The sequence below is a fragment of the Kitasatospora sp. LaBMicrA B282 genome, assembly GCF_050325825.1.
GTDB lineage: Bacteria > Actinomycetota > Actinomycetes > Streptomycetales > Streptomycetaceae > Kitasatospora.
This window is the reverse complement of record NZ_JBNQTI010000011.1, coordinates 1-57,419: the sequence shown is the minus strand read 5'-3', so window position 1 is coordinate 57,419 and position 57,419 is coordinate 1. Positions and strand designations below refer to the sequence as shown.

General features: G+C 72.9%; 45 protein-coding genes, 3 tRNA genes and 1 pseudogene (1 of these 49 running past the window's edge). 10 read left to right on the top strand and 39 right to left on the bottom strand.

Annotated elements, in window-relative coordinates; translation table 11 throughout:
* The 4 genes from ACQRUO_RS05785 to hrcA form a co-directional block, all read right to left on the bottom strand.
* On the bottom strand, positions 1-561 hold the 5' end (the start) of the coding sequence (locus tag ACQRUO_RS05785) for a S41 family peptidase (RefSeq protein WP_428314627.1). The gene continues 2,724 nt to the left of window position 1, outside the view; only the first 561 of its 3,285 coding nucleotides appear in the window; the start codon lies at positions 559-561; its stop codon lies off the left edge, out of view.
* 94 nt (positions 562-655) lie between these two features.
* Positions 656-1,405: a 16S rRNA (uracil(1498)-N(3))-methyltransferase gene (locus ACQRUO_RS05780; RefSeq protein ID WP_428314626.1), complete on the bottom strand. Its 750-nt coding sequence runs from the start codon at positions 1,403-1,405 to the stop codon at positions 656-658.
* A 106-nt stretch (positions 1,406-1,511) separates the two neighbouring features.
* Complete coding sequence (gene dnaJ / locus ACQRUO_RS05775; protein WP_428314625.1) at positions 1,512-2,651, bottom strand: molecular chaperone DnaJ; 1,140 nt, start codon at positions 2,649-2,651, stop codon at positions 1,512-1,514.
* 90 nt (positions 2,652-2,741) lie between these two features.
* A complete protein-coding gene (hrcA, locus tag ACQRUO_RS05770) occupies positions 2,742-3,920 on the bottom strand; it encodes a heat-inducible transcriptional repressor HrcA (protein ID WP_428314624.1) in 1,179 nt (392 codons plus the stop codon).
* A gap of 362 nt (positions 3,921-4,282) precedes the next feature.
* Here hrcA and htpX point away from each other — a divergent pair, with 362 nt between their 5' ends.
* From htpX to ACQRUO_RS05755, 3 genes are all read left to right on the top strand, one after another.
* Entirely contained in the window at positions 4,283-5,206 is a 924-nt protein-coding gene (gene htpX / locus ACQRUO_RS05765; protein WP_428314623.1) for a zinc metalloprotease HtpX, read from the top strand.
* A 40-nt stretch (positions 5,207-5,246) separates the two neighbouring features.
* Positions 5,247-5,831, top strand: coding sequence for a PspA-associated protein PspAB (pspAB, locus tag ACQRUO_RS05760; RefSeq protein ID WP_428314622.1), 585 nt, complete (start codon positions 5,247-5,249; stop codon positions 5,829-5,831).
* A gap of 131 nt (positions 5,832-5,962) precedes the next feature.
* Positions 5,963-6,793 carry a DUF3097 domain-containing protein gene (locus ACQRUO_RS05755; RefSeq protein WP_428314621.1) on the top strand — a complete coding sequence of 277 codons (831 nt, stop codon included), beginning with the start codon at positions 5,963-5,965 and terminating at the stop codon, positions 6,791-6,793.
* Between the two features lie 13 nt (positions 6,794-6,806).
* On the opposite strand, the gene hemW is transcribed toward ACQRUO_RS05755, so the two are convergent.
* Together hemW and ACQRUO_RS05745 are read right to left on the bottom strand one after the other, a co-directional pair.
* Entirely contained in the window at positions 6,807-8,036 is a 1,230-nt protein-coding gene (hemW, locus tag ACQRUO_RS05750; protein WP_428314620.1) for a radical SAM family heme chaperone HemW, read from the bottom strand.
* A gap of 81 nt (positions 8,037-8,117) precedes the next feature.
* Positions 8,118-10,028, bottom strand: coding sequence for an AMP-dependent synthetase/ligase (locus ACQRUO_RS05745; RefSeq protein WP_428314619.1), 1,911 nt, complete (start codon positions 10,026-10,028; stop codon positions 8,118-8,120).
* A 301-nt stretch (positions 10,029-10,329) separates the two neighbouring features.
* On the opposite strand from ACQRUO_RS05745, the gene ACQRUO_RS05740 reads away from it, so the two are divergent.
* Entirely contained in the window at positions 10,330-12,063 is a 1,734-nt protein-coding gene (locus ACQRUO_RS05740; protein WP_428314618.1) for an ABC transporter ATP-binding protein, read from the top strand.
* A 158-nt stretch (positions 12,064-12,221) separates the two neighbouring features.
* Positions 12,222-14,105 (top strand): ABC transporter ATP-binding protein, encoded by a 1,884-nt coding sequence (locus ACQRUO_RS05735; protein ID WP_428314662.1) that lies wholly within the window; start codon positions 12,222-12,224, stop codon positions 14,103-14,105.
* Between the two features lie 88 nt (positions 14,106-14,193).
* On the opposite strand, the gene lepA is transcribed toward ACQRUO_RS05735, so the two are convergent.
* On the bottom strand, positions 14,194-16,062 hold the full coding sequence (gene lepA, locus ACQRUO_RS05730) for a translation elongation factor 4 (RefSeq protein ID WP_428314617.1): 1,869 nt from the start codon (positions 16,060-16,062) through the stop codon (positions 14,194-14,196).
* Positions 16,063-16,357: 295 nt separating this feature from the next.
* Between lepA and rpsT the strand changes: the two genes are divergently transcribed.
* Positions 16,358-16,624: a 30S ribosomal protein S20 gene (gene rpsT / locus ACQRUO_RS05725; RefSeq protein ID WP_428314616.1), complete on the top strand. Its 267-nt coding sequence runs from the start codon at positions 16,358-16,360 to the stop codon at positions 16,622-16,624.
* 359 nt (positions 16,625-16,983) lie between these two features.
* On the opposite strand, the gene holA is transcribed toward rpsT, so the two are convergent.
* Positions 16,984-17,979: a DNA polymerase III subunit delta gene (gene holA, locus ACQRUO_RS05720; protein ID WP_428314615.1), complete on the bottom strand. Its 996-nt coding sequence runs from the start codon at positions 17,977-17,979 to the stop codon at positions 16,984-16,986.
* A 112-nt stretch (positions 17,980-18,091) separates the two neighbouring features.
* On the opposite strand from holA, the gene ACQRUO_RS05715 reads away from it, so the two are divergent.
* Positions 18,092-18,367 carry a hypothetical protein gene (locus ACQRUO_RS05715; protein ID WP_428314661.1) on the top strand — a complete coding sequence of 92 codons (276 nt, stop codon included), beginning with the start codon at positions 18,092-18,094 and terminating at the stop codon, positions 18,365-18,367.
* A 118-nt stretch (positions 18,368-18,485) separates the two neighbouring features.
* Here ACQRUO_RS05715 and ACQRUO_RS05710 read toward each other — a convergent pair.
* The 22 genes and pseudogenes from ACQRUO_RS05710 to ACQRUO_RS05605 form a co-directional block, all read right to left on the bottom strand.
* Positions 18,486-21,272: pseudogene (locus tag ACQRUO_RS05710) on the bottom strand (ComEC/Rec2 family competence protein); the annotation flags it as partial.
* A gap of 69 nt (positions 21,273-21,341) precedes the next feature.
* Positions 21,342-22,280: a helix-hairpin-helix domain-containing protein gene (locus ACQRUO_RS05705; protein ID WP_428314614.1), complete on the bottom strand. Its 939-nt coding sequence runs from the start codon at positions 22,278-22,280 to the stop codon at positions 21,342-21,344.
* A 593-nt stretch (positions 22,281-22,873) separates the two neighbouring features.
* Positions 22,874-23,725 (bottom strand): DegV family protein, encoded by an 852-nt coding sequence (locus ACQRUO_RS05700; protein ID WP_428314613.1) that lies wholly within the window; start codon positions 23,723-23,725, stop codon positions 22,874-22,876.
* Between the two features lie 83 nt (positions 23,726-23,808).
* Positions 23,809-24,660, bottom strand: coding sequence for a hypothetical protein (locus tag ACQRUO_RS05695; RefSeq protein ID WP_428314612.1), 852 nt, complete (start codon positions 24,658-24,660; stop codon positions 23,809-23,811).
* A 99-nt stretch (positions 24,661-24,759) separates the two neighbouring features.
* Positions 24,760-25,449 (bottom strand): MaoC family dehydratase, encoded by a 690-nt coding sequence (locus tag ACQRUO_RS05690; RefSeq protein WP_428314611.1) that lies wholly within the window; start codon positions 25,447-25,449, stop codon positions 24,760-24,762.
* Positions 25,450-25,603: 154 nt separating this feature from the next.
* Positions 25,604-26,962, bottom strand: a complete 1,359-nt coding sequence (locus tag ACQRUO_RS05685; RefSeq protein ID WP_428314610.1) for a hypothetical protein — start codon at positions 26,960-26,962, stop codon at positions 25,604-25,606.
* A 69-nt stretch (positions 26,963-27,031) separates the two neighbouring features.
* Positions 27,032-27,535 (bottom strand): hypothetical protein, encoded by a 504-nt coding sequence (locus ACQRUO_RS05680; protein WP_428314609.1) that lies wholly within the window; start codon positions 27,533-27,535, stop codon positions 27,032-27,034.
* A gap of 14 nt (positions 27,536-27,549) precedes the next feature.
* Positions 27,550-29,082, bottom strand: a complete 1,533-nt coding sequence (locus ACQRUO_RS05675) for an asparagine synthetase B family protein (RefSeq protein WP_428314608.1) — start codon at positions 29,080-29,082, stop codon at positions 27,550-27,552.
* A gap of 58 nt (positions 29,083-29,140) precedes the next feature.
* Positions 29,141-30,439, bottom strand: coding sequence for a 3-phosphoshikimate 1-carboxyvinyltransferase (gene aroA, locus ACQRUO_RS05670; RefSeq protein WP_428314607.1), 1,299 nt, complete (start codon positions 30,437-30,439; stop codon positions 29,141-29,143).
* Between the two features lie 37 nt (positions 30,440-30,476).
* Complete coding sequence (locus ACQRUO_RS05665; RefSeq protein ID WP_428314606.1) at positions 30,477-31,826, bottom strand: 3-phosphoshikimate 1-carboxyvinyltransferase; 1,350 nt, start codon at positions 31,824-31,826, stop codon at positions 30,477-30,479.
* Positions 31,827-32,000: 174 nt separating this feature from the next.
* The gene (locus ACQRUO_RS05660) at positions 32,001-33,044 is read right to left on the bottom strand and encodes an FAD-dependent oxidoreductase (RefSeq protein WP_428314605.1); all 1,044 of its coding nucleotides are present in this window, start codon (positions 33,042-33,044) and stop codon (positions 32,001-32,003) included.
* Positions 33,045-33,051: 7 nt separating this feature from the next.
* A complete protein-coding gene (locus tag ACQRUO_RS05655) occupies positions 33,052-34,323 on the bottom strand; it encodes an ATP-grasp domain-containing protein (protein WP_428314604.1) in 1,272 nt (423 codons plus the stop codon).
* Positions 34,301-36,037, bottom strand: a complete 1,737-nt coding sequence (locus ACQRUO_RS05650; RefSeq protein ID WP_428314603.1) for an ABC transporter substrate-binding protein — start codon at positions 36,035-36,037, stop codon at positions 34,301-34,303. Before ACQRUO_RS05650 ends, ACQRUO_RS05655 begins: the two co-directional genes overlap by 23 nt.
* 2 nt (positions 36,038-36,039) lie before the next feature.
* Positions 36,040-36,369, bottom strand: coding sequence for a hypothetical protein (locus ACQRUO_RS05645; protein WP_428314602.1), 330 nt, complete (start codon positions 36,367-36,369; stop codon positions 36,040-36,042).
* Positions 36,370-36,385: 16 nt separating this feature from the next.
* Positions 36,386-37,222, bottom strand: coding sequence for a dimethylargininase (ddaH, locus tag ACQRUO_RS05640; RefSeq protein ID WP_428314601.1), 837 nt, complete (start codon positions 37,220-37,222; stop codon positions 36,386-36,388).
* 36 nt (positions 37,223-37,258) lie between these two features.
* Positions 37,259-38,503 carry an ATP-grasp domain-containing protein gene (locus ACQRUO_RS05635; RefSeq protein ID WP_428314600.1) on the bottom strand — a complete coding sequence of 415 codons (1,245 nt, stop codon included), beginning with the start codon at positions 38,501-38,503 and terminating at the stop codon, positions 37,259-37,261.
* 93 nt (positions 38,504-38,596) lie between these two features.
* Entirely contained in the window at positions 38,597-39,853 is a 1,257-nt protein-coding gene (locus ACQRUO_RS05630) for an MFS transporter (protein WP_428314599.1), read from the bottom strand.
* Positions 39,850-41,499: a class I tRNA ligase family protein gene (locus ACQRUO_RS05625; protein ID WP_428314598.1), complete on the bottom strand. Its 1,650-nt coding sequence runs from the start codon at positions 41,497-41,499 to the stop codon at positions 39,850-39,852. The genes ACQRUO_RS05630 and ACQRUO_RS05625 overlap by 4 nt, the downstream gene beginning before the upstream one ends.
* The gene (locus ACQRUO_RS05620; RefSeq protein ID WP_428314597.1) at positions 41,496-41,870 is read right to left on the bottom strand and encodes a cupin domain-containing protein; all 375 of its coding nucleotides are present in this window, start codon (positions 41,868-41,870) and stop codon (positions 41,496-41,498) included. Before ACQRUO_RS05620 ends, ACQRUO_RS05625 begins: the two co-directional genes overlap by 4 nt.
* 71 nt (positions 41,871-41,941) lie before the next feature.
* Positions 41,942-43,228, bottom strand: a complete 1,287-nt coding sequence (locus ACQRUO_RS05615) for a lysine N(6)-hydroxylase/L-ornithine N(5)-oxygenase family protein (protein WP_428314596.1) — start codon at positions 43,226-43,228, stop codon at positions 41,942-41,944.
* Between the two features lie 42 nt (positions 43,229-43,270).
* Positions 43,271-43,414 carry a hypothetical protein gene (locus ACQRUO_RS05610; protein WP_428314595.1) on the bottom strand — a complete coding sequence of 48 codons (144 nt, stop codon included), beginning with the start codon at positions 43,412-43,414 and terminating at the stop codon, positions 43,271-43,273.
* A 240-nt stretch (positions 43,415-43,654) separates the two neighbouring features.
* Entirely contained in the window at positions 43,655-44,665 is a 1,011-nt protein-coding gene (locus tag ACQRUO_RS05605; RefSeq protein ID WP_428314594.1) for a helix-turn-helix transcriptional regulator, read from the bottom strand.
* A 140-nt stretch (positions 44,666-44,805) separates the two neighbouring features.
* Here ACQRUO_RS05605 and ACQRUO_RS05600 point away from each other — a divergent pair, with 140 nt between their 5' ends.
* On the top strand, positions 44,806-45,093 hold the full coding sequence (locus tag ACQRUO_RS05600; RefSeq protein ID WP_428314593.1) for a transposase: 288 nt from the start codon (positions 44,806-44,808) through the stop codon (positions 45,091-45,093).
* Positions 45,094-45,552: 459 nt separating this feature from the next.
* Here ACQRUO_RS05600 and leuS read toward each other — a convergent pair whose 3' ends face one another.
* Positions 45,553-48,444, bottom strand: a complete 2,892-nt coding sequence (gene leuS, locus ACQRUO_RS05595) for a leucine--tRNA ligase (RefSeq protein WP_428314592.1) — start codon at positions 48,442-48,444, stop codon at positions 45,553-45,555.
* Between the two features lie 309 nt (positions 48,445-48,753).
* Positions 48,754-50,073 carry a hypothetical protein gene (locus tag ACQRUO_RS05590; protein WP_428314591.1) on the bottom strand — a complete coding sequence of 440 codons (1,320 nt, stop codon included), beginning with the start codon at positions 50,071-50,073 and terminating at the stop codon, positions 48,754-48,756.
* A 176-nt stretch (positions 50,074-50,249) separates the two neighbouring features.
* Between ACQRUO_RS05590 and ACQRUO_RS05585 the strand changes: the two genes are divergently transcribed.
* Positions 50,250-51,548, top strand: coding sequence for an OFA family MFS transporter (locus ACQRUO_RS05585; RefSeq protein ID WP_428314590.1), 1,299 nt, complete (start codon positions 50,250-50,252; stop codon positions 51,546-51,548).
* A 103-nt stretch (positions 51,549-51,651) separates the two neighbouring features.
* On the opposite strand, the gene ACQRUO_RS05580 is transcribed toward ACQRUO_RS05585, so the two are convergent.
* Positions 51,652-51,724: transfer RNA gene (locus ACQRUO_RS05580), tRNA-Ala, on the bottom strand.
* 152 nt (positions 51,725-51,876) lie between these two features.
* Positions 51,877-53,379: an MFS transporter gene (locus ACQRUO_RS05575; protein WP_428314589.1), complete on the bottom strand. Its 1,503-nt coding sequence runs from the start codon at positions 53,377-53,379 to the stop codon at positions 51,877-51,879.
* A gap of 101 nt (positions 53,380-53,480) precedes the next feature.
* Between ACQRUO_RS05575 and ACQRUO_RS05570 the strand changes: the two genes are divergently transcribed.
* Positions 53,481-54,401 (top strand): helix-turn-helix transcriptional regulator, encoded by a 921-nt coding sequence (locus tag ACQRUO_RS05570; protein ID WP_428314588.1) that lies wholly within the window; start codon positions 53,481-53,483, stop codon positions 54,399-54,401.
* A gap of 86 nt (positions 54,402-54,487) precedes the next feature.
* Here ACQRUO_RS05570 and ACQRUO_RS05565 read toward each other — a convergent pair.
* The 5 genes from ACQRUO_RS05565 to ACQRUO_RS05545 form a co-directional block, all read right to left on the bottom strand.
* Positions 54,488-54,560 (bottom strand) — tRNA-Ala (locus ACQRUO_RS05565).
* 37 nt (positions 54,561-54,597) lie between these two features.
* Positions 54,598-54,670: transfer RNA gene (locus tag ACQRUO_RS05560), tRNA-Ala, on the bottom strand.
* A gap of 149 nt (positions 54,671-54,819) precedes the next feature.
* On the bottom strand, positions 54,820-55,467 hold the full coding sequence (locus ACQRUO_RS05555) for a histidine phosphatase family protein (RefSeq protein WP_428314660.1): 648 nt from the start codon (positions 55,465-55,467) through the stop codon (positions 54,820-54,822).
* Positions 55,464-55,907 carry a ribosome silencing factor gene (gene rsfS, locus ACQRUO_RS05550; protein ID WP_428314659.1) on the bottom strand — a complete coding sequence of 148 codons (444 nt, stop codon included), beginning with the start codon at positions 55,905-55,907 and terminating at the stop codon, positions 55,464-55,466. The genes ACQRUO_RS05555 and rsfS overlap by 4 nt, the downstream gene beginning before the upstream one ends.
* Before the next feature lie 134 nt (positions 55,908-56,041).
* Positions 56,042-57,419 (bottom strand): LCP family protein (locus tag ACQRUO_RS05545; protein ID WP_428314587.1); only part of this gene is annotated, 1,378 nt, incomplete at its 5' end.

Genomic DNA, 57,419 nt, shown 5'->3' with positions numbered 1-57,419 from the left:
GTCCGCGCCGGTCCGGCCGATCCAGAGCCGCCCGGCGGTGCCGCCCCGGTAGCGCTTCCAGCGGGCCGGCTCCAGCGTGGGACCGGAGACCAGCAGCACCCGGTCGGCGGGCTGCGGGCCCTCGAAGGCCAGCGAGCCGATCGGCCCGTACGGCAGCCGGCGCGGCTCGCCGCCGTCCACCGGCAGCGCGAAGGCCCAGGTCTGCCGGGCGGTCGGGCGGCCCGCGTTGCTGGTCGCCACCGGCTCGCCCTGCGGGGTCCAGCCGCGCAGCACCGTGCGGCCCTGCCCCCAGTAGGTGAGCCGGCGAGCCTCGCCGCCGTCCACCGGGGCCAGGTGGACCTCGGCCGAGCCGTCCCGGGTGGCGGTCCAGGCGATCAGCCGGCCGTCCGGGGAGAACCGCGGATGGGAGACCGGGCACCGGTCCGCGGTCAGCCGCCAGGCCCGGCCGCCGTCCACCGGGGCGAGCCAGATGTCGTCCTCGGCGACGAAGGTGACCAGGTCGCCGTGCAGGTGCGGGTGGCGCAGGTAGGCGCCCACGGGGGTGCTCTCGGTATCCGTCACGGCGTCAGGTTATGCAGCCCGCCGCGACCGGGACCAGCGATTCACCGGAGAACAGCCCGGCCGGGGTGGGACCGTGGGGACCGCGCGCCGGGTGTCAGGACCAGCGGCCGGTGCGCCCGAGCAGCAGGGCCCCAGCCGCCACCCCCGCGGTCGAGGTGCGCAGCACCGAGCTGCCCAGCCGGTGGGGCCGGGCGCCCGCCTCGGCGAAGGCGGCCAGCTCCTCGGGGCTCACCCCGCCCTCCGGACCGACCACCAGCACCAGCTCGCCGGTCGCCGGCAGCTCGGCCGTGGCCAGCGGCTCGGCGCCCTCCTCGTGCAGCACCGCGGCGAAGGCCGCCGCGCCCAGCAGCGGCAGCAGCTGACGGGTCGTCATCGGCTCGTGCACCTCGGGGAAGCGCAGCCGGCGCGACTGCTTGCCGGCCTCCCGGGCGGTGGCCCGCCACTTGGCCAGCGCCTTGGCGCCGCGGTCGCCCTTCCACTGGGTGATGCAGCGCGCCGCCGCCCAGGGGATCACCGCGTCGACGCCGACCTCGGTCATGGTCTCCACCGCGAGCTCGCCGCGGTCGCCCTTGGGCAGCGCCTGGACCACGGTGAGCCGCGGGCTCGGCGCGGGCTCGGCGGCCAGCCGGTCCAGCGTGACGTCGAGCGCGTCCTTGCCGTGCACGGCGCTGACCGTGCCGTGACCGCCCAGGCCCAGGCCGTCGGTCAGGGTGACCGGCTCGCCGACCGTCAGCCGCTTGACCGCGGCCGCGTGCCGGCCCTCCGGCCCGTCCAGCCGGACCAGGGCGCCGGGCGCGCGGCCGGCCAGCTCGGCGGTGCTGACGACGAAGACGGGTGCGGTCATGGCGGGGCTTCCTGGGGCAGGGGTGGACCGGCCGGGGCCGGCGGGGCCGGTCGGCCGGAGAGACGGGGCGGGCCCGGCGGGCCCGCCCCGATGGAGCCGGTGTGGCTCAGCGGCCGTTGAAGGCGTCCTTCAGCCGGGAGAACAGCCCCTGCTGGCCCGGCGCGAACTGGCCCGAGGGCCGCTCCTCGCCGCGCAGCACCGCCAGCCGGCGCAGCAGCTCCTCCTGCTCGGGGTCGAGCTTGGTGGGCGTCTGCACCTCGACATGCACTATCAGGTCACCGCGGCCGCCCCCGCGCAGGTGGGTGACGCCCCGCCCGTGCAGCGGGATCGACTGGCCGGACTGGGTGCCGGGGCGGATGTCCACCTCCTCCAGACCGTCCAGGGTCTGCAGCGGCACCTGGGTGCCGAGCGAGGCCGCGGTCATCGGGATGGTCACCGTGCAGTGCAGGTCGTCGCCGCGGCGCTGGAAGACCGGGTGGCTGGTCTCGGCGATCTCCACGTAGAGGTCGCCGGCCGGGCCGCCACCGGGGCCGACCTCGCCCTCGCCGGCCAGCTGGATCCGGGTGCCGTTGTCGACGCCGGCCGGGATCTTCACGGTCAGCGTGCGGCGGGCCCGGACCCGGCCGTCGCCTGCGCACTCGGGGCACGGGGTGGGGACCACGGTACCGAAGCCCTGGCACTGCGGGCACGGGCGCGAGGTCATGACCTGGCCCAGGAAGGAGCGGGTCACCTGGGAGACCTCGCCCTTGCCGCGGCACATGTCACAGGTCTGCGCGGTGGTGCCGGGGGCCGCGCCCTCGCCGCTGCAGGTGGTGCAGGTGACGGCGGTGTCGACCTGGAGTTCCTTGGTGGTGCCGAAGGTGGCCTCCTCCAGGGTGATCTCCAGCCGGATCATCGCGTCCTGGCCGCGCCGGGTGCGCGAGCGCGGGCCGCGCTGGCCGGAGGCCGCGCCGAAGAAGGCGTCCATGATGTCGGAGAAGCCGAAGCCCGCCGCCCCGGCGCCGAAGCCGCCCGCGCCGCCGCCGTTCGGCGACAGCGGGTCCCCGCCCAGGTCGTAGACCTGCCGCTTCTGCGGGTCGGAGAGCACCTCGTAAGCGGCGTTGATCTCCTTGAACCGCTCCTGCGTCTTCGGGTCCGGGTTGACGTCCGGGTGCAGTTCACGGGCGAGGCGCCGGAACGCCTTCTTGATCTCGTCCTGCCCCGCGTCCCGTCGGACGCCGAGTACCGCGTAGTAGTCCGTGGCCACCAAATGCTCCGCTTGTTCTGCCTCTGAGAGAAAAGTCCTGTGCGCTGCGTGCTGCGATCGGTCCGCCCACCAAATCTAGTAGGCGTCGCCCTATGACTCGGCCAGGATCTGCCCCACGTACCGGGCGACTGCGCGGACCGCCCCCATGGTGCCCGGGTAGTCCATCCGGGTCGGCCCGATCACCGCGAGCTTGGCCACGCTCTCCTCACCCGAACCGTAGCCGACCGAGACCACCGACGTGGAGCTCAGCCCCTCGTACTCGTTCTCCCGGCCGATCCGCACGGTCATCCCGCTGTCCCCGGTCTCGCCGAGCAGCCGGAGCAGCACCACCTGCTCCTCCAGCGCCTCGAGCACCGGCTGGATGGTGAGCGGGAAGTCGTGGCCGAACCGGGTCAGGTTGGCCTGGCCGGCCAGCATGATCCGCTCCTCGTTCTGCTCCACCAGCGACTCGAACAGGGTGGAGAGCACGGTGGAGACCAGCGGCCGCTCCTCCGGCTCGAAAGCCGCCGGCAGGTCGTCGACCAGGGCCGGCACGTCGGGGAAGCGCTGGCCGCCGGCCCGGGCGTTCAGCCGGGCCCGCAGGTCGGCCAGGGTGGACTCGCGGACCGCGACCGGGCAGTCGACGATCCGCTGCTCGACCCGGCCGGTGTCGGTGATCAGCACCAGCATCACCTTGGCCGGGGCGAGCGCGACCAGCTCGACGTGGCGCACCGTCGAGCGGGAGAGCGAGGGGTACTGGACCACGGCGACCTGGCGGGTCAGCTGGGCCAGCAGCCGCACGGTGCGGGCGACCACGTCGTCCAGGTCGACCGCGCCGTCCAGGAAGTGCCGGATTGCGCGGCGCTCCGGGGCACTCATCGGCTTGACCTCGGCCAGCCGGTCGACGAAGAGCCGGTAGCCCTTGTCGGTCGGGATCCGGCCGGCGCTGGTGTGCGGCTGCTGGATGTAGCCGTCCTCCTCCAGCGTGGCCATGTCGTTGCGCACGGTGGCCGGCGAGACGCCGAGGTTGTGCCGCTCGACCAGCGCCTTGGAGCCGACCGGCTCCTCGGTGCCGACGTAGTCCTGCACGATGGCGCGCAGCACCGCCAGCTTGCGCTCGTCGAGCTGCCGGGGCTCCAGCTCGGCCCGCGCGGCCCGGGAGCCGTGCGCGGACCGGACGGACGCGGCCGTCGCGCGAGTCGGGCGCGAGCCCGCCTGGGATCTGGCGGCCGGTTGGCCGGCCGGGTCGCGGCCGCTCGAAGGCGACGTTGAATCGGGTTCGTCGAACATGGCACGCACCTCCCTCGTCGCGCGTTGTGCTGGTACCGGGCCTGCTCTGCGGGGCTCCGGCGGTGCGATCTTCCGATCCCCGCCGGATCGGCTTGGCACTCTGCACAGACGAGTGCCAAAACCGTACCTGCCAGTGTAAGGCCCGGGTCCGACGGCAGGAACGCCCTGGCCGTGGATGCCGCGCGGATCACTCCGCCCGGCGTCCCGGTCCGACCGGCCCCGACGCGCGACGCGGCGGGGCCGACCGGGGTGGTGCCCGCCGCCGGACGAAGTGGCAGCATCGATATCAACCGAGCCGGGGCGGGTAGAAGCCGCTGCGGTATGAAGACCTTGAACAGACGTTGAAGGACAGAGGAGCAGCCATGTCGGCGTCCGGCCACCACACCCGCTTCGCTCCCGACCGTGGACTGTCCGCACGGATGGTCACCACGATGTTTCTGATCGGGCTGCTGTACGTCGGTTTCACGGGTGTCCTGATCGTCCTGCTGCGGGGCGCCTGGCCGCTGATCGTGCTGCTGTCGGGCGGGCTCTTCGTCGCGCAGTTCTGGTTCAGCGACAAGATCACCGAGCGCGCGATGGGCGCCCACCAGGTCACCCCCGAGCAGTACCCGCAGCTGCACGGCACCATTGACCGGCTCTGCGCGTTGGCCGACATGCCCAAGCCGCGGGTCGCGGTCGCCGACAACGACATGCCCAACGCCTTCGCCACCGGCCGCAACCCGGAGAACGCGGTGGTCTGCGTGACCACCGGCCTGCTGCGCCGGCTGGAGCCGGAGGAGCTGGAGGGCGTGCTGGCGCACGAGCTGTCGCACGTCGCGCACCGGGACGTCGCGGTGATGACGATCGCCGGCTTCCTCGGCGTGCTGGCCGGCGCGATCACCCGGATCGCGCTGTACAGCGGCATGATGGGCGGCAACAACCGGAACAACAACAACGACAACGCCGCGATCGCGATGATCGTCGTCTCGCTGGTCAGCGTGGTGGTCTACGCGATCAGCTTCCTGCTCACCCGGCTGCTCTCCCGCTACCGCGAGCTGGCCGCCGACCGCGCCGCCGCCCAGCTCACCGGCCGGCCCAGCGCGCTGGCCTCGGCACTGACCAAGGTGACCGGGCAGATCGGCGCGATCCCGACCAAGGACCTGCGCCAGGCGCAGCCGTACAACGCCTTCTTCTTCGCCCCCGCGCTGAGCGCGCGCGAGGCGGCGAGCCAGCTGATGTCCACCCACCCCTCGCTGGAGCAGCGCCTGGAGCAGCTCGGCAAGATCTCCGCCGAACTGGGCCGCTGAGCCCGCACCACCCGCCGACCCACCCCGAGAGGACCGACCCGTGGGATTCCTGGACTCGCTGCTGGGCCGCAGCAAGCCGGTCAAGCCCGACCTCGACCAGCTCTTCGGCCTGCCCTCGGCCGCCCTCACCCTGGAAGCCGCCGCCGGCTTCACCCCGACCGGGCTCGGCTCGGTCTGCTTCGCCGCGGTCGAGGGCGGCGCGTTCGGCGAGGTCGAGCGCCAGGTCCGGGCCCTGCTGGACGCCGACACCGCCGGTGGCGGCACCCCGGTCGAGGCCAGCCGGGACGAGTACGGCTACTCCTGGCTGCTCGCCCGGCACGCCCCCGAGGAGCTGCCCGAGCTGGTCAACGACCTGCACGCGGTCAACAGCGAGCTGGAGGCCAACGGGTTCGGCCCGCAGCTGCTCTGCTCACTCGTCGGCTTCCGCAACGAGTCCGGGCAGTCGCTGGCGCTGGTCTACCTCTACAAGCGCGGCTCCTTCTACCCGTTCGCCCCGATGCCGGGCGGCGGCGAGCGGCGCAACAGCCCGCTGGAGCTGCAGGTGAAGGCGATGCTGGGCAACGACCTGCGGCTGGAGAACGACCTGAGCCGCTGGTTCCCGGTCTGGGGCGCGCCGGGCCTGTAGGCGGCCGCCGGTAGGCCGCCCTGTGCGGCGGCCGCGGTGCGCTGCGGTGCGGTGTAGTGCGCGATGCGGTGCGCGTGGGCCGGCGGCCCGTCGATCCTGACGGGCCGTCGGCTTTTCCTATAGTTCCTCGCATGCGCAGCACTCAGTACGGCCCCGACCTGACCCCGCCGTGGAAGCGGCAGACGCCCGCCCCCGAGGTGCCCGCCGAGCGGGACCTGGTGGTGGAGGAGGTGACCACCGGCTTCTGCGGTGCGGTGGTGCGCTGCGAGAAGACCGCCGAGGGGCCGACCGTGACCCTGGAGGACCGGTTCGGCAAGCACCGGGTCTTCCCGCTGGTGCCGCGCGGCTTCCTGGTGGACGGCAAGGTGGTCACCCTGGTCCGCCCGGTGGCACCCGCCGCGCGCAGCGGCCCGGCCAGGACGGCCTCCGGCTCGATCGCGGTGCCCGGCGTGCGGGCCCGGGTGGCCCGGGAGTCGCGGATCTATGTCGAGGGGCGGCACGACGCCGAGCTGGTCGAACGGGTCTGGGGCGAGGACCTGCGGATCGAGGGCGTGGTGGTGGAGTACCTGGCGGGCATCGACGACCTGCCGGCGATCGTGGCCGACTTCGCCCCGGGTAGCGGGCGCCGGCTGGGGGTCCTGGTCGACCACCTGCTGCCCGGCACCAAGGAGCACCGGATCGCCGCCCGGGTCACCGGGGAGGGGGTGCTGGTGGTGGGGCACCCGTTCATCGACGTCTGGCAGGCCGTCAAGCCGGCCAGCGTGGGCATCGCCGGCTGGCCGGACGTGCCCTACGAGGAGTCCTGGAAGGAGGGCATCTGCCGCCGCCTGGGCTGGCCGGTGGACACCCCGGCCGCCTGGCAGCGGATCCTCGCCTCGGTGAGCTCCTACCGGGACCTGGAGCCGGCCCTGCTGGGGAAGGTGGAGGAACTGATCGATTTCGTCAGCCAGCCCGGCGACTAGAGCCCCGGCGTTCTCAGTCCACCAGGTCCCGCACCACCGCGTCGGCCAGCAGTCGGCCGCGCAGGGTCAGCGCGGCCCGGCCGGCCGCGAACGGCTCGGCGGCCAGCAGGCCGTCGGCCAGCGCCCGTTCGGCGGCCCGCCGGCCGGCCGCGGTGAGCAGCTCCAGCGGGCAGCCGTCGACCAGCCGCAGCTCCAGCAGGATCCGCTCCACCCGGCGGTCCTCGGCCGGCAGCACCTCACGCCCCTGGGCGGGCGTGCGGCCCTCGGCGAGTGCCCGCGCGTAGGCCGCGGGGTGCTTGGCATTCCACCAGCGCACGCCCCCGACGTGGCTGTGCGCGCCGGGGCCGGCGCCCCACCAGTCGGCGCCCGTCCAGTACAGCTCGTTGTGCCGGCAGCGCCCGGCCTCGTCGGTGGCCCAGTTGGAGACCTCGTACCAGGAGTAGCCGGCCGCGGCGAGCGCCTCCTCGGCGATCAGGTAGCGGTCGGCGTGCACGTCGTCGTCCACCATCGGCAGCTCGCCGCGCTTGATCCGGCCGGCCAGCCGGGTGCCCTCCTCGACGATCAGCGAGTACGCCGAGACGTGGTCGGGGCCGGCGCCGATCGCGGCGGCCAGCGAGGCGCGCCAGTCCTCGTCGGACTCGCCGGGGGTGCCGTAGATCAGGTCCAGGTTGACGTGCTCGAAGCCGGCCGCGCGGGCCTCGGCGACGCAGGCCTCGGGGCGGCCGGGGGTGTGGTGGCGGTCCAGCACCTTCAGCACGTGCGGGCGGGCGCTCTGCATCCCGAAGGAGATCCGGTTGAAGCCGCCCTCGCGCAGCTCGGCCAGGTAGGCCGGGTCCACCGACTCGGGGTTGGCCTCGGTGGTCACCTCGGCGTCGGGGGCCAGGCCGAACTCCTCGCGGATCGCGGCCAGCATCGCCACCAGGTCGCGGGCCGGCAGCAGGGTGGGGGTGCCACCGCCCAGGAAGACGGTCCGCACCGGCAGCTCGGCCGCGCCGAGCACCCGGCGGGCCAGCCGGACCTCGGCGATCAGGTTGGCCGCGTAGGTCTCCTGCGAGGCCACCGCACCGGCGCTGTGCAGCTCGGTGGCGGTGTAGGTGTTGAAGTCGCAGTAGCCGCAGCGGGTGGCGCAGTACGGCACGTGCAGGTAGAAACCGAACGGCCGGTCGCCGAGGCCCGTCAGGGCGTGGTCGGGCAGCGAACCGTCGGACGGCACGGGTTCGCCGTCGGGGAGTGCGGAGGGCATGCGTCCATTGTCCGGTACGGCCGGCGTTGCCCCGACGGGTGTGCCGAGGGGGCTGCGCCGGCCGGACCGGACGGGGGTGGCTCAGGCCTCGTTGGCGCCCGCGTACATCTCCTGGACCTCGGCCGCGTAGGTCTTCTCGACCACCGGCCGCTTGATCTTCAGGCTCGGGGTCAGCTCGCCGTGCTCGACGTCCAGGTCGCGCGGCAGGACGTAGAACTTCTTGACCGTCTGCCAGCGCTGCAGCTGCCCGTTGAGCTTCTTCACGAAGCCCTCGACCAGGGCCTGGGCCTGCGGCGAGGAGACCACCTCGGCGTAGCTCCTGCCGCTCAGGCCCTGCTCGGTGGCCCACTGCATGATCACCGGCTCGTCCAGCGAGATCAGCGCGGTGCAGAAGTTGCGGCCGTTGCCGATCACCAGGATGTTGCTCACGTACGGGCAGATCGCCTTGAACTTGCCCTCGACCTCGCTGGGCGCGACGTACTTGCCGCCCGAGGTCTTGAACATGTCCTTCTTGCGGTCGGTGATCCGCAGGTAGCCGTCGGTCAGCTCGCCGATGTCGCCGGTGTGGAACCAGCCGTCCGGCTCCAGCACCTCGGCGGTCTGCTCCGGGTTGTCGTGGTAGCCGCGCATCACGCCGGGGCCGCGCAGCAGGATCTCGCCGTCCTCGGCGATCCGCACCTCGGTGCCGGGCAGCGCCACGCCGACGGTGCCGATCCGGACGTCCTCGGCCGGGTTGACGCAGGAGCCGGCGCTGGTCTCGCTCAGCCCGTAGCCCTCCAGGATCGGCACCCCGGCGCCCATGAAGAAGTAGCCGATCTCGGGGGCCAGCGCGGCGCTGCCGGAGACCGAGCCGCGCAGCCGGCCGCCGAAGGCCGCCCGGATCTTGGCGTACACCAGCTTGTCGGCGACGGCGTGCTGCAGCCGCAGGCCGAGCGGGGCGGTGTCGTGGCCGGTGGCGATCCGGTTGGCCTGGGTCACCTGGGCGTACTGCCGGGCCACGCCCGCCGCCCAGCGGAAGATCTTGTACTTGGCGCCGCCCTCCGCTCTGGCCCGCCCGGCGATGCCGTTGTAGACCTTCTCGAAGATCCGCGGCGCGGAGGCCATCAGGGTGGGCTTGATCACCGGCAGGTTGTGGATGATCCGGTCCACCCGGCCGTCCACGGCCATCACGTGGCCGGTGGCGATCTGGCCGGAGATCAGCGTCTTGCCGAAGACGTGGGACAGCGGCAGCCACATGAACTGCACGTCGTCGGCGCGCAGCAGCCCGCTCTCCTGCTGGGCGATGCCCTCGTAGGCCCAGCAGTCGTGCACCAGGCGCACGCCCTTGGGGCGGCCGGTGGTGCCGGAGGTGTAGATCAGGGTGGCCAGCTGCTCGGGGTCGAGCGCGTCGACCGCGCGGCGCACCGCGTCGGGGTGCTCCTTGAGGTGGGCGGCGCCGCGCTCCTCCAGCTCGGCCAGGGTGAGCACGGTGAGGCCCGCGGGCTCGGGGCGCTCGGCCGGCAGGTCGAAGAGGATCACGGTGGCCAGCTCGGGCAGCTGGTCGCGCTGCTCGACCGCCTTGGCGAGCTGGGCGGCGTTCTCGGCGAACAGCGCCTTGCTGCCGGAGTTGGCGAGGATGAAGGCGGTCTCGTCCGCGTTGGTGCTCGGGTAGACGGTGGTGGTGGCGGCGCCGGCGCACATGTTGCCGAGGTCGGCGATGATCCACTCGATCCGGGTCGAGGCGGCGATCGCCACCCGGTCCTCGGCCCGGATGCCGAGCGACATCAGGCCCGCGGCCACCTGCTGGACCCGCACCGAGGTCTGCGCCCAGGTGAGCGAACGCCACTGCTCGGCGCCGGGCGCGCCGTCGGCGGCGTGCTCGTCGACCGGAACCGGGAACCGGTAGGCCTCGGCGTCGGGTGTGGCCTCTACCCTGCTGAGGAAGAGATGGGCCACTGAAGCCGGACGCCCGGCGATCTTGTCGGAGCCGATGACGGACTGCGCTGAACTCAACGAGACCTCCGGGGGACCAGGTGGCCGAGGGTGGATCCGTGCGGGGGTGGGGGTGGACCGCCGCCGGGCTTGCGTCCGACGGGCTAATTAACTCGCCGGTAACAAGGCTGTCGACAGCCTAGGCCCAACAGGGCACCCCTGTTAAGAGGGAACGGACGTCTGACACCTCGGCAAACCCGCAGTGCATTGAATGATGAGATGGCCAATCCTTTGGTCCGATGAGGAGAGAAACTCGGTTGGCAACCGCAGCAAGGCAGAAAATGAGGGTGCGAATCCTCCCGTCGACATCGAGAGTGTCAGAGTGCTGATCCGACTTCTCAAGGCCCACCTGCGGCCTTATACCAAACCGATCGTCCTGCTGGTGCTGCTCCAGCTGCTCTCCACCATCGCCACCCTGTACCTCCCCACGATGAACGCGGACATCATCGACCAGGGCGTGATCAAGGGCGACACCGGCTACATCATGCGGACCGGCGGAGTGATGCTGGCGATCACCTTCGCCCAGATGGCCTGCTCGATCGGGGCCACCTACTACGGCGCGCACACCGCGATGGCGGTCGGCCGGGACATCCGGGCCTCGGTCTTCGACCAGGTCCAGCGGTTCTCCGCCCGCGAGGTGGGCCAGTACGGCGCGCCCTCGCTGATCACCCGCACCACCAACGACGTCCAGCAGGTCCAGATGCTGGTCCTGATGTCCTTCAACCTCATGGTCGCCGCGCCGATCATGTGCGTCGGCGGCATCATCATGGCGCTCAACCAGGACGTTCCGCTCTCCAGCCTGCTGATCATCGTGGTCCCGCTGCTCGGGATCGTGGTCAGCCTGCTGGTCCGCAAGCTGCGCCCGGCCTTCCGCGGCATGCAGACCCGGATCGACAGCGTCAACCGGGTGCTGCGCGAGCAGATCACCGGCATCCGGGTGATCCGCGCCTTCGTCAAGGACGGCCACGAGCAGCAGCGGTTCTCGGTCGCCAACGACGAGCTGACCGAGTTCTCGTTGCGCACCGGCCGGCTGATGGCCTTCATGTTCCCGGCCGTGATGCTGATCGTGAACCTCTCCAGCGTCGCGGTGCTCTGGTTCGGCGCCCAGCGGATCGACAGCGGGGGAATGCAGATCGGCGCGCTGACCGCCTTCCTGACCTACCTGATGCAGATCCTGATGAGCGTCATGATGGCCACCTTCATGTTCATGATGGTGCCGCGCGCCGAGGTCTGCGCCGAGCGCATCGTCGAGGTCATGGACACCGACTCCAGCGTGGTGCCGCCGAGCGCGCCGGTCAGCGAGCTGCGCGCGCACGGCCACCTGGAGCTGCGCGACGTCGACTTCCGCTACCCCGGGGCCGAGGCCTCGGTGCTGCGGGAGATCGGGCTCACCGCCCGCCCGGGCGAGACCACGGCGGTGATCGGCAGCACCGGCAGCGGCAAGAGCACCCTGCTCGGCCTGATCCCCCGGCTCTTCGACACCTCCGAGGGCCAGGTGCTGGTCAACGGGGTGGACGTGCGCGAGATAGCCCCGGAGAAGCTGGCCGAGACGGTCGGCCTGGTGCCGCAGAAGCCCTACCTGTTCAGCGGGACGGTGGCCAGCAACCTGCGGTACGGCAAGCCGGACGCCACCGACGAGGAGCTCTGGCAGGCGCTGGAGACCGCGCAGGCCAAGGACTTCGTGGAGCGGTTGGAGGGCGGGCTGGCGGCGCCGATCGCCCAGGGCGGCAGCAACGTCTCCGGTGGCCAGCGCCAGCGGCTGGCGATCGCCCGGGCCCTGGTCCGCCGGCCGGAGATCTACCTCTTCGACGACTCCTTCTCGGCCCTCGACTACGCCACCGACGCCCGGCTGCGGGCCGCGCTGGCCCTCGAGACCTCGGAGGCCACCGTGGTGATCGTGGCCCAGCGGGTGAGCACCATCCGCGACGCCGACCGGATCGTGGTCCTCGACGAGGGCCGCGTGGTCGGCAGCGGAACCCACCACGAGCTGATGGCCGACAATCCGACGTACCGGGAGATCGTGCTCTCCCAGCTCACCGAGCAGGAGGCGGCGTGACCACCCCCAAGAACCCCGGTGGCCCCAAGGACCCCGGTGGCCCCGAGAACCCCGGTGGCCCGCAGCGGCCCGGCGGTCCGGGCCAGCCCGGCGGCGGTGCGCCGGCCACCTCGCAGGACGCCGCGGCCCGCCGTGGCGGGCCCGGGCCCGGGCGGTTCATGGGCGCCCAGGGCGCCGAGAAGTCGATGGACTTCAAGGGCTCCAGCCGCCGGATGCTCGGCCTGCTGGCCCCGGAGCGCACCACGCTGATCGGGATGTTCACGCTGGGCGCGCTCAGCGTGGGCTGCGCGGTGGCCGGGCCCAAGGTGCTCGGCAAGGCCACCGACCTGATCTTCGAGGGCTGGATCGGCAAGCAGATCACCAATCCGCAGATCCGGGCCCAGGCGGAGAACAGCCACGGCAAGCAGTCCGGGCTGATCCGCTCGCTGCACTTCACGCCCGGCCAGGGGATCGACTTCGACAAGATCGGCACCGTGCTGCTCTGGGTGCTGCTGATCTACGTCGCCTCCGCGGTCTTCGGCATCGTGCAGGGCCGACTGGCGACCCGCGCCATCAACCGGACGGTCAACCGGCTGCGCGGCGACGTGGAGACCAAGCTGAGCCGACTGCCGCTGAGCTACTTCGACAAGCAGCCGCGCGGCGAGGTGCTCAGCCGGGTCACCAACGACATCGACAACATCGGCCAGTCCATGCAGCAGACCATGGGCCAGGTGGTGAACTCGCTGCTCACCATCGTCGGCGTGCTGGCGATGATGTTCTGGATCTCCTGGATCCTGGCGCTGATCGCGCTGGTCTCGGTGCCGCTCTCGGTGGTGGTCGCCGCCCGGGTCGGCAAGCGGGCCCAGCCGCAGTTCGTCGCGCAGTGGAAGACCACCGGGCAGCTGAACGCGCACATCGAGGAGATGTACACCGGCCACTCGCTGGTGAAGGTCTTCGGGCGGCAGAAGGAGGCCGCGCAGACCTTCGCGCGGGAGAACGAGGCGCTGTTCGCCTCCAGCTTCCGGGCGCAGTTCATCTCCGGGATCATCCAGCCCGCGATGATGTTCATCGGCAACCTGAACTACGTGGCGGTCGCGGTGGTCGGCGGGCTGCGGGTGGCCAGCGGCGCGCTCTCCATCGGTGACGTGCAGGCCTTCATCCAGTACTCGCGGCAGTTCAGCCAGCCGCTCACCCAGGTGGCCAGCATGGCCAACCTGGTGCAGTCCGGCGTCGCCTCGGCGGAGCGGGTCTTCGAGCTGCTGGACGCCGAGGAGATGTCCGCCGAGCCCGCGCAGCCGGAGCGGCCCGCCGAGCTGCGCGGCCTGGTCTCCTTCGAGGACGTCTCGTTCCGCTACGACCCGGCCAAGCCGCTGATCGAGGACCTCTCGCTCAAGGTCGAACCGGGTCACACGGTGGCCATCGTCGGGCCCACCGGGGCCGGCAAGACCACCCTGGTCAACCTGCTGATGCGGTTCTACGAGGTCACCGGCGGGCGGATCACGCTGGACGGCGTCGACATCGGCGCCATGTCCCGCGAGGAGCTGCGCGCCGGCATCGGCATGGTCCTCCAGGACACCTGGCTGTTCGGCGGCACCATCGCCGACAACATCGCCTACGGCGCCACCGGGGCCACCCGCGAAGCGGTCGTCGAGGCCGCCAGGGCCGCGCACGTCGACCGCTTCGTGCGCACCCTGCCGGAGGGCTACGACACGGTCATCGACGACGAGGGCACCGGGGTCAGCGCCGGCGAGAAGCAGCTGATCACCATCGCCCGGGCCTTCCTCGCCCAGCCCAGCATCCTGGTCCTGGACGAGGCCACCAGCTCGGTCGACACCCGCACCGAGGTGCTGATCCAGCGGGCCATGGCGCGGCTGCGGACCGGCCGCACCAGCTTCGTCATCGCGCACCGGCTGTCCACCATCCGCGACGCCGACGTGATCCTGGTGATGGAGAACGGCGCCATCGTGGAGCAGGGCACCCACGACCAGCTGATCGAGGCGGAGGGCGCGTACGCCCGCCTGTACCAGGCCCAGTTCGCCCAGGCGCTGGCCGAGCAGGACTGACCCGACGCCGGGAACACCGACCCGGCGCGGGAAACGGCGAGGGGCTGTCATCCGGTGGATGACAGCCCCTCGTTGCGTGCGCCCGAGGTTACTTCTTCTCCTTCGGGGGCTCGGCGTCGGTGGAGAGGGCGGCGATGAAGGCCTCCTGCGGGACCTCCACCCGGCCGACCATCTTCATCCGCTTCTTGCCTTCCTTCTGCTTCTCCAGCAGCTTCCGCTTCCGGGAGATGTCACCGCCGTAGCACTTGGCGAGCACGTCCTTGCGGATCGCCCGGACCGTCTCGCGGGCGATCACCCGGGAGCCGATCGCGGCCTGGATCGGCACCTCGAACTGCTGGCGCGGGATCAGCTTCTGCAGCTTGCCGGCCATCATGACGCCGTAGTTGTAGGCCTTGTCCTTGTGCACGATGGCGGAGAAGGCGTCCACCGCGTCGCCGTGCAGCAGGATGTCGACCTTGACCAGGCTGGCGGACTGCTCGCCGATGGGCTCGTAGTCCAGCGAGGCGTAGCCGCGGGTCTTGGACTTCAGCTGGTCGAAGAAGTCGAAGACGATCTCGGCCAGCGGCAGCGTGTAGCGCAGCTCGACCCGGTCCTCGGAGAGGTAGTCCATGCCCTGCAGGTTGCCGCGGCGGGACTGGCAGAGCTCCATGATCGCGCCGACGAACTCGTTGGGCGCCAGGATGGTGCCGCGCACGACCGGCTCGAAGACCTCGGCGATCTTGCCGGTCGGGAACTCGCTCGGGTTGGTGACGGTGTGCTCGACGCCGTCCTCCATCACCACCCGGTAGATCACGTTCGGCGCGGTGGAGATCAGGTCCAGGTTGAACTCGCGCTCCAGGCGCTCCCGGATGATCTCCAGGTGGAGCAGGCCGAGGAAGCCGCAGCGGTAGCCGAAGCCGAGCGCCACCGAGGTCTCCGGCTCGTAGACCAGCGCGGCGTCGTTCAGCCGCAGCTTGTCCAGCGCGTCGCGGAGCAGCGGGTAGTCCGAGCCGTCCAGCGGGTAGAGGCCGGAGAACACCATCGGGCGCGGGTCCTTGTAGCCGCCCAGCGCCTCGGTGGCGCCCTTGTGCATCGAGGTGATGGTGTCACCGACCTTGGACTGCCGGACGTCCTTCACACCGGTGATGAGGTAGCCCACCTCACCGACGCCCAGGCCCTCGGCCACCTTGGGCTCGGGCGAGATGACGCCGATCTCCAGCAGCTCGTGGGTGGCGCCGGTGGACATCATCGCGATCCGCTCGCGCTTGGTCAGCTGACCGTCGACCACACGGACGTAGGTGACCACGCCGCGGTAGGAGTCGTAGACCGAGTCGAAGATCATCGCGCGGGCCGGGGCGTCGGCGACGCCGACCGGGGCCGGGATGTTGTGGACGATGTGGTCCAGCAGCTCCTCGACGCCCAGACCGGTCTTCGCGCTGACCTTGAGGACGTCCCCCGGGTCGCAGCCGATGATGTGCGCGATCTCGGCCGCGTACTTCTCCGGCTGGGCGGCGGGCAGGTCGATCTTGTTGAGGACCGGGATGATCGTGAGGTCGTTCTCCAGGGCCAGGTAGAGGTTGGCCAGGGTCTGCGCCTCGATGCCCTGGGCCGCGTCCACCACGAGGATGGTGCCCTCGCAGGCCGCCAGCGAGCGGGAGACCTCGTAGGTGAAGTCGACGTGGCCCGGGGTGTCGATCATGTTCAGGATGTGCGTGGTGCCCGCGTGCTCACCGGTCCTGGGGGCCCAGGGAAGGCGGACCGCCTGCGACTTGATGGTGATGCCGCGCTCGCGCTCGATGTCCATCCGGTCGAGGTACTGGGCACGCATCTGCCGCGGGTCGACGACGCCGGTGATCTGCAGCATCCGGTCGGCGAGGGTCGACTTGCCGTGGTCGATGTGGGCGATGATGCAGAAGTTGCGGATCAGCGCCGGGTCGGTACGGCTGGGCTCTGGCACGTGGGTAGGGGTCGCGGGCACCTTGGTCCGATTCTCCGTTGGTCCGGGGGTGGTATGGGTCCGGGGTTGGTCCGGAGGGCCGGACACTGTGGTCCGCTCCAGGAGCCCTGGGCAGGATCGCAAATACCAGGGTTCCGTCCATCTTCCCACGAGCCCGGCGCGGCCCGCCGGTTTGGGGCGCCGCGCTGCCGGTTTGGGGGGCGGGGCGGCCCCCTGGTAGGGTTGGCCGCTGCACCTCACTTCGGCATGCCCTCTCAGCTGGTCCGGGGCGAGGATCGCAAGCAGACATTCACCTGACAGACACTGAGGCACTTTCGTGGCGAACATCAAGTCCCAGATCAAGCGCAACAAGACCAACGAGAAGGCGCGCCTGCGCAACAAGGCCGTCAAGTCGGAGCTGAAGACCGCGCTCCGCAAGGCTCGTGAGGCCGCTGCCGCCGGCGAGACCGAGAAGGCCGTGGAGCTCGCTCGCGTCGCCTCCAAGAAGCTCGACAAGGCCGTGAGCAAGGGCGTCATCCACAAGAACCAGGCCGCCAACAAGAAGTCCGCGGTCACCAAGCTGGCCGCGACCCCGGCCGCCTGAGCTTCCTGAGCTCTCGGCTTCATCCGGCAGTACCCCGCTCCACCCCTTCGGGAGGCTCTGGCCCTCTACCGAGAGCCCCGAGGGTGAAAGATCCGTACCGCACGCGGCCTGCGTTCGCCACGCGGGTGCGGTACACAGCTTGAACGGCAGGCGCCGTGGCGGTCCCCTTCGCGGGACCGGCCGCGGCGCCTGTCGGCGTTGGGGGGCAGGTGGTGGCGAGCACGGCGAGCACCCGGAAGGGCCGCCTGCGCTCCATGCTGCTCGTGCGCCACGCACGTGTACGTACTCAGGACACGCCGAGGGCCCCGCGTCCGCACTCCCCTCCGTGTTCAGGACACGCCGAGGGCCCGCGTCCGCACTCAGTACGGGCGGCTGCCCGAGCGGGCGGCGCGGGCGACCGTGACGACGGCGCGCTCCAGGGCGTAGGCCGCGTCGTCCGCACCGCCCTTGACCGCGGCGTCGGCCTGGGCGATCGCGGTCAGTGCGACGGCGACGCCGTCGCCGGTCCAGCCGCGCATCTGCTGGCGGACCCGGTCCACCTTCCACGGCGGCATGCCCAGCTCGCGGGCCAGGTCGGCCGGCCGCATCGCGCGGTCGGCGGTGGCCAGCCGGCCGATGCTGCGCACCCCGGCGGCCAGGGCGTAGGTGATGCCGGTGGGCGGCTGGCCGACGGCCAGCGCCCAGCGCAGCCGCTCCAGCGCGTCCGCGGCCCGGCCGGTGACCGCGAGGTCGGCGACCTCGAAGCCGGTGGCCTCGGCCCGGCCGCTGTAGTAGCGGGCCACCACGCGCTCGTCGATGGTGCCCTCGACGTCAGCGGTGAGCTGGCTGCAGGCGGCGGCCAGCTCGCGCAGGTCGCTGCCGAGCGCGTCCAGCAGCGCCTGGCAGGCCTCCGGACTGGCCGAACGGCCCAGCGCACGGAACTCGCCGCGGACGAAGGCGGTCCGCTCGCTCGCCTTGGTCATCTTGGCGCAGGCCACCTCGCGGGCACCGGCCTTGCGTGCCGCGTCCAGCAGCCCCTTGCCCTTGGCGCCGCCGGCGTGCACCAGCACCATGATCACTTCTTCGGCCGGTGCGTCCAGGTAGGCCTTGACCTCCTTGACCGACTCGGCCGCCAGGTCCTGGGCCGCGCGGACCACGATCACCTTCCGCTCGGCGAAGAGCGAGGGGGTGGTCAGCTCGGCGAGGTTGCCGGGCTGCAGGCCACCGGGCGCCAGGTCCCTGACGTCGGTGTCCGGGTCGGCCGCCTTCGCCGCGGCCACCACCTGGGCCACCGCGCGGTCGAGCAGCAGCTCCTCCTGGCCGACCGCGAGGGTCAGCGGGGCGAGCAGGTCGTCGGGTGCACTCTTCCTGGCCATCGCGTACCAGCATCCCATGACGCTCGGACAGGCCCGGGCGGCGTCGGGCCCGGGCGGCGTCGGGCATGGGCGGCGTCCGGCCCGGCCCGGGCGGCTTGGGAGAATGTGGCCCATGAGTACTGCAGGATCCCCCCTCGCCAGCGGCCGGCAGCTGCTGGTGCTCGCCGACCGCGACGCCGCCGACGAGCTGGCCACCGAACTCCTCGAGCGATGGCCCGGGCTGGGCCCGTTCGAGCTGGTCCGGGACGCGCTGGCCGGTGAGGACGACGCCGAGGACGCCCAGTGGCTGGTGGTCGTCGAGGAGCCGGCGGCCGGCTGGGACGAGGAGTTGCTGGCGGCGGTGGACGCGGTGGTGGCGGACTACGAGGGCTGGCGCGAGGACGGCTGACCGGTGCGGGGCGGCGGCCGGGTGCGGGGCGGCGGCCGGGTGCCGGCGTGGCCGGGGCGGCCAGGGCGCGGAGGTTCGGGTGCGGGTGGGTGAGGGCGTGCAGCCCGGTGGGGGTGTCGCCCAGGACGGCGATGTCACCCGCCTGATCGGTGCGGAGCACGGTGGCACCCAGGGCCCGCAGCCGGTCCACCGTGCGGGCGGCCGGGTGGCCGTAGGGGTTGTCCGCGCCGACCGAGATGAGCGCCAGCCGCGGGCGCAGGGCGCGGGCCAGCTCCCAGTCCTGGTTCGCCGAGCCGTGGTGCGCCACCTTGAGCACGTCGACCGGCCCCGGCCGGGCCCGGCTGAGCAGCTCGGCCTGGGCCGCCGGCTCGAGGTCGCCGAGCAGCGCGAGCCGCAGCCCGCCCGCGCTGACCAGCAGCGCCACGCTCGCGTTGTTCGCCCCCGGGGTGGCCGGGCCCAACGCGCCGAGCGGCCAGAGCACGTCCCAGGAGAGGCCGGGCCCGGCCGCGCGGTGCTCCCGCGGCGCGGCCCGCAGCAGCGGCACGTGCGCAGCGGCGGCCCAGGCGCCCACCTTGGCCACCTCCCCCGGCGGCTCCGCGAGCGTGGTGGTCTCCACGGCGCCCACCGAGCGGTGCCGCAGCACCCCCGGCAGCCCCTCGCTGTGGTCGGCGTGGAAGTGCGTCAGAAGCACCAACGGCACCCGGGTGATGCCCAGCTCGCGCAGGCAGGCGTCGGCGGCCGCCGGGTCGGGCCCGGTGTCGACCACCACCGCGGTGTCCGGCGTACCGTCCCCGGGGCCACTGCTGACCGGCAGCACCAACAGGTCGCCCTGGCCCACCGAGCACATCACCAGTCGGGCCCCCGCCGGCGGCCAACCGGTGGCGATCCGCACCAGCGGCGCCGGCCGGAGGAGCAGGAGCAGGAAGCCCAGCACCAGCAGGCCGACCGGCACCATCCGGAGTCGTCGACGCGCCGGGCTAGCGGGGGTGGCGTCGACTACCGGGGCGGCCAGCAGGTGGGTGGCGGGGTCGGCGTGGGGATCAAGGAGGCCGGACGAGAGCGAGTGGGACGGAGGGGAGGCGGGAGCAGCTGGGGAGGCGGGCGCCGGCTGCTCGGCCCCGGCCCGGCTGCTGGTTTGTAGCCTGGTCCGCGTCCGGGACAGCAGCGGCGGGAGGCCGTAGCAGGCCGCGATCACGGCCAGTGCCAGGGTGACCACGCCCGGCCAGCCCGGGGTCCAGGCGAGCTCGGCACCGGGCAGTGCCGCGCCGGCCCGGGCCACCAGCGCCAGCCACTCGGTCGGCAGCCCCGCCAGCTCCGCCAGCAGCCGGCCCGCGCTCGCCGAGAACGGGGCGGCCACCAGCGCGGCGAACCCGCCCAGCGTCGCCGGGGTGATCGCCGGCTCGGCGAGCATGTTGCACGGGATGCCCACCAGGCTGACCCGCGGCGCCAGCAGCACGGTGGCCGGTGCGCAGAAGGCCTGGGCGGCCGCGGTGGCGGCGACCCCGCTCGCCAGGTGGTGCGGCCAACCGCGCGCGTGCAGCGCAGCGGCCCAGCGGCGGCCCACCGTGAGCAGCCCCAGGGTGGCCAGGGCGGAGAGCAGGAAACCGTAGGAACGGGCCAGGTAGGGGTCGAGCAGCAGGAGCACCAGCACCCCGCCGGCGAGCGCGGACACCGCCTGCCGCGGTCGCCCCAGGACGAGCGCGAGCAGGGCGAGCAGTCCGGTGGCCGCTGCGCGCAGCACGCTCGGGTCCGGGCGGCAGAGCGTCACGAAGGCGAAGGTCAGCACCGCCCCCAGCAGCGCGGCCAGGCGCAGCGGGACACCGAGCAGCGCCGCCAGACCACCGCGCTCGGCGGTCCCGGCCCGGGCGGGCGCACCGAGCAGCAGCGCCAGCACGATGGACAGGTTGGCTCCGCTGACCGCGGTCAGGTGGACCAGGTCGGTGGTGTGGAAGGCCTCGTCCAGGTCGTCCGGCATCCCGGAGGTGTCGCCCAGCACCAGCCCCGGCAGCAGGGCCCGGGCGTCCGCCGGCAGGGAGGCGCAGGCCTGGCGCAGTGCGGCCCGCAACCGGCCCGCGAGCCGCTGGACCCGGCTGGGCGGGGCGAGTTGGCGGGGCGGCCCCTGGGCGAGCAGCACCGCACCGGTGTCCGGACTCGCCCCGGTGGCGGGCAGCACGCGGACCTCGGCGGCGAGCCGGGTGGAGGGCAGCAGCCCCGCCCAGGCTGCGCTGTCACGCTCCTGGACGATCACCAGGACCGGGGTGCGGACCCGGGTTCCGGCCCGGCCGGCCGCACCGACCCGGCTGACCCGGTCGGCGGTCGCCTCGACGGTGAGCAGCGGCCGGGCCGGGCTGGAACCGCGGGCCCGGGAGGTGCGGCTGCGCGGATCGCCGGTGAGGGTGAGCTCGACGGAGACGGTGGTCCGCGCGGGGGTGGAGGCGGTGGCGGTGGTGGTCGCGGTGGCCGGGGTGTCGGGGGTTCCGGCGGTCGCCCGGGCCAGCGCCGGTAGTGGACCGCGGTGCAGGTCGGCCGTGTGCAGCAGGGTGCAGCCGGCGGCGGTCGCAGAGGTGAGCAGGACGGCGGCGGCCATCGGGGCGAGCGAGCCGAGCGAGGCGCGGGGCACCGCGGGCGGGGCGGCGGCAGTGGGCGCAGGGGCGGTGGTCGGGGCGGGAGTGGTCCGGGCAGACACGGTCGGGGCGGGAGTGGTCCGGGAAGCGGTGGCGGACGGCCGGCGCGGCACCAGGAGCAGCAGCAGCCCGCCCAGAACGAGCAGCCCGATGCCGACCAGCAGGCTCCGGGTCGGCTCGGCGTCCACGGCCAGCAGCAGCGCGGCGACGCACCAGGCGGCGACCGCCGGCGGCAGCAGGCGCAGGTCCGCACGGTTCGGCGGAGCGGGTGGCGGCGACATCGGTCTTCCCCGGGGTGAGTGGTGGTGATGGTCAGGTGGCGGCGGTGATGGTCGGTGGTGGCGGCGCGGTCAGAGGGTCAGCATCGGTTTCAGTTCGGCGAGCTTCCGCTCCCCGATGCCGCTGATCAGCCGGAGCTGGTCCAGCGAGCGGATCGATCCGTGCGCGCTGCGGAAGTCGAGGATGTGCTGGGCCAGGACCGGCCCGACCCCGGGCAGCTGGTCGAGTTGGTCGAGCGTCGCCCGGTTGATGCTCACCGGTGGTCGCTGCCCGCCCGGCGAGGAACCGCCGCCGCCCGGTGGCGCGGTGGCGCCGACCAGCACCTGCTCACCGTCCACCAGCACCCGGGCGAGGTTGAGGGAGTCGGTGTCCACCCCCGGCAGCACGCCACCGGCCGCCTGCAGTGCGTCCGCCACCCGGGCGCCACCGGGCAACGTGCGGACGCCCGGGTGGGTGACCCGGCCGGCGATGTCGACCACCACGGGGGACGGGTCGGCACCGCCGCTCTCCGCGGGCGCCGGGTCCGGCTGGTTCGGTGGCGCGGCGGCTGCGGCGGTGGAGGTGGGCGGGGCGGCTGCGCCGGCCGCGGCGGGGGCGAGCGATCGGGCCACCGGGCGGGGCGAGGCGACCGGGACGGCCACCGCCTCCGGGCGGCCGAACCAGAAGTGCTGGGCCGCATAGCCGAGCGCGAGGAGCAGCAGCACGGTGAGGCCGAGCACCGCCTTGCGGTCGGCGAGGAGGAGCGGGTGCAGGCGCTCGGGCAGGTGCGGGTGGAAGCGCACCCGGCGCCGGGTGCGCAGCACGGGCGGGGCGGGCGGGGCGGGCGGGGTGGGCGAGACGGACGGGGTGGGCTCGGCCGGGTCGTCGGGGAGCCGGGGAAGCTTGGGCGGTCCGGGAAGCTCGGGCGGTTCGGGAAGCTCGGTGAGCCCGGGGTGCTGAAGGAGCCCGGGGACTGCGGAGCGCTCGGCAGCAGCAGGCTGCTCGGCGGCAGCGGGCGCGGCAGGGGTCACGGGGACACCGCGAGCAGAGCTGAGCTCCACCGCGGCACCGGGCCCGGCACGGCGCCCGTAGCCGTGTGGCCATCCGTCAGGCAGCGCGCGGGCTTGGCCCACCGGGCGGGCACCCGGCGCCGGGCTCTCGCCCGGAGCACCCCGTGACTCAGGCGGCGCAGCAAGGGACGCCAGACGCCCCTGGGCGAGGGCGGCGGGTGGCAGCCGGGGCGCCAGTGAACCGGGAGCCGGGCGCACCTCCGGATGAGCCGGCTGTCCAGGTGGGTGCGTGAAGAGCGTGGCCAGCCGCTGGCCGGCGAGGGCCGCGGGTGGCAGCCGGGGCGCCGGTGAAGCAGGGGCCGGGCCCACCTCCGGATGGGCCGACTGTCCAGGTGGGTGCGTGAAGAGCGTGGCCAGCCGCCGGCTGGCGAGGGCGGCGGCCTCGCGGCGGCGGTGGGCGGCTGGGGTGCGCAGACGGTTCATGGCCGTGACGGTACGGAGCCGTCCGATCACCCGTCAGTCACGCCCGCAAACCTGTGGATAACCGGCCCTTGTGGACAACCCGGCCCCCGGATTGACCGATCATCAGCCAGCGCCGGGCCCCCGACGCGACGTCACCCCACCGCCGGCGCCACCACCACGGCCAGCAGCCCCGGCCCCACGTGCGTACCGATCACCGCACCCACCTCGGTCAGCAGGACCTCGCGCACCCCGGGCACTCGCTCGCGCAGCCGTGCCGCCAGCGGCTCGGCGCGGTCCTCGGCGGCGAGGTGGTGGACCGTGATGTCGACCTCCTGCTCCCCCGCCCGCTCCACCGCGAGCTCTTCGAGCCGGGCGATCGCCCGCGCGGCGGTGCGGACCTTCTCCAGCGGCTCGATCCGGCCGCCCGCCAGGTGCAGCAGCGGCTTGACGGCGAGGGCGGAGCCGAGCAGCGCACGGGCGGTGCCGATCCGCCCGCCGCGGCGCAGGTGTTCGAGCGTGTCGACGTAGAAGAAGCCCGCGGTGCCCGAGGCCCGCAGCTCGGCGGCCGCGGCGACGGCGGCCAGGTCACCACCGGCGGCACGGGCGTCCGTGGCGGCCAGCACCGCGTAGCCGAGCGCCATCCCGACCAGCCGGCTGTCGACCACCCGGACCGGGACCGGCGCCTCGGCGGCGGCCAGCCGGGCGGCCTCGACGGTGCCGGAGAGCTCGGCGGAGAGGTGGATCGAGACCACGCCGCTCGCACCGCTCTCCGCGGCCGCCCGGTAGGCGGCGGCGAAGGTCTCCGGGTTGGGGCGGGAGGTGGTCAGCCGCTCCTTGGCGCGCAGCGCCTCGGCCACGTCCTTGGGGGTGATCTCGACCCCCTCGGCCAGCACCTCGTCACCCAGCACCACGCTCAGCGGGACGACCGAGATCCGCTGCCGGTCGACGGCTTGTTGGGGCAGGTAGGCCGTGGAGTCGGTGACGATCGCGAGGTCGGCGGGCATGTGCCGGAGGGTACTCCGCCGAACCGGCCGGGGACAGCCGAGTCCGGCGGGCCACCAGCGGAACGGTGCCCGGTGGGGCGCCGTCAGTTCGCCGACGAGCCGGTGTTCGGCTTGCGGAGGCGCTGCCCGAGCCGGGCGATCGGCTCACCGAGACCCAGTACCTCCTCGGCACTCAGCCGACCGTTCCGCGCCGCGAGCGCCAGCCGCTCGGCCACCGACGGGCTCGGCTCGCCCGGCGCACCCGCAGCTGCCCCACCCGCAGCGGACCCGCCCGACGCACCCGACGCAGACTCGCCCGCAGCAGACCCGCCCGACGCACCCGCAGCAGACCCACCCGCGCCAGACCCACCCGCGCCAGACCCGCCCGACGCACCCGCCCCGCCCCGGTCCCAGTGCCGCAGCGCCCCCGCCTCGCTCTCGCACTCCTCGCTCAGCCGGCTCAGGTCGTCCGCCGCGAACCGGTGCATCCGGTCCTGCGCCGCCCAGCGCATCGACTCCGCGGAGTGGGTGATCCGCTCGGCCCGCTCGCGCAGTTCGGGCAGCTTGGCGGTGATCCGCACCGGGTCCGGCTCGCGCTCCAGCAGCCGCAGCTCGGCGTCCAGCTCGGCCGCGTGCGCGTCGAGGCGGTCCAGCAGGCGCAGCGACTCGGCGAGCTGGCCGTCGGTGGCGACGCCGCCGGCCAGCACGTCACGGGTGCTGCCCAGCGCGGTGCGCAGGGAGAGCCGGACGGCCGCCAGCTCGCCCACCGGGCCGGGCTTGGCGTAGGTCTTCGCCTTGAGGGTGACGTTCTCCACCGCGCGGCGGGCCTGGGCCTCGGTCTTCTCGACCTTCGTCACCACGGCCTTGGTGGCCTTGACGGCACCGACCACGAGCAGCACGACCAGGGCGGTCAGGAACAGCCCCAGCAGGATTCCCAGTGCGCCGATCGCTTCCATCAGAGTGCCGCCTTCCACCGGACCGGGCCCGCGCTTGCCGCGTCTTCGGTTCCACCGTAGCCGCCCGCGGGGGCCGCGGACCCCGGAGCCGGGGGTGGATCAGGGTGCGCTCAGGGATGTCCCTGACCCCGCACCACCCGGTCCCGTCCCCCGCCCTGTGGTCCCCTCCCCCACCGGGGTCCCCTCTCCCACCGGTGCGCCCAGTCCAGCCGCACGCAGCGCGCGCTCGTCCCAGACCGGGGCGACCGCCGTGACCTCCGGTCCGTGGCCCAGGCGGTAGACCAGCAGGGTGCGCTCGAAGGTGATCACGATGGTGCCGTCCTGGTTGAACCCGATCGTCCGGACCACCACCACGCCGACGTCGGGCCGGGAGTCGGACGGGCGGACCGAGAGCACCTCGGACTGCGAGTAGACGGTGTCGCCCTCGAACACCGGACTGGGCAGCCGCACCCGGTCCCAGCCCAGGTTGGCCATCACGTGCTGCGAGATGTCGGCGACGCTCTGCCCGGTGACCAGGGCCAGGGTGAAGGTCGAGTCCACCAGCGGCCGGCCCCAGGCGGTCTGCGCGGCGTAGTGCGCGTCGAAGTGCAGCGGGGCGGTGTTCTGGGTGAGCAGCGAGAGCCAGCTGTTGTCGGCGGCCAGCACGGTCCGGCCGAGCGGGTGCCGGTAGACGTCCCCGACCGCGAAGTCCTCCAGGTAGCGGCCGCCCCAGCTGACCGACGGCGGATTGCCGGACGGGCGCGGGGGGTCGGACGGGCGCGGGAGGTCGGCGTCGGAGCTGGTGGGCATCGGGGTACGTCCTCTTCGGTCGGCGACTGCGTGCCTGCGGTACGGCGGTGTCGGTGCGGCGGTGTCGGTGCGGTGGCGGACGGCGGCACCGGGGATGATGACGACTGACGAGCCGTCATCATCCCCGGTGCGCGGCGAGGTCCCGGCCGGCGCCTCAGACCTCCGCGTGCAGCGCCGATCCGCCGGAGGCGCCGCTGCTCACGTTGATCACGTGGCTGTGCGGGTCGTCGGACCGGGTGGCCCGGGCGGTCACGCCGCCGTAGCCGCTGCTGACGGTGAAGACCCCCCAGACCACCAGCCAGGGCTCCGGCTCGCCGTCCTCGCCGGGGAACAGCTCGGGGACCGGGTGGATCCGGCGCTGCAGGGTGAACGGGCCGTCCATCGCCTCGCCCAGTGCGGTCGCCCAGTCCTCGTCGGTCACGTCGGGGTGCCAGCCGACCAGCACGCCCTGGCCGCCGTGCAGCGAGGTGGGCTTGAGCACCAGCTCCTCGCGGTGGCCCAGGGCGTACTCCAGCAGGTCGACCGAGCTGCCGTCCTCGAGGCTGACCAGGCCCTCGCGGACCATCCGGGTCCACGGCAGGGTGCGGTCCAGGCTGGCCAGCTCCTCGGAGCTGAACAGGTGGCGGTTGGCCTCGTCGGACAGCATCGCGAGGGCGCCCTTGCTGGCGTAGACCTCGGCGTCCAGCGGGGTGAAGATCTTCACCTCGCCTCGCTCGACGGCGGCCAGCACCGGCTCGAAGAGCGCGGGGGCCTCCGGCGAGGAGACCAGGTCCTCCAGCATGAAGAGCCGGTAGACCACGTCGACCCGGCGGCCGTTCAGCCAGATCCCGCCGTCCCGGGCCTCCAGCTGGCCGACGTGGCAGGCCTCGGCCTCGATGCCGCTCTTGGCCCAGTTGGCGGTGACGTGGTGCAGGTAGGGGCCGAGGTCCTCGAAGCTGGTCGGCCAGTCGGTCAGCGCGATGAACGGATTGCCCTCGGCCGTGGTGCCGGTCTCCGCGTAGAGGGTGTTCATCTGCTCGACCGCGGTGTCCAGCAGGCTGAGCTTGTGCTCCTCGGCGAACTCGGCGAGGCCCGGGTGGGTGAGCAGGGCGCGGCTCAGCTGGGCGTTGTCCACGCCGCCGAGGGTGCTGCCCATGTTGAACTCCATCAGGCGGAAGCCCGAGGCGTCGGCGTACATGTCGGCCCGGGTGAAGCGGGTGGGCTGCGGCGCCCGGCTGCGGGCGACCGCCGCCGCCTGGACCTCGTCCATGCCCACGGCGCGGGCGAAGGCGGCCAGGTCGCCGCCGAAGAGCCGGTCCGGCAGGCTGGTCAGCGCGGTCCGCACGTTCTCCACGTCACGGTGCAGCTGCTCCCGCTCGGCCGCCTCCAGGAAGAGCGGGCGGGAGAGGTAGCGCCCCTTGTAGAGGGCGTTGAGCATCTCCGAGTCGGGCTGCGTGGCGATCAGTTCGGCGGCCTTGTCGCCGCGGCGCCGGACGTGCTCCAGGTACAGGTCCGTGAGCTTGTTGCGAGTCATCGTGTGCGGACCCTCCCAGGTCCTGCTCCGGGGCCGGCGCGCGGCCGGCCCCGGAGCCGTGTAGTGGGATCAGACCGTTCCGCTGAACGTGTCGTCCAGATAGGTGTTCAGTGCCTGCGCGTCGCGCCCGGAGGACAGGAAGCGGCTCCACGCCTGCCGCTCGTGGTCGATCGCCCCGAGCTCCCAGACGCAGTAGGTGCCCCGGTGGGAGTCGAAGGCGCGACCGGGCAGGAAGCCGGCCCCGTCCGTGTAGTAGACGGTCGCCCAGAGCTCGTTGCTGCCGCGCCAGGTGGTGACCAGCAGGTAGTGGAACAGCTCCCCACAGCGGTGCAGCACCACGAACCCGACCTCGCGGTCGAAGGCCAGCCGGCCCGCCGCGGCCTCGGCGGCCAGGTGCTCCCGGGCCGCCGTCGCCACCTCGGCCGGCACCGGCTGCTGCGCGGGTGCGATCTCGTACCACTTGAAGTAGCCGCCGGCGACGGCCAGTTCGGCGCCCGGCCGGCTCACCTTGGCGCGGTGCAGGTAGTCCGCGGGGACGCTGCCGCCGGTCGGGATCGCGGGTCGCTCACTCATGTCGCCCCCCGCACCTAGGAGATGAACTCGAAGTAGCCGTTGGGCGAGTAGTCGAACCCGGCGGTCTTGAACCGCTCGCGCGGCACCGGGTACCCCGCCTTGAGGTACTCGCGCAGGAAGAACCGGCCCTCGGTGGTGTCGATGCCGAGCGCGGTGGAGACCTCGTCCGCCGGGACCTCGGTCTGCCGGGCGTACTCCATCAAGGTGTTCTTCAGGCCCGAGCCGTCGGGCATCCGGACCTTCGGACGGTCCGCGATGTACGCGGGGAGGCTGTCCTTGAAGGCCTGGCGCAGCACCCACTTCTCCACGCCGTCACGGATCTTGAGGGACATCGGCACCGAGTAGCCGAACTGCAGGACGAACCGGTCCATGAACGGCACCCGGGTCTCGACCGAGTTCAGCATGCTGGTGCGGTCCACCCGCTGCAGGTCGGTGCGGTGCAGGTTGCCCACCCGGTAGCGCATCAGCGCCAGCGGGTCCGGATGCTTCTTGAACAGGTCGTAGCCGGCCAGCACCTCGTCGCTGCCCTCACCGCACAGCGCGACCTTGAAGCCGTGCTCCTTGACCAGCCGGTAGGCGAAGTAGGCGACGCAGGAGTCCATCACGTCGATCGCCTCGAAGAACTCGGCCCCGAAGGCGACCTCCCCGATCGCCTCGACCAGGGCGTCCCGGTCCAGGTGGGAGACCACGTGCGGGATGCCGTTCTCGGCGCAGTACCGCTTGGCCACCTCGATGTCGGCGGCACCCTCGAAGCCGACCGTGAACGCGGTGACGTTCGGGTGGAAGCGGCGGGCCGCCTCCAGCACCACGGCGCTGTCGATCCCGCCGCTGAACAGCACGGCCACCGGCAGGTCGGTGTCCACCTGCTTGCGCACCGCGTCGTCGAAGAGCTCGCGGTAGCGGGCGACGACCTCCGCCTCGGACAGCTCCGGCGGCTCCTCGCTCAGCTCGAAGTGCCGCACCGGCGCACCGCCGTTGAGCAGGTAGCTGCCCGGCGGCACGGTGTCGATCTCCTCGACGTAGCCGAGCAGGCACTTCTGCTCCGAGGCGAAGTAGTGCACGCCGTCCTTGACCGCGTGGTACAGCGGCTTGATGCCGATGTGGTCGCGGGCGGCCAGGAAGTCACCGGTGCGCCGGTCGTGCAGCACGAAGGCGTACATGCCGTCGAGCCGGTCGATGAACTCCACGCCCCACTGCAGGTAGGCGTGGATCAGGATCTCGGTGTCCGAGGTGGTGCTGAACGTGCGGCCCAGCGCCTCCAACTCCGCGCGCAGGTCCTGGAATCCGTAGAGCTCACCGTTGTAGACCACCTCGACCAGGCCGTCCGGGTCGCACTGCGGCTGACGGGCGTGCTCGCGGTCCACGATCGCCAGCCGGTTGGTGCCGAACGCCACGCCGGGGCGGGCGGCGCTCTCCGCGAAGCACTCCTCGTCACCGCGGTGCCGGATCCGCTCCAGCATGACCCGCAGGTCCCGGCTGCGCCGGGCGATCGCCGCCAGGTCCTCGCCGGCCGCCCGCGGGTCGATGATTGCGGCGATGCCGCACATGGGGTCCTCCCTCTGCCGACCTGCGGCCGGCTGCCGAACTACTGCTCGCGGGCCGCGGTCAGGCGGTGACCCGGCCGCCGAGCTGGGTCAGGTGGTCGAAGAAGTCCGGGTAGGTCTGCGCGACGTACTGCGGGTCGTTGATGGTCAGGCCCTCGGCGCTGCGCAGCGCGATCAGGCTCATCGCGAGGATGACGCCGTGGTCGTAGTGGCTGTCCACCTCGACGCCGCCCTTCACGCCCGCCGAGTCACCGTGGATGATGATCTCGTCCTGGCGCTCCTCGGCGGACACGCCGGCCTTCTCCAGCTCGCGCCGGAAGTCGCTGATCCGGTCGCACTCCTTGTAGCGCAGGTGCTCGATGTTGTAGAAGCGGCTGGTGCCGTCGGCGTGCGCGGCCAGCGCGGCCAGCGGCAGCACCGCGTCGGGGGCCAGCGAGCCGTCGAAGTCGCGCGGGACCAGGGTGCCGCCGCCGCGCACCTTGAGGGTGCTGCCACTGGCGGTGATCTCCACGCCGGTCGCCCGGAGGTGCTCCACGACGCCGCCGAGCTCCTCCTCGCGGTACTTCTCGAAGACCACCTCCGAGTCGACCGCGCCGGCCAGCGCGAGCAGCGCGGCGGTGCTCGCCGGGTCGCTGCCGACCTCGTAGTGCGCGGGCTGGAAGTGGTTGCCCGGGGTGACGCTGTACCGCATGATGTCGTCCTCGGCCTTGACCTCGAGGCCGGCCTGGGCGAGCACCTTCAGGGTGGTGTGCACCATCGGACGGGCCTTCAGCTCGTCGGTGACGGTGACCGAGAGCGGCTCGTCCAGCAGGCCGCCCAGGTAGAGCAGGCCGCTCAGGAACTGCGAGCTGCGCCGCCCGGAGATGGTGACCTCACCGGCGTGCACGTTCGACCCGTCCAGGGTGATCGGCAGCCGGCCGTCCTCCTCCGAGGTGACCTTGACGCCGAGTTGGCCGAGCGCGTCCACCATCTCGATGTTGGAGCGCTGGCCCAGCGAGGCCAGGTACGGCGTGTTGAAGGTGGTGCTGCGCAGGTTGGCGGTGGCACCCATCAGCAGGCGCAGCACGATGCCGGAGTTGCCGGGGTTGATGGTCACCCCGTCGCGCAGCCGCTCGGGGCCGGTCACCAGCAGGTTGTTGCCGTCGGCCTGGAAGACCTCGGCGCCCAGGCTCTCACAGGCCTCGATCATGGCGCGGACGTTGTGGCTGTTGGCCACGTTGTCGATCCGGCTGGGCCCCGGGGCCAGCGAGGCGGCCAGCACGGCGCGGGTCGAGGAGCTCTTGGACGCGGGCGGGGTGACCGCACCCGCGAGCCGCTGAACGGGGTGGACGTGAAGCTGCTTGTACTGAAGGAAATCCATCACACACTCCAGATCTCGGGTCTGCCGGGGTCTCAGGTCAGATGGCGGTTTCGAACGCCGCCGTGGTGCTGTCGGTACGGGTCCCGAGCAGCGCCATCGCATCCAGGTAGTCGGGGAAGCTCGCCCGCAGGTGCTCCAGGCCGTCGATCAGCGACGGCCGGCGCGCACCGAGGGCGGCGGTGGCCAGGCTCATGAAGATCCGGTGGTCGCCGTGGCTGTCGAGCTCGACACCGCCCTCCGGGTGCTGCCGGCCGGTGCTGGTGAAGCCGTCGACCGCGCCGTCGGCCCGGTACACCGGCTTGATGTCGCAGCCCATCCGCTGCAGTTCGGCGATCATCACGTCGACCCGGCGGCACTTGTGGTTGTTCACGTGGGCCACGCCGCGCACCGTGACCTCGGCGTCGACGAACGGCACGATCGCGGCCAGGGTCGGGGTGACGGTCGGGATGTTGCTGCCGTCGATCTCGATCCGGCGGGCGGCCGGGTCGGTGCGGCGCAGCCGCAGGGTCTTGGTGACCGGGTCGTGCGTGGTCTCCACCCCGAGCTGGTCGAGGGCCTCGAAGAACTCCAGTTCGGAGCTGAGCCGCGAGGGGTAGTGGTCGCGGACGGTGATGTCCGCGTCGGGGGCGGTGGCCACGGCGCCGGCCAGGTAGGAGAGCGCGGTGAAGTCGGAGGCGATGTGGTGCACCCGGGAGAGGTAGCCGGAGGGGGTGACCCGGTAGCCGGTCGCGGTCCGCTCGACGTCGGCGCCCTGCTCGCGCATCATCTCCACGGTCAGGTCCACGTAGCCCTCGCCGACCGGCTGGTGACCGGCCACCGCGATGTCGACCGGGCGGGCGGCCAACGGGGCGGCCAGCAGCACCGAGGTCAGCACCTGCGAGCTGTGCCGGGTGTCCACCGCGGTCTCGCCGCCCAGGTCGCGCGAGCCGCGGATCCTGATCCGCAGGTGGGCGTCGTCGCTGATGTCCTCGAAGTCGCCGCCCAGGTCGCGGATGAAGCCCAGGTGCTCGACCACCGGCCGGGACCGCATCGAGGTGTTGCCCTCGATCACCGTCTCGCCGGGCACCAGGCAGGCCAGCCCCGCCACACTGCGGAAGTTGAACGCCGAACCGGCCACCGGGATCACCCCGGACGCGGCCCGCAGCGACTTGCCGGCGCCGTCCAGGTGCAGCTTCTGCTCGTCCTGGTGCAGCACCCGCAGGCCGAACTGCCGGGCGGCCTCGAAGAGTCCGGCGGCCTCGGAGGACCAGCCCGGGTTGATGATGCTGCTCGGTGCGTTGGTCAGCAGGCTGAGGATGATGGCCCGCTGCATGTGCGGCTTCGAATACGGCACGAAGGACTCGCCCTTGAGCGCGAATTCGACCGGGTGGACCCGTACCTTCGTCATGATTTCCCGTCTCTGGTCGTTGAGATGAACATTCATCGGTGAGCCGGTTCGGATGTCCGGCACCCGGTATCGGGCCGCACGCACCACTGAACTCGATCGGAAATTGCCTGTCACCAGGTCAGGCCGGTGCAGGAATTGCCACGGCAACTCGCTGCCAATCCGGAAAAGGCGTACTTACCGGCCGAGCGCGGCCAGCACGGCCGCCGCCGCGCGTGAGGCGGCCAGCGCCGTCTTCGCGGCACCACCACTGCCGCCGGTGAACGTGGTTACTCCGGGGGCGACATGACGCAGCCTCAGCCCGGGAACGAGGTGGTAGCAGTCGAAGCCGGCGACGGTGTGCCGGTAGTGCTCCAGACCGTCCGGCAGCCCCAGGACGGCTCCCGCGGTGCGGGCCACCTCGGCGGTCAGCTCCGCCTCCGGCTCGGCCTGTTCGGGGGTGATGTCCCAGCGCTGCGAGGTCAGGCCGAGCAGGGCCCGGCCGTCCTCGGTGCACCGCCCGTAGAGGCCGCTGGCCGCGTCGTAGAAGGTGCCGAGCCCGGGCAGCGCCAGGTCGGCCACGGAGTACTGGATCTGCTTGGTGCGCAGGCCGCCGACGGGCAGGCCGGCGGCCGCCAGCAGACCCGGGGTCCAGGCCCCGGTGGCGAGCACCACCAGGTCGTAGCCGAGCTCGGTGCCGTCCGCCAGTCGGACGCCGGGACGGTCGGTGACCCGCAGGATCCGCTCGGTGCGCAGCACCGCGCCGGTCCGCGCCAGATCGGCGACCACCCGGTCGCGCAGCCGCCCGGGCGAGAGGTACCCGGCCTCCCGTTCCACCACCGCGCGGCTGCCCGCGGTCAGGTTGCGCAGCGGGAACCGCCGGGCCAGCTCCGCTCCCTCGAGCAGTTCCAGGCTGCCCGGCAGGTACCGGCGGACCGCCTCCAGCGCGGCCGCGGGCGGCTCGCCGGCCGGCAGCACGTAGAGGCAGCCCACCTCGCGGTAGTCGGCCCAGCCGCGCAGCACCGGGTCGCCGCGCAGTTCGGCCAGGCTCTCGGCGGCCAGCCCGGCCGCCCCCGGGTCCTCCTCGAAGCCGCGGACCAGCCCGCCGGAGAGTGCGGTCCCGTCCGGTCCGGCCCCGGCCGCCCCGGTGAACAGCTCGACCGGTCTTCGGTGCGGCTCGCGCGCCAGCCGCCAGGCCAGCAGCGAGCCGGACAGCCCGCCGCCGATGATCGCGATGCGCATGCCGGGCCTACTCCTGCGGCTCGGCCGGGTCGAGCCGCAGCCCGACCGCCCCCTCGGCCGCGTCCAGCGCCGCCAGGCAGCCGGCCCGGTCCGCGGCCTCGGCGATCACGTAGGCGTGCCGGGCGATGTAGCCGCGCGGCGGCAGCCGCAGCAGGGTGCCGGGCCCGGCGATCGCGGCGGCCGCCCGCAGCCCGGGCAGTTGCCCGGCCACCGGGAGCAGCACCTCGCGCACCACCCCGTCCTGCGGCGGGTAGGCGAACCGGATGCCGACCGTCGCCGTGCTGCGGTGCGCCAGCTCCGGCTCCCGGCCGGCGGCCACGTCCACCGCGATCCGCGCCGGGTCCAGGCCGGTGGCCAGCTTGCCCAGGTAGGGGATCAGGTCGCCGCCGAGCCGGCCGTTGACCTCGACGATCGCCGGCCCGCGGGCGGTCAGCTTCACCTCGGTGTGGGTGATGCCGTCCCGCAGGCCCAGCGCGCGGTGCGCCGCGGCGAGCATCCCGGTCAGCTCCGGGTCGGCGAGCAGCGGCTCGTCGGCGCTGACCGTGTGCCCGGTCTCCTCGAAGTAGGGCGCGGCGCCGACCTGCTTGTGGGCCAGGAAGAACGGCGTGTACCGGCCCTGGTGCACCGCGCCGTCGATCGAGATCTCCGGTCCGTCGAGGAACTCCTCGACCAGCACCCCGCCCCGGTAGGCCGGGTTGCCGCCCTGGCCGGCGCCCTCGGCGACCGCGAAGGCGGCCGCCAGCTCGGCGGCGCCCGTCGCCCGCACCACCCCGATGCTCGCGCCCATGCCGCGCGGCTTGAGCACCACCGGGTAGCCGAACTCCCCGGCCGCGGCCTGTGCTTCGGCGAGCGTGCCGACGTGCGCGAAGCGCGGTTGGAGCAGCCCGGCCTCGGTCAGCAGCCGGCGGGTGCGGTGCTTGTCCCGGCAGTTGTCGGCGCCCTCGACGCCCAGTCCGGGCAGGCCGAGCGCGGCCGCCACCTCGGCGGTGGCGGTCACCAGGGTCTCGTCGTAGCTGAACACCCCGGCCACCGGGTGGTCGGCCGCCACCGCGGCGGCGGCCTTCACCAGCCCCTCCACGTCGGGCACCAGGCGCTCGGGGTCCAGCAGCGGGACCACGGTGGCGCCGGCCAGGTGCGGGCGCTGCCAGGTCGGCTCGGCGGCGTCCAGCAGCCACAGCGGCCGCCGCGCGGCGGCGCCGGCCAGCAGGTACTCCCGGTAGTCGCGCCCGCCGCTGCCGATCAGCAGGATCAGGCCGTCAGTTGTCGCTGGAGTGGTCATCGGCGTAGTACCAGTCCTCGGGATTGATCGGTCCGTAGGGGTTGAGCGGTTCCACGCCCCGCAGCCGGCGGTCCACCTCGAGCAGCCGGGCCGGCAGGTTCGGCATCCAGATCACCGGGGCCTGGGCGGCGATCCGGTCCTGGAAGGCGTGGAAGTCGGCGAGGTCGTCGCCGGCCAGGGTGCGGTCGATCAGCTCGTCGGTCTCCGGGTCGGCGTAGCTGCCGAAGTTCATGTTGGCCCCGGTGCGGAAGAGGAACTCCCCGGTCGGGTGGTAGCCCGGGCCGTAGATCCAGCCGCCGTTCCAGTTGGTCAGCTGCCAGTCCGGCTTGCCGGTGGTGTCCTCGTCCGCGATCACCCGCTGCTCGGCGGTGGTCAGGGTCAGCTCGATGCCGGCCGCCGCGGCGTCCGTGCGCAGCTTCTCCATGATCCGGGCCAGCGTCGGGTAGCCGACCGCGTAGCGCAGCACCAGGCTCAGCCGGGTGCCGGCCTCGATGCCCTCGCCGGCCAGCGCGGGGTCGGTGCAGACCGCCGGGGTCTGCGAGACGTCCCAGCCGTGCTCGGCCAGCAGGGCCCGGGCCCGCTCGACGTCGAACGGGAAGGGGTTGCCGCGCTGGCGGGGCGAGATGAGCTCGCTGTCCGGCAGCAGCGGGACCGGTCCGGTGGTCCGGTAGCCGTAGCCGTGGTAGACGTCGCGGATGGCGCCGTCCTGGTCCAGCACGCTCTGAAGCGCCTGGCGGAGGTAGGGCTGGCGCAGGATCGCGCCGGCCACCGTCGGATTGAGGAAGTTGACCGGGAAGTAGTTCACCTTGTAGGTGAGTTGGGGAACCAGCCGGTAGTGCTCGGCCAGCGGGTTCGGGCCGCCGCGGGTCGGGTCGTCGGTCGGCTCGGTGACCGACTCCGGTGGCAGGAAGCCGATCTGGATCGCGTCGGGGCCGTGCGGGCCCTGCTCGAGGCGCCGGTACTGGGCCTCGTTGGACTCGCTCGGCACCTGGCGGAACTCGTCCAGCCACGGGCGGTCCGGCCCCGAGTAGGCGTCGTTGGGCACGAACCGCAGCCCCTGCGGACCGTAACCGGCCAGCCGCCAGGGCCCGTTGACCACACCCCAGACCGGGCTTTCGACCCAGCCCGCCCGGTCGTCGTTGCAGGCGCGCAGGTAGCGCCAGACCTCCTCGGCCCGCTCGGGGCGGGACAGGCAGTCGGCCGGCCCCTCCGCGGTCCGGTCCCAGGCGGCGGGCACCGGGGTGACGGTGCTGAGCTGGTTCATCAGCACCCAGCGCTTGGAGTACACCCGGTCGAAGGTGAAGGCGACCCGGTCCTCGGCGACCTTGCGGTAGCCGGTCAGGTTGTCCGGGAAGCAGCCGGGCACGTAGCCGCCGAAGTCGGCCTTGCGCGCCTCGAGCAGCCGCATCCAGCGCAGCACGTCGTCGGCCCCGACCACGCTGCCGTCCGACCAGCGCCAGGGCTTGAGGGTCACCGTGACGGTGCGCCCGTCCGCCGACCACTGCGGCGGCAGCGCGAGGCTGCGCCGCTCGTCCACGCCCGGCTGCCCGCCGCTGCCGTACCAGTACAGCGGTCGGTACAGCAGGGCCTGGAACTCCTGCAGGTTGGTGGTGGTGTAGTACTCCACCGGCGTGAAGGGGAAGATGTACTCGGGCACCACGCCCGGGGTGCAGGCCAGGGTGACCGAACCACCCCGGCGCGGTCGCTCCGCCACGCTCACCGCACCTCTTCCAGGGCCGAGGTGCCGCGCTCGGCATGGGCACCGTACCGTTCCCAGCGCTCGTGCAGCCGGATCCGGCCGTCCGCCAGCAGCTCGGGCCGGCTGACCGAACGGCCGGAGATCACCGCGCCGTCGGTGCGCACCATGGTGTAGCCGAACTCCAGGACGCCGTCGGGCCCGCACAGCCCGCTGAGCGAGCCGTGCCGGATCTCGCCGCCGGAGAACTCGGCCCAGAGCAGGTCGCCCTGCTGGCGGTAGACCGCCTCCGCCCCCTGGCCGGGCGGGATCTCGGCGCTGCGGAAGCGCCGGCCGTGGTAGTCGATCATTCCTCCCCCTCCCCCGCTACCGCGCCCGATCGGCGCCGCGCAGCTCCAAGGTGCAGCACTTGACGGCACCGCCGGCCCGCAGCAGCTCGGAGACCTCGACACCGTGCGGCTCGAAGCCGCGCTCGCGCAGCTGGGCGATCAGCCCGGTGGCCTGCTGCGGCAGGATCACGTTGCGCCCGTCGGAGACCGCGTTCAGGCCGAAGGCCGCCGCGTCGGCGTCACCGGCCAGGATCGCGTCCGGGTACAGCTTGCGCAGCACCTGCAGGCTGCCGGCCGAGAAGGCGGCCGGGTAGTACATGACCTCGCCCCGGGCGAGTACCGAGAGCGCGGTGTCCAGGTGGTAGTGGCGCGGGTTGACCAGGGTCAGGCTGACCACCGGGTGGCCGAACAGCTCCTGGGCCTCCTGGTGCGCGGCCGGGTCGGTGCGGAAGCCGGTGCCGGCCAGGATCCGCAGGCCGTCGAAGAGCAGGTCGCCCTCGCCCTCGTTGACCGCGACCGGCTCGACCACCTCGGCCCAACCGGCGTCCTTGAACCACTGCGCGTAGGCCGGACCCTCCGGGATCCGCTCGCCGTAGCGGAAGTTGGCCGGCAGCACCTTGCCGTCCAGCACGGTGGCGCCGTTGGCCGCGAAGACCATGTCCGGCAGGCCCTCGATCGGCTCGATCAGCTCGACCCGGTGGCCGAGCTCGACGAAGAGGTCGTGGATCCGTTCCCACTGGGCGATCGCGACGCCGTTGTCGGTGGGCTTGGCGGGGTCCATCCACGGGTTGATGGTGTAGGTGACGTCGTAGTGGGTCGGCCGGCACATCAGGTAGTGCCGCCGGGTCGCGGTGCGCACAGTGTCCTCCAGCACGGGGTTCCTCCAGGGGTGTCGGAAGCTGATTCGCCGTCAGTCGGCCGTTCGGACCGTGATCCTGGCGGCGAAGTCGTTCATGGTCCGGAATGCCTCCTCGGCGCTGTCCCCGGTGGTGCCGAGGAAGCCGAGGATGTTGTTGCCCTCCGGCGGACGCCGGATGACGTCGCCGGGTGCCGCGGTGATCTTGAGGAAGAAGACCTTCTCGGACTCGCTGATCTCGTCCGGCACGTCGATCCCGACGATCCGGCCGGCCTGGCAGATCAGGCACATCGCCGCCACGTGCACGCCGGTCGGCTGGTAGTGGCGCACCTCGGGCCGCCGCCCGCGGGCCACCTCCATCACCGCGCGGATCGGGCAGTGGTCGGCGGTGAGCCGGGCGATCAGGTCCAGCCCGCCGCCGCCGGGGCGGATGGCGATCTCCAGCAGGTGCGGCTCGCCCTGGTGGAAGCGCACCTCGGCGTGCATCACACTGCGGTGCAGCCCCTGGGCCAGGGCGCCCGCCCGCACCGCCCGGTGCACCTTGACCAGGTCCTCGGCGCTCAGCGAGGTGGGGGCCTGGTGGACGTCGTCGTCGAAGGTGTCGCCCTCGACCGTGACCCGGTCCACCACCGAACCGAGGAAGACCTCGTCGTCCCAGACCACCGCCTCGATCAGGTACTCGCGGCCGTCCAGGTAGGACTCCACCAACAGGCCCTGCGGACCCAGGTCCAGCCCCTCGGCCTCCATCCGGAACCAGGACATGTCGCCGATCCCGGTGGCCGCGTCCGGGTAGCGCTCGCGCATCGCCGCGGGGTCGTCGACCTTGAAGACCAGGTTGCTGGCCGCGCCCAGGGTGGGCTTGAGGATCACCGGGTAGCCGAAGTCCTCGCCCGCCGCCAGCGCCTCGTCCAGGCTGGTCACGAAGCGGTAGGCCGCGTGCGGCGCGCCGCCGCGCTCGTGCGCCCGGCGCATCAGCAGCTTGTTGCGGCTGGTCCGGGCCGCCTCGACGCCCACGCTCGGCAGGCCGAGCGCCTCGGCCACCGCCGCGACGGTGAGCACGCCCGACTCGGAGAAGGTGATCACGCCCTCGAAGGCGTGCTCCGCATGCCACTCCTTGGCGGCCGCGATGATGTCCTCGATCCGCTGCGAGCCCGCCAGCCGGTACCGCTCGGCCGGCCAGAAGTCCTCGGTTCCCTGGCCGTTGAGGACGAACAGCTCGCCCCCGTACTCCTCCACCTGGCGGTACCGCGACAGGTAGTAGGTCGCATTCTGCCTGGCCTCCACGGCGAGCAGTCTCATCCGGTCAACCTCCCTTGGTTGCGTGCCGGCTCTGGGGTGTGGGTGTGGGTGTGGGGTGCGTGGGGCCGGACCGCGGGTCCGGCCCCACGGGGATCAGCCGACCGAGTCGGGCACCGGCTCGGGCTCGGGAAGCACGACCGGCAGCACGGCCGGCCGGGTGCGGGCCAGCGAGGCGGTGACCAACGCGGCCGGCACCGCGCCGACCAGACCCAGGATCATGAAGGCGGCGCTCACGCTGACGTGGTCCGACACCTGCGACAGCGCCAGGGTGGCCACCAGCGCGGAGGCCAGGCCCACCGCGTTCGCGGTGCCGAAGACCCGCCCCGCCCGGCTCTCGTGGATCGCCTTCATCAGCTCGGTGCGCACGGTCAGCCGACCCAGCCCGAAGGTGTAGCCGGCGGCGAAGATCAGCGGCAGCAGGCTCCACACGCTCAGCGGCATCAGGATCTCGATCAGGCCGGTGGAGACCAGGCCCACCACGATCCGCACCCGGTAGTCGAAGCGCTCCTGGAGCCGCTTGAAGTGGGTGGCGCCCAGCGTGAAGCCGACCCCGGCGGCCGCGTCGGTCAGGCCCAGGAAGGCCGCGCCCATCTTGAACTTGTGGATCACCAGGACCAGCAGCAGCGTGTTGACCACCGTGATCACCGTGGCGCTGACCACGAAGAGCGCGCCCAGCCGCAGCACCAGCGAACGGTTCGCCCGCCGGGTCTGCTCGGCCGCCGCGGCCGCCTGCTCGCCCTCCTCGGCGCTCTGCACCGGGGCCGGCACCCGCCTGCCCATCGCCCAGGTGAGCAGGGCCGAGAGCGCGAAGGTGGCCGCGTTGAAGTAGAACAGCGGCTTGGTGCCGACGAACTGCACGGCCACCCCGCCGATGGTGGCGGAGATCAGGAAGCCGGCCTGCGAGGCGATCTCGTAGTTGGCGCTGAACCGGGCCATCCGGGCGTCCGAGATCCGCTCCTTCATCAGGGCGGCGCTGGCCGGCATGTAGAGGGCCGCGACGGCCGACAGCACGAAGCTGGTGACGTAGGCGGCGACCTCGGGGTTGCCGCCGAGCAGGATCACGGTCGGCAGGGCCGCCGCGGCCACCATGCTGATCGTGTCGGCCAGCACGCACAGCGTCCGCCGGTCCACCCGGTCGGCCACCCGGCCGAAGTAGACCGACAGCAGCACCTGCGGGATGGCCGAGGCGATGAACACCCAGCCGACCGAGAGCGTGGTGCCGGTGGCCTTGTAGGCCAGCAGGGAGGCCGCGATCAGCTGGATGTTGTTGCCGAGGTTGGTGATGAAGACCGCCGGGACGAACAGCTTCTCGTTGCGCGTCAGCGGCGGCTTCGCGGCCGGGGAGGTCACGGGGCACTCGATTCGACGGGGCGGGACAGGTCGGGGCCGGGCACGGCCGGGCCGGGCACGGCCGGGCCGGGCAGTTCCGGGCCGGGCAGCTCGGGCAGGGTGAAGGCCGCGATGGTGGCACCACCGCGCTCCAGCACCAGGTCGATCCCGGCCGCCGCGGCGCGCTCGGCGGTGTCGATCAGGATCGGCGCGGCGTACGCCAGCAGCGTGCGGACCTCGAAGAGCAGGTCGGCCAGCGCGGTCAGGTCACCGGCCACCCGGTCGGCCCGGTCACGCAGCCGGCCCAGCTGCGCCGAGATCGCCTCGGCCGCCGCCGAGATGCTGTAGCTGGGCAGCCGGTAGTGCGGCCGCAGCCGCTCGGCCAGCGCGGCGGCCCTGCGCCGGCCCTGGGCGCTGACGTCCAGCAGGGTGCCCTCGGCCACCGGCGCGCTCGCCTTCGCCAGCGCCTCGGCCAGCGCGTTCCACGGCTCCACCAGCCGGCGGTTGACCACCACCGGCAGCTCGGCCCGGCTGAAGTTGCTGCGCCGGAACTCCGGGCTGGTCAGCGCCAGGTAGAAGCGGGCCAGGTCGCGCGGCACCTCGGCGATCAGTTCCTCGCTCCACACCACGTGGTTGCGGCTGGTGGAGAACTTCTCGTACCCGAGCTCGTAGAACTCGTTGCAGACGATCGCGGTCGGGCGGACGTAGCGCTCGCCGTGCGCCAGCAGCAGCGCCACGTAGGTCATCGCCCAGTTGGGCGCGTTGTCGAAGCCGAGGAAGTAGACCAGCTCCGCCGCGTGCTCGGCCTTCCAGTGCTCGTCGACCGCCGCGGTCCGCTCGCCCTGCTCGGCCAGCGCGTACCAACTGCCGTGGATGCACTGGGCCATGGCCTCGGCCCACGGGTTGATCACCTGGCCCGGGGTCTCGGCGAACGGCGCCGGGATGCCCCGGCCGATCGGGTAGGTGATCGGCAGGTCGAGCAGCGGGCGCGCCAGCAGCTCGCCGATCAGCTGCTCGATGTGCGGCCGCCAGCGGAACGGGCGCTCCGCGTGGAAGCGGGTCAGCTGCTCGCGGTACTCCTCCATCGGCAGCACCAGCAGCGCGGTGGGCCGCAGCGTGACCGGGTCGGCGGGGTCCACCGTGGAGCGCAGGTCGCGCAGTTCGGCGTAGTCCACCGGGTGGCCGCAGCTCTCGCAGACACCGCCGCAGGTGGTGTCCAGGCAGACCGGGCACTCGCCCGCCACCAGTCCGTCCAGCAGGAACTCGCCGCGCGCCTCGGAGTACGGCAGCGGGACCTCGCGCAGCGCGAGCCTGCCCGCGTCGTGCAGCGCGGTCAGGAAGTCCAGCACGGCCGTGGCGTAGGACTCTGCGGCCGGCACGAAGCCGGTGGTGGAGATCCCGGCCGCCGCCACGCTGCGCCGGACCCCGTCGGCCGAGTCGGCGAGCAGCTGGTCGGCGGTCACCCCGCGGCGCAGCGCCGTGGAGGTGACGTAGGTCTGGTTGTCGTCGGTGCCGGTCGGGAAGACCACCGAGCGGCCGCTCGCCCGCAGGTAGCGGGCGTAGACGTCGGCGTTCAGGTAGGGCCCGGCCAGGTGGCCGGCGTGCAGCGGCCCGTTCGGGGTGGCGAACGGCGCGATGACGATCGCGCGCGGCGCGTCGGCGGTCACTCCGCCGCTGCCTCGGCCTCGTGGCGGGCGGAGAACTTGGCCGCCAGCTCGGCGTCCCACCAGACGCTGAAGAACTCGAAGTCACCGTCGGTCTCGTTGATGACCTCGTGCTCGGTGCCGGGGCGGAAGTGCACCACGTCGCCGGCCCGGAACGGGGCGCGCACGCCGCCGCTGCTCAGCACCGCCTCGCCCTTGGTGGCGACGAACATCTCGTACTCGTGGTGCGAGTGCGGGGTGGTGGACGTGCCGGGGCGGACCACCGCGTACGCGCCCTCGAACGGGGCGTTCAGTGCCGGCCACGGGAGGATGCGCTGCGACTCCACGCCGTACTCGTGGGCCAGGTTCGCGCGGTCGAGCCTGCGGAATTCCATCGGGTTTCCTTCTTCGGTTGCTGGCAAGGCAGTTCGGGTCCCGCGGCCGGCGGGATTCGGGGGTTGCGGCCTCAGGCTGCCGGCACGGCGGCCAGGTCGGTGTCGGCGCGGTGCGCGAGCAGGTCCTCGACGATCCGCCCGCCCCGGGTGCCGAGCACGCTGAGCAGCGAGTCGGAGATCCCGTGGCTGGCCTCGTTGACGCCCTGCAGGTAGACCGAGGCGGAGGCCGAGGCGGGCAGCTCCAGGCGGTAGTTGCGGGTGACCCTGATGTCCTCGAGCTCGGCCGAGTCGGCCAGCTGGCGGATCAGCGAGGGCATCGTCTTCTGGAAGCCGGTGCCGAGCAGCACCACGTCGCAGCGCAGCTCGCGCAGCGCGCCGGTCTTCCGGTCCGCCAGCGTGAGCACCACCTCGTCACCGTCCAGCTGGGCGTCGGTGATGTCCACCATCGGGGTGATGTGCATCCGCTCGGCGCCGGTGAGGCGCTCCAGGTACATCTGCCGGTAGAGCGTGTCCAGGGTGGCCGGGGCCAGGCCCGCGTAGTTGCTGCGGTGCATCTCGGCGAGCAGCTGGGTGCGCGCCTCGGGCTGGGCGTCGAAGAACTCGTCGACGAACGAGGCGTAGTAGAGCTCGTTGGTGAACTTGCTGCTCTCGTAGCCGTTCAGGCCGATCGCCCGCATCACCATGGTGACCTGGGCGTTCGGCATCGCCTGGTGGGTCGCGTAGAGCATCTCCGCGGCGCTCTGCGCACCGCCGACCACGACCACCCGGTGGGCGCCGGCCGGATCGAGCGCGCCGATCCGCTGCGTGTAGGAGGTGCTGTGGATCACCCGCTCGGCCGGCAGCGCCTTGAACACCTCGGGGATGTGCGGCTCACGGCCGATCCCGATGGACAGGCTCCGGGACTCGACCGCGGAGCCGTCCGTGAAGCGGGTCTGCCACCCCACGATGGCGCCGCCCGCCGCCCGGACCGGCTCGATCCGCTCCGCCCGGCGGCCGTGGGCGACCCGCACCAGCGAGAGGGACTCGGCCACCCAGCGCAGGTAGTTGGAGATCTCCAGCCGGTACGGGGTGAAGCTGCCGAGGTTGACGAACTCGTCCAGTCGCCCGGTGCTGTGCAGGAAGTTGACGAAGGAGAACCGGCTGCGCGGGTTCCGCATCGTCACCAGGTCCTTCAGGAAGGACACCTGGCTCTGGGTCCACGGGATCAACAGACCGGGCTGCCAGACCGGCGCCTCGTGGTCGTCGACCACCAGGGTCCGGGCGGCCAGCTCCGGTGCCATCTCCTCGACACCCACCGCGAAGGCCAGGTTGGCGGGGCCGCCGCCCACCGCCAGTACATCGACTTCTTGGATACCCAAGGTAAACGCCTCCCGCTCGACAGGTCTCGGTTACGACGGTGCTCAGATGGTGGCCGCCGCCACGTGCGGAACCGGCGAGATCGGACGGCTGCCCCACTCGAAACTGTTCGGCTGCGAGCTCAAGGCGGTCAAGGAAAGCGCGAGGAGAGCGGTGACAGCGAAAACGGCGCTCAGGACACGCGTCATGAAGAGTCCTCAGAGATTGGGAGCCTGATCGGCTGGCCGATTGCCGGCATCTGCGGCCGACTTGAGCCACAACTAAAGCCGACCTCCAGGGGGTTGTCACCGCTCCTCGAGGCGGCAGCACGTGCCATGGCAGCTCAGTGTCAGGCGGTACAAACCGGACATCAGGCCGGTCCGGCCCCGAAAGAGACGAGGCCACAGCCCTGGGGCTGCAGCCTCGTCACGGTGACCACAAGTGCGGCGCTAGCGGTCGATCCAGCCACGCTTGACCGCCTCCACACCCAGCTCGAACCGTGAGTGGGCGTTCAGCCGGTCCATCAGATCGGCGATGCCACGTCTCAAGGTTCTTACTGACATGCCGAGTTGGCGGGCCACCGCGTCGTCCTTGGCGCCGGAGGCGAGCAGCCGCAGGATGGTCTGCTCGACCAGGCTGCACTCCTCCGACTTGGTGGTCAGTTCGGCGAGCGACTGGCTGGCGTGCCAGTAGGACTCGAAGAGCGCCATCAGGGCGGTGACCGTGCCCGGGTCGCGGATCAGCATCCCGCCGCTGCTGCCGTCGTTCGGATCGAGCGGGACCACGGCAACGCGGCGGTCCACCACCAGCAGCCGCAGCGGCACCCGCGGCGTGATCCTGATCTCCGCACCGGCGGCGACCAGTTCGGCGGCGTACTCCATCGCCGGGCCCTCGGCGAGGATCGAGTCGGGGTAGAGGGTGCGCATCCGCACCCCCCGGGCGAGCACCGCCTGGTTGAGCGGTCTGCTGGCGCTGCGGGCGTTGGTCGGGTTGGCGGCCGGCGGGGTGAAGGCCGCGATCTCCGTGTGGGCCCGGACCGCCAGTTCCTCGAGGCGTTGGCGAACTGCGTGCAGTCCGTCCAGTCGTTCCGGCATACAGTCCTCATCCGGTCGGCTACTCTTCACCGTGAACGTGGGCATCACCGAGGAGAACAGCTCGTAGCCGCGCTGGATCCGCTTCCAGCGTTCGTCCAGCACCGCCTGCTCGCGCGCGATGAGTTGCTGCATCGCGAGGGCCGGATGTGCCGCCACAAGCGGCGCCTCGGGCCCGGGTGCCTCCTCCGGCCCCGAGTCGTGGATCAGCGACAGCTCGAACATGCGATTCAGCAGAACCGAGGTCTCGTCGTCGCTTCGCCCCAGATGAACGGCGAGGTCCGAACGGCGGACCGACGGCTCGCTCAGCAGCAGGGTGTAGGCCGAGGCAATGTCGCCGTCGGCCATGGTGCTCTGTTCTCCTGACACGGTGGCCCCCCACACGTTAGTAACATTGGGCAACTCAGCGAATCGGTTGAGCGATCAGTGCTGTCAGCGGTAACCCGATCAACGACGACCTGGGGGCACCGGAAATGTGAAATTCGGGCGGTTCAGGAAGGGAGCCCGCGGTGGATCTCACGGACGCGCAGTGGGAGCTGGTCGAGCCGCTGCTGCCGAAGCCGAACTCCGGCCCTCGCGGCGGGCGCAAGGAGAAGCACCCGCGACGCCGGATCGCCGCCGCAGTCCTCTTCGTCAGGCAGACCGGCTGCCCGTGGCGGCATCTCCCGGACGAGTTCCCGCCATGGCCCACCGCCTACTGGTACCACCGGCAATGGGACTCCGACGGAACCCTGGAACGCGTTCGGGAAGCCCTCGATAAACAGGAGCTCCTGAATAACTGGCCGCCGCCCTGGTAAATGGCCCGGTCACGCTCGAGCGACCCGGCCGCGGGCAGGCGAAGGCATAAGCAGGCTACGCAGCCGCTCTGCGGCCGGAGCCGCAGCCCCCTCCCCACCCGGTTCTCAAACACAACCGGAACCTTACCGCACGCTTGTCGAAACCGCTGCTACTCAGGGGAATCGGTCTGCGTCGACCGAGCAGTCCGCCGACCGGACCGCCGGGGCCCGGCGAACCGTCTTCGGGACATGTAGCCGGTGCCCCCGGAAACGGCAAGAGCCGGATTGTTGCAATCCTGCGAATAAGGTCGGACGCGGGGGGCGGAAATATTCCGCCGTAAATTCGAGGCCAATTTGCGTTTACCGGCGCAATTCGGCACCGAAGGCGCAAGTCCGGCTCGACCGGGCCGGATCGCCCGCCGAACGCAGCAGGGCCGGCCGCCCGACGGCGACCGGCCCTGCTGCGCGTGGGCTGCGACGTCAGCCCGTGACGATGTTCACCAGCTTCGGCGCCCGGGCGATCACCTTGCGCACCGGCGCCCCGCCGATCGCGGCCTGCACCGCCGGGTCGGCCAGCGCCAGGGTCTCCAGCTCGGCGTCCGAGATCGCCGGCGGGACCTCCAGCCGGGCCTTGACCTTGCCCTTGACCTGGACCACGCAGGTGACGGTGTCGTCCACCAGGTAGGCCGGGTCGGCGACCGGGAAGTCGGCGAAGGCCAGCGAGTCGGTGTGGCCCAGCTTGCGCCACAGCTCCTCGGCGACGTGCGGGGCCAGCGGGGCGACCATCAGGACCAGCGCCTCGGCCACCTCGCGCGGCGTCGAACCGCGCTTGACCAGGTGGTTGTTCAGCTCGATCGCCTTGGCCACCGCGGTGTTGAAGCGCAGCCCGGCCAGGTCGCCGCGGATCCCGTCGATCGCCTTGTGCAGCGCGCGCAGCGTGGCCTCGTCGGCCGGCTCGTCGCCGACCACCAGCTCGCCGGTCTCCTCGGAGACCACGTTGCGCCACAGCCGCTGCAGGAAACGGTAGGAGCCGACCACGGCGCGCGGGTCCCACGGGCGGGAGACGTCCAGCGGGCCCATCGACATCTCGTACAGGCGCAGCGTGTCGGCGCCGTACTCGGCGCAGATGGTGTCCGGCGCGACCGCGTTCTTCAGCGACTTGCCCATCTTGCCCGCCTCGCGGGTGACCGGCTCGCCCTGCCAGACGTAGCCGCCGGCCACCTCCTCGACCTCGACGGCCGGCACCGGGAAGCCGCGCGCGTCGCGGTAGACGTCGGCGGTGATCATGCCCTGGTTGAACAGCTTGTGGAACGGCTCGATCGAGGAGACGTGGCCCAGGTCGTGCAGCACCTTGTGCCAGAACCGGGCGTACAGCAGGTGCAGCACCGCGTGCTCGGCACCGCCGACGTACAGGTCGACGCCGCCGGCCGGCTTCTGCGCGGTCGGGCCCATCCAGTAGGCCTCGTTGGCCGGGTCGACCACGGCGGCAGCGTTGACCGGGTCCACGTAGCGCAGCTCGTACCAGCAGGAGCCGGCCCAGTTGGGCATGGTGTTGGTCTCGCGCCGGTAGGTCTTCGGGCCGTCGCCCAGGTCCAGCTCGACGTTGACCCAGGCCTCGTTGCGGGACAGCGGGGTCTTCGGGGTGCTGGCGGCGTCGTTCGGGTCGTAGGTGTGCGGCGAGTAGTCCCCCACCTCCGGGACCTCGACCGGCAGCATCGACTCGGGCAGCGCGTGCATCACGCCGTCCTCGTCGTAGACGATCGGGAAGGGCTCGCCCCAGTACCGCTGGCGGCTGAACAGCCAGTCGCGCAGGCGGTAGTTGACGGTGCCCTCGCCGATGCCGCGCTCGGTCAGCCAGGCGGTGACCGTGCTCTTCGCCTCGGGGACCCGCAGGCCGTCCAGCGACAGCTCGGCGCTCGCCGAGTTGACGATCGGGGCGTCGTAGCTGTCGAAGGCGTCGTCCCACTCGGCCGGGTCGGTGCCGCGGCCGTCGGTCGGCTCGACCACGCAGGTCATCGGCAGCGAGAAGGCGCGGGCGAAGGCGAAGTCGCGGTGGTCGTGGGCGGGGACCGCCATGATCGCGCCGGTGCCGTAGCCCATCAGCACGTAGTCGGCGATGAAGACCGGGATCGGCTTGCCGGTGACCGGGTTGGTCGCGTAGGCGCCGGTGAAGACACCGGTCTTGACCTTGGCGTCGACCTGCCGCTCGACGTCCGACTTGGCGGCGGCCGCGGCCCGGTAGGCGGCGACGGCCTCGGCCGGGCTGTGCGCCTCGCCCTTCCAGTCGGCGTGCGTCTCGGCCGGCCAGGCGGCCGGGACGATCGCGTCGACCAGCTCGTGCTCGGGCGCCAGCACCATGTAGGTGGCGCCGAACAGGGTGTCCGGGCGGGTGGTGAAGACGGTGACGGCCTGCTCGCCCGCCCCGCCGTTGTGGGTCGGCACGGTGAAGTCGACCCGGGCGCCCTCGGAACGGCCGATCCAGTTGCGCTGCTGCAGCTTGATCGCCTCGGGCCAGTCCAGGTGGTCCAGGTCGGAGATCAGCCGGTCGCCGTAGGCGGTGATCCGCATCATCCACTGGCGCAGCTTGGACTTGAAGACCGGGAAGTTGCCGCGCTCGGAGCGGCCGTCCGCGGTGACCTCCTCGTTGGCCAGCACGGTGCCCAGGCCCGGGCACCAGTTGACCGGCACCTCCTTGCTGTACGCCAGGCGGTACTCGCCCAGCAGCTCCTCGCGCTCCAGGCCGGTCAGCTCGGCCCAGGGGCGGCCGTCCGGGGTGGGGCGGGAGCCGTCGGTGAACTGCGCCACCAGCTCGGCGATCGGGCGGGCCTGGCCGGCGGCCTGGTCGTACCAGGAGTCGAAGATCTGCAGGAAGATCCACTGGGTCCAGCGGTAGTACTCCGGGTCGATGGTGGAGATCGACCGGCGGGAGTCGTGGCCCAGGCCCAGGCGGCGCAGCTGGGCGCGCATGTTGCCGATCGCGGCCTCGGTGGAGACCCGCGGGTGCACGCCGGTGGCGACCGCGTGCTGCTCGGCGGGCAGGCCGAAGGCGTCGTAGCCCAGGGTGTGCAGCACGTTGTGGCCGGTCATCCGCTGGAAGCGGGCGTACACGTCGGTGGCGATGTAGCCCAGCGGGTGGCCCACGTGCAGACCGGCCCCGGACGGGTACGGGAACATGTCCATGATGAAGCTGTGCGGCTTGGCGGCGACCTCGGCGGCACCGGCGGTCGCGGAGGCCAGCGGGCCGGTCGGGTTGGGGGCGTTGAACGTCCCCTCCTTCTCCCAGATGTCCTGCCAGCGGCTCTCGATCTCGGCTGCCAGGCTCGCGGTGTACCGGAACGGCTCGGTGGCGGCCGCAGGGGTCGTCTCGCTCATGGTTCTTCAGGCTCCATCGTGTCAGGTCGCGAATCGTCAGCGGTGGTGACAGGCACGGCGCTCAGAACGGGCGGGAACAGCGCCGAAGCCGCGGGTCAAACAAAAAAGCCCCTCGACAGGAGGGGTCGCCACGCTGACTCCGGCATGGCCCGCTGGGCTCGGCCGGTCCTGGTCAGCGCGGCCGGCTAAGGAGCAGGCGCACGGTTCGCATGGCAGCAGGGTACCGCAGGCCGATTCCGGGCGCGGGCCGCGCCCCGGATCCGGACGGCTCCAGGCCGGCCGCAGATCGCAGGGCGCCCGTGGTGACCGCTACCCCGATCGGTCACGCTCGGCCGCCGTCGCGAGCGGCGCGGGCCGGCGGCTCGGGGCATCGAACTCGCGCAGGGTGCGCGCCACCACCTGCGACTGCATGCCGGCCGCCAGCCGCCGCGCCTGGCCGGCCGCCTCGGCGGCCCGCCCGGCGTCGCCGGTGCGCCGCCAGCACTCGGCCAGCCGGATCAGCAGCAGCGCCCGGGCCCGCACCCCGCTCGCCTCGGCCGCCGCCTCGGCCAGCAGCGGCCGGGCGCGCTGCGGCTCGTCCAGGAAGAGGTGGGCCCCGCCGACCAGCCCGAGCAGCTCGGCCCGCGGCCCGCCGCCCGCCTCGAGCAGTGCGAAGGCCCGTTCGGCGGCAGCCAGCGCCGCCTCCCGCCGCCCGCCGCGGGCCTGCGCCAGCGCCAGCCGGCCCAGCTGACGGCCGTGCTGAGCCGGCGTCAGCCGGTCGCCCACCGCCGCGAGGGCGCGCTCCAGCAGCGCCGCCGGGTCCAGCCCGCGCCCGGCCCCTTGGTAGCTGACCTGCACCGCCAGGGCCCCGATCACGCTCATCGCCAGCCGCGGCCGCCCGGCCGCGTGCGCGGCCCGCAGCGCCGCCACGTACGCCCGCTGGGCGGCCGCCTCCTGCCCGAGGTCGGCGGCCGCCCAGCCGACCAGCCGGGCCAGCCGGCCGGCCGCCGCGTACAGCGCCCGGCCGAGCGGCTCCTGGTCCGCGTAGCCGCCGAGCTCCAGCAGCTTGCCCGCCATCTGCAGCTCGGCCCGGGCCGGCTCCAGCACCAGCCCGCCGCCACAGGCCTCGGCCAGGCGCCGCTTGCCCTGGTAGCCCAGCCGCAGGTCGGCCAGCTGCCCGGCGGTGACCCGCAGCGCCCCCTCGCCGCCGGTCAGCGGCGGCGGCGGGGCGGACCAGTGCTCCACCGCGTCGGCCAGCTCGCTGCCGCGGAACAGGTCGGTGAGCCGCACCGGGGCGGCCTGCGCGCCCGCCTCGCGCAGCGCCGTCTGCGCGGTGTCGGCCGTCCAGGGGTCGGTCAGCAGCCGGGCCGACAGCACCTTGGCGCCCCGGCTGCGACCCATCCGGCCCCACAGCTGCTCGTAGGTGACCGCGATGCCGACCGCCCGGCTGAGCACCTCGCAGACCGTCTGGTCGTGCGGCGCCCGGGGCACCATGCCGCGGTCGCGCCACTTGTAGGGGGCGGTCAGGCTGATCGACAGGCCGGCGGGCAGCACCTGGTTGACCTCGCGGGCCAGCCGCTCGGGGCTCCAGGAGAGCTGGTGCAGTATCCGGGCGAGCTCTTCGTTGCGCGTGCGGGCGAGGTCGGCCATGGCCCGACGGTAGCGGGCTCCGTCCGGCCGACGGGCGACAACGCGAGCACCTCACGCTCCGTGTCCGACAGGGCCGAATGGTCCAGCGGTTTCACCTGGTCAGGGCGGCGGGTCGCGGGCACCGTAACCCGATGTGGTCACTCACCGTATGACACCCCGGAAAACCCCCTTCCGGAATGACGGTGATCTTCTTGCAGTCGACCGCCCTGCTCATCCGCCCCGGCCGCGGCGCCACCGGTGCCGCCCCGCCCGGACCGCGACGGCGGATCGGCCGCCGCCGGGGCCTGGTGGCCGCCGCGGTGGTGCTCAACCAGCTGGCCTACGGGTCGGTCTACTCCTGGAGCATCCTGTCGGCCGGGCTCCAGTCGCCCGGCAGCGCCTTCGCGCTGGGCCGGGACGAGGCCGGGCTGCCGTTCGTCACCGCGCACGCGCTGGTCTTCCTCGGCACCGTACTCGGCGGCCGGCTGATGAGCCGGCGACCGCCGCGCGGCATCGCCCTGCTGGCCGGCGTGCTCTACGCCGGCGGGCTGCTGCTGGCTGGCTGCGCCCACGGCCGGGCGGACTTCTGGCTGGTGCTGCTGGGCTACGGCGTGATCAGCGGGGTCGGCCTGGGGCTCGGCTACATCGTGCCGACCACGCTGCTGCAGCGCTGGTTCCCGGGACACCGGGCGCTGGCCGCCGGGGTGGCCACCGGCGGGTTCGGGCTCGGCTCGGTGCTGAGCGCCCCGCTGGCCCGGCTGCTGGTGGCGCACTTCGCGGTCAACCCGGCCCGCGCGCTGCTGGTGCTCGGCGCGCTCTTCCTGGTCACCACGCTCACCGGCGCGGCCTTCTTCCACAACCCGCCGGCCACCCGGCCGCTGCCCACCCGCCCCGGGCTCTCCGCGCACGCGGCCGCCGGCTACCGCCCGACCCAGGCGCTGCGCACCCGCTCCTGGTACCTGCTGACCCTGATCCTGTTCTTCAACACCTCCGCCGGGATCAGCATGCTCGCGGTGCTGGCCCCCGCGGCCGGCAGCCTGACCGGGCTGAGCCCGACCGCGGCGGCGGCGCTGACCGGCGCGCTCGGGATCTTCAACACCGTCGGCCGCCCGCTCTGGGGCTGGCTGTCCGGCCGCACCGGTCTGCTGACCGCCTTCGTGCTGATGCTCGCCACCCAGGGCCTGTGCCTGCTCGCGCTCTCCCGGACCAGCTCCCCCGCGCTCTTCTTCCCGCTGGCCGCCCTGGTCTGCCTCTGCTTCGGCGGCGGCTTCGCCACCATGCCGGCGCTGGCCTCGGACTTCTTCGGGCTGGCCCACGCGGGCGGGGTGTACGGGCTGATGCTGATCGGCTGGAGCCTGGCCGGGATCGCCGGGCCGCTGCTGGTCTCCGGGCTGGCGGCGAGCTCCTCGTACGCGACGGCGTTCCTGGTGCTCGGCACGATCACCGTGACCGCGGCGCTGCTCCCCCGGCTGACCCGGCGCCCGCCGGCCCGCTGACGGCGTCCCCAAGCCCCCGAAGCCCCCACCGCGCGGCCACGGCCCGGCCCGGGCCGAAAACGCCGAGTGGCGCCTGGGAGACCCAGGCGCCACTCGTTCACTGTGGAGCTACGGGGAATTGAACCCCGGACCTCTTGCATGCCATGCAAGCGCTCTACCAACTGAGCTACAGCCCCGCACACGTCACTTCGACGCATTTTTTTGCCGCCCCCGGTTTCCCGCGGCGACACGTCTTACTTTACACGGTCGACGGGACGGTTAACGAATCCGTTCCCCGGCCCGCCTCCACGCGGGCGGGCCGGGACGGGTGACGGACCCCGGCGCGCGGCTAGTCGAGCGCCGCCGCGCGGTGCGTGCGCAGCGTGAAGCCGGCCGCCAGCAGCGAGGCGGCGAGCATCGCGACGCTGGTCACCGCGAAGGCGTGGCCCGAGCCGGCGGGCGGCGCCGGGTAGGTCACCGAGCTGAGGAAGACGGTGCCGAGCAGCGCCACCCCGACCACCGAGCCGAGCTGGATCATGGTCACCATCACCCCGCTGGCGTCCGCCGCGTCCTCGGCCGCCACCCGGCTCAGCGCCCGGGCGAAGAGCGGGCCGTAGGCCAGGCCGGACGCCCCGCCGACCACCAGCAGCAACAGTTCGGCGGCGACCCCGAGCCGGTCCCCGGCGCGCAGCAACTGACCCAGCCCCAGGTAGCCGGCCGCGACCAGCACCAGCGCGACCAGCGGCAGCGGCAGGTGCAGCCGCTGCGGCAGCCGCTGCCAGTGCAGGCCGGCCAGGCCGAACCCGATGGCGACCGGGCCGAACAGCAGCCCGGCGCGCAACGCGCTGTAGCCGAGGCCGGCCTGCAGGTGCAGCGCGAAGGAGAACATGAAGCCGGAGAACTCCAGCATGATCAGGAAGATCGCGCCCCCGGCGGTCAGCAGGCCCGGCGAGCGCAGCACCCGGCCGTGGATCAGCGGCTGCCCGCCGCGCGCCGCGATCCGCCGCTCGACGAGCACAAAAAGCCCGAAGGCCACCGCCGAGCCGGCCAGCATCAGCCAGCCCCAGAGCGGCCAGTGCAGCTCGTGGCCGAGCACCAGCGGCACCACCAGCAGGCAGATCGCCGCCGCCAGCACCACCAGGCCGACCAGGTCGAACCGCCGCTCGCGGTCCACCGGCAGCTCGGGCAGCACCCGGTGCCCGGCCACCAGCAGCACCACCCCGATCGGCACGTTGACCAGGAAGACCGGACGCCAGCCGGAGCCGAACAGGTCGGCGCTCACCAGCACCCCGCCGAGGATCTGGCCGACCACGCTGGCCCCGGCCAGCACGGCGGTGTAGATGCCGAGCGCCCGGGCCCGGGCCGCCCCGGTGAAGGTCTTCTGGATCAGGCTCATCACCTGCGGCACCATCAGCGCGGCTCCGGCGCCCTGGACCAGCCGGAAGGCGATCAGGCTGTCGGTGTTCTGCGCCAGGCCGCAGGCCAGCGAGGCGCTGGTGAAGGTGACCAGCCCGAGCTGGAAGAGCCGCCGGTGCCCGAACCGGGCCCCCAGTCGGGCGCCGGTGATCAGCAGCACGGCGTAGGCGATGGTGTAGCCGGCGATCACCAGTTGCAGGCCGGCGCCGGAGGCGTGCAGGTCGTTCTGCAGGGTGGGCGCGGCGACGTTGACGATGGCGACGTCGAGCACGGCCATGAACTGGCCGGTGAGGATCAGGGCGAGCAGCAGGCCGCTCCGGCCGCCGGCGGCCGGAGCACCGGGGGCGGCGCCGGTGGCCGCACCGGCCGGGGGCGGACCGGCGGCGCCGACCGGAGCCGACGAGCGTATCGAGCGGAAAATCTGAATGTCCGTCATGAATACTACTCTGACCGGGGTCTGATACTGGTGGTTAGAGCCTGCCGATCCTGGTACCGGCACTACCTCCCACCCGTCTGAGGCTCCGAGAGGACAACGGAATGACCGTGCTGGACCCCGCCCGAGCGGCCACCACCACCGGTTCCGCCGGACCGGGCCAGGCCCAGGCGCGCCGGACCGAGCTGGCGGCCTTCCTCAAGGCCTGCCGGGCCCGGGTCACCCCCGAGGACGTCGGCCTGCCGCCGGGCCTGCGCCGCCGCACCCCGGGCCTGCGCCGCGAGGAGGTGGCGCAGCTCGCCGGGGTCGGGGTCACCTGGTACACCTGGCTCGAGCAGGGGCGCCCGATCAACGCCAGCGAGCAGGTGCTGGCGGCGGTGGCCCGGGCGCTGCTGCTCGACGAGGTGGAGCGCGCGCACCTGCTCCGGCTGGCCGGCCTGCCCACCCCGGACCAGGAGGGGTCGCTCTGCCCCACCGTCGACCCGGCGATGCAGGCGATCCTGGACGGGCTGACCCCGATGCCGGCCGCGATCAGCAACCGGCGCTACGACGTGCTCGCCTTCAACACCGCCTACGACGCGCTCTTCCCCGGCGCCACCCGCACCACGGCCCCGCACGGCCGGCGGAACTCGATCTGGTGCGCCCTGGTGGTCCCGGACTGCTGCAACCCGTTCCGCAACCGGGACGAGGAGCTGCCGCGGATGGTCGGCGTGATGCGGGCCTCCTACGCCTCGCACGTGGGCGAACCGGCCTGGGAGGACTGGGTGCGGCTGCTCTCCTCGGCCAGCCCGCGGTTCCGCGAGCTGTGGGCCTCCCAGCAGGTCGCGCCGGCCAGCACGGCGCTGCGGGTGTTCCGGCACGCGGCGGTGGGCGAGATCCGGGCGCAGGCCGCCTACCTGACCATCCCGGGCTCGCCGGAGCTGTACATGGTCGTCTACACCCCCCAACGGGAGCTGGACCGGGAGCGGCTGACCTGGCTCTCCGCCCACCCGGACGCCGCGGTCGGCGAGCGGCACCGGCACTGAGCCCACCGGCGGCGGCCGCCGGGGCACCCGGAGCGGGGAAAACACCGAGGGCCGGTACCTTTTCGGTACCGGCCCTCGATCGTCTGTGGAGCTACGGGGAATTGAACCCCGGACCTCTTGCATGCCATGCAAGCGCTCTACCAACTGAGCTACAGCCCCGCGGACCGCGCGGCCGCCATGGACCGCTGGTGCGGAGTGGAGCTACGGGGAATTGAACCCCGGACCTCTTGCATGCCATGCAAGCGCTCTACCAACTGAGCTACAGCCCCGCACGTCCCGGATCCTCCACCACCCTTTCGGGCCGCGTTCTCTCCTGCGAACGAGGAAGACTCTAGCTGGTCAGACCCCGAATGGCGAAATCCCCTCCGGGCGGCCGTCCTGCCCCGCCCGCCGGGGACCGCCCCGCACGCCCCGCCGCTCAGGTGTCGTCGCCGATCACGGGCTCGGGCAGGGTGCCCGCGTTGTGCTCCAGCAGCCGCCAGCCGCGGGCTCCGCGACCGAGCACCGACCAGCAGCAGTTGGACAGCCCGCCGAAGCACTCCCACTGGGTCGCGTCCAGGTCGAGCAGCCGGCCGAGCATGGTCCGGATGGTGCCGCCGTGGCTGACCACCACCAGGGTGCCCGCCTCCGGCAGCTTCTCGACGGCGTCCAACACCACCGGCACCGAGCGGTCGGCGACCTCGGTGGTCAGCTCGCCGCCACCGCGCCGCACCGGCTCGCCGCGCCCGAAGGCCGCGTACTCCTCCGGGTAACGCGCTCGGATCTCGTCGTGGGTCAGGCCCTGCCAGCTGCCCGCGTAGGTCTCCCGCAGGCCCTCGTGCAGCTGCGCGTCCAGTCCGGTCAGCCGGGCCAGCTCGGTGGCGGTGTCGGCGGCCCGCTGCAGGTCGGAGGAGATCAGCAGGTCGGGCCGGAGACCGGCGAGCAGCCGGGCCGCCCGCCGGGCCTGGCCGCGGCCGTGCTCGGTGAGCGGGATGTCGGTGCTGCCCTGGAACCGGGACTCCAGGTTCCAGGAGGTCTGGCCGTGCCGCCAGAAGACGATCCGCGGGCCCCCCGCGCGGCTGGTCAGCTGAAGTCCTGGATGAAGCCGACGGCGTTGCCCGCCTCATCGGTGGCGGCGTCCTCGGGACGGTTGCGGGTGGCCATCGCGTCCGCGGGCAGCGGCAGCTCCGGGCAGTCCTTCCAGAGGCGGTCCAGCGAGTAGAAGGAGCGCTCCTCGGAGTGCTGGACGTGCACGACGATGTCCAGGTAGTCGAGCAGGATCCAACGGCCGTCGCGCTCGCCCTCCCGGCGCACCGGCTTGGCGTCGAGCTGCTCGCGCAGCTTGTCCTCGATCTCCTCGGCGATCGCCTTGACCTGGCGGTCGTTGGCCGCGGAGGCGATCAGGAAGGCGTCGGTGATCGCCAGGACGTCGCTGACGTCGAAGGCGATCACGTTGTGCGCAAGCTTGTCGGCCGCCGCCTGGGCGGCGACGGTGATCAGTTCCTGCGAGCGTTCGGTTGCGGTCACGATGTTCTTCCGGCTCGATGACATGGATTTCACCGTCCAGGATCTCACGCCGCCCGAGCGTGCCCGGTCGGCCGGCGGCGGCACCGCCGAGCGGACCCGCCCGGCACCGCCGGTCGGGCCCGCTCGGCCGGGGCTCACTGCGCCGGTGCCTGCGGCACCTGGTAGTCCTTGCCGAGCACCACCACGAGGTCCGCGGTCTGCGCGGTGGTGACCTTCTTCACCGCGCCCGCCGGCAGCCCCAGGGTGGTGGCGAGCGACTGGGCGGCCGCCCGGCGACCGTCGTCGGTGTAGTCGATCTCGCTGGTCGCCTGCGGGCCCGGTGCGGTCGGCCCGCCCGGGACGAAGGTCAGACCGGCGTCGACCACCTGCACCTGGGCGGCCTGGGCGGCGCCGCTGGTCCCGGTGGCGTCCACGATGCTCACCCGGGCCGGGGCGCTGGTGGCGGCGGCCAGGTGCACGGTGCCGCCGAGCACGTCCTTGACCACCGGGGCCGCCGTGGCCTGGTCCAGCGTGCCGCCCGGCTGCACCGGCAGCTCGGTGGTGCTGAAGTGGCCCGCCTGGGCCTGCCGGGAGAGCTCCACCAGCAGACCGGCCAGCGCGCTCTCGGGCAGCGAGGGGTCGAGCACCGCGCCCATCTTGTGCACGTCGTCGGTGGCATCGGCCATGGTGGTGGGCATCGCGGCGATCACCGCGGTGAGCACCTGGCCGAACCGCTGCAGCTGGGCGTCCCGGCTCTCGCCCGGTGCCTGGTAGGTCGCGTAGGCCACGGCGGCGTCGCCGGTGAGCATCCGGCCCGGGCCCTTGTCGACCAGCGGCTTGCCGTCCGGGCCGTTGACCGCGGCGTTGGTGTCCACCTTGATCCCGCCCAGCTGGGCGACCAGCAGGCGCAGGTAGGGCGTGTCCAGCCGCCAGGTGCCGGCCACCGGGGCGCCCAGCAGGTTGGCCACCGCTTCGCGGGTGGAGGCCGGGCCGAGCGAGTCCATCGCGCTGCCCAGCGGGGTGGTCGGGGTGTCCCCGTCGGAGGGCAGCTGCAGGGTGTCCGGCAGCAGCAGCATCGAGCCCTTGTGCCCGGCCGCGTCGTTCACCAGCAGCGCGCTGGTCACCTTCCCCTGCAGGTCGCGCAGGTGGACGATGTCGACACTGCGCTGGCCGACCGCGGCGGCGGCCGACGGGCCGCCGCCCAGCGCGCCGGTCGCGTACAGGTAGCCCACCGTGCCGCCGACCGCCAGCACCAGGGCGACGGCGCCGGCGATCAGCCGGTTGCGCAGCTTGCGGCGGCGCTCGTCGCGGCGCTCGGTGCGCGACTCGGCGAACTTCAGCCAGTCGATGACGTCCTCGGACTCCTCCGCCTCCTCGTCGACGAAGGTGAACTCGCCCGTCTGGTAGGCGTCCGGATCGCCGTCCCGGGCCGGCTTCGGGCTCTGGCGGCGACCGCCGACCTGCTCGGAGGGCTCCTCGGGCGCGGCCGGCGCGGCAGCCGGCGGCGCCGGGCGCGGGCGCGGCGGGGCCGGC

Bases quoted from the DNA above. Each gene is read 5' to 3' on its own strand.
- ACQRUO_RS05715 (WP_428314661.1), top strand. From the start codon at position 18,092: ATGAGTACTGCAGGATCCCCCCTCGCCAGCGGCCGGCAGCTGCTGGTG.
- ACQRUO_RS05735 (WP_428314662.1), top strand. From the start codon at position 12,222: ATGGGCGCCCAGGGCGCCGAGAAGTCGATGGACTTCAAGGGCTCCAGC.
- htpX (WP_428314623.1), top strand. From the start codon at position 4,283: ATGTCGGCGTCCGGCCACCACACCCGCTTCGCTCCCGACCGTGGACTG.
- hemW (WP_428314620.1), bottom strand. From the start codon at position 8,036: ATGCCCTCCGCACTCCCCGACGGCGAACCCGTGCCGTCCGACGGTTCG.
- ACQRUO_RS05620 (WP_428314597.1), bottom strand. From the start codon at position 41,870: ATGGAATTCCGCAGGCTCGACCGCGCGAACCTGGCCCACGAGTACGGC.
- ACQRUO_RS05655 (WP_428314604.1), bottom strand. From the start codon at position 34,323: ATGACCACTCCAGCGACAACTGACGGCCTGATCCTGCTGATCGGCAGC.
- ACQRUO_RS05675 (WP_428314608.1), bottom strand. From the start codon at position 29,082: ATGTGCGGCATCGCCGCAATCATCGACCCGCGGGCGGCCGGCGAGGAC.
- ACQRUO_RS05575 (WP_428314589.1), bottom strand. From the start codon at position 53,379: ATGACGGACATTCAGATTTTCCGCTCGATACGCTCGTCGGCTCCGGTC.
- holA (WP_428314615.1), bottom strand. From the start codon at position 17,979: ATGGCCAGGAAGAGTGCACCCGACGACCTGCTCGCCCCGCTGACCCTC.
- ACQRUO_RS05635 (WP_428314600.1), bottom strand. From the start codon at position 38,503: ATGAGACTGCTCGCCGTGGAGGCCAGGCAGAATGCGACCTACTACCTG.
- ACQRUO_RS05610 (WP_428314595.1), bottom strand. From the start codon at position 43,414: ATGACGCGTGTCCTGAGCGCCGTTTTCGCTGTCACCGCTCTCCTCGCG.
- leuS (WP_428314592.1), bottom strand. From the start codon at position 48,444: ATGAGCGAGACGACCCCTGCGGCCGCCACCGAGCCGTTCCGGTACACC.
- ACQRUO_RS05660 (WP_428314605.1), bottom strand. From the start codon at position 33,044: ATGCGCATCGCGATCATCGGCGGCGGGCTGTCCGGCTCGCTGCTGGCC.
- ACQRUO_RS05645 (WP_428314602.1), bottom strand. From the start codon at position 36,369: ATGATCGACTACCACGGCCGGCGCTTCCGCAGCGCCGAGATCCCGCCC.
- ACQRUO_RS05695 (WP_428314612.1), bottom strand. From the start codon at position 24,660: ATGGAAGCGATCGGCGCACTGGGAATCCTGCTGGGGCTGTTCCTGACC.
- hrcA (WP_428314624.1), bottom strand. From the start codon at position 3,920: ATGTTCGACGAACCCGATTCAACGTCGCCTTCGAGCGGCCGCGACCCG.
- ACQRUO_RS05585 (WP_428314590.1), top strand. From the start codon at position 50,250: ATGACGGTGATCTTCTTGCAGTCGACCGCCCTGCTCATCCGCCCCGGC.
- ACQRUO_RS05780 (WP_428314626.1), bottom strand. From the start codon at position 1,405: ATGACCGCACCCGTCTTCGTCGTCAGCACCGCCGAGCTGGCCGGCCGC.
- ACQRUO_RS05690 (WP_428314611.1), bottom strand. From the start codon at position 25,449: ATGCCCACCAGCTCCGACGCCGACCTCCCGCGCCCGTCCGACCCCCCG.
- ACQRUO_RS05680 (WP_428314609.1), bottom strand. From the start codon at position 27,535: ATGAGTGAGCGACCCGCGATCCCGACCGGCGGCAGCGTCCCCGCGGAC.
- ACQRUO_RS05570 (WP_428314588.1), top strand. From the start codon at position 53,481: ATGACCGTGCTGGACCCCGCCCGAGCGGCCACCACCACCGGTTCCGCC.
- ACQRUO_RS05755 (WP_428314621.1), top strand. From the start codon at position 5,963: ATGCGCAGCACTCAGTACGGCCCCGACCTGACCCCGCCGTGGAAGCGG.
- aroA (WP_428314607.1), bottom strand. From the start codon at position 30,439: ATGGATTTCCTTCAGTACAAGCAGCTTCACGTCCACCCCGTTCAGCGG.
- ACQRUO_RS05700 (WP_428314613.1), bottom strand. From the start codon at position 23,725: ATGCCCGCCGACCTCGCGATCGTCACCGACTCCACGGCCTACCTGCCC.
- ACQRUO_RS05685 (WP_428314610.1), bottom strand. From the start codon at position 26,962: ATGACTCGCAACAAGCTCACGGACCTGTACCTGGAGCACGTCCGGCGC.
- ACQRUO_RS05665 (WP_428314606.1), bottom strand. From the start codon at position 31,826: ATGACGAAGGTACGGGTCCACCCGGTCGAATTCGCGCTCAAGGGCGAG.
- ACQRUO_RS05590 (WP_428314591.1), bottom strand. From the start codon at position 50,073: ATGGCCGACCTCGCCCGCACGCGCAACGAAGAGCTCGCCCGGATACTG.